Here is a 57,671-nt window from a genome sequence, read left to right as displayed (position 1 = left end):
TTTGGACTTTAACTCTGCAAACTACAGTAAAATATGTATGGATTACTTTAAGAGCTGATAATAAGGGTGAGGGTGGAATTCTTGCCTTATTCGCTTTACTTAGAAAGAAAAGACGATTCGTTTATATTGTTGCAATGATTGGAGCATCAACCCTTTTGGCTGATGGTGTTATAACCCCTTCCATAACCGTAGTTTCAGCGGTTGAAGGTTTAAATATTCTAAACCCAAATATATCGGTAATTCCAATTGTACTTATGATTCTTACCTTCATATTTCTATTACAGCAATTTGGAACTGAATTTATAGGTAAATCGTTTGGGCCAATTATGGTTTTATGGTTTCTTACCCTAGCAATTTTGGGATTTAGCCAATTGATTTTTTTTCCAAAAATATTAGCCGCCTTTAATCCCTACTATGCTGTTAAACTTCTTGTTGAGCATCCTGGGGGAATTCTAATTTTAGGCGCTGTTTTTCTTTGTACAACTGGAGCCGAAGCTATGTACTCCGATTTGGGTCATTGCGGGTTAAAGAATATTAGAATAAGCTGGATTTTTGTTAAAGTATCCCTTATACTAAACTATCTGGGTCAAGGTGCATGGGTAATAATGAATAGCGATAAAGCATCACTACCAAATCCATTCTTTGCCATAATGCCTCAATGGTTTATACTCCCAGGGGTATTGCTTGCAACTGCTGCAGCAATAATTGCTAGCCAAGCATTAATATCTGGTTCATATACAATTGTTAGTGAGGCAATAACTCTAAACCTTTGGCCCAAGGTTAGAATTAAGTATCCAAGCCGGCTAAAAGGTCAAATGTATGTTCCAAGCGTAAACTGGTTGCTATTTTTCTCTTGTACTTTTGTAGTTATTTTCTTTCAGAGCTCCTCAAACATGGAGGCTGCTTATGGGTTATCAATTACACTTACAATGCTTATGACTAGCATCCTTATGCTTGGCTACCTACAAATTAAAAGGGTTTCGGTTCCTATGATAGTCCTTTTTGTTATTACGTATGCCTTAATTGAGGGTACATTCTTATATGCTAATCTTCACAAATTCAATAGAGGAGGGTGGTTTACATTGCTTTTAGCGGGTTTAATCTTTTTTGTAATGTTTATTTGGAATCGTGGGCGAGTAACCAAAAAGCAGTTTACTCAATTTTACCCCATTTCGGACTTTACAGATCTTTTTAAAGATGTACAGAAGGACAATACCTTACCAAGGTATGCTACAAATTTGGTTTATATAACTCGTGCTGAACAATCAACAGATGTTGAGCGAAAAGTCATTTACTCAATATTTAATAAGCAACCCAAGAGAGCAGATAGGTATTGGTTTTTGCATATTAATATTACAGATGAGCCTTATACAAAGGAATATAAAGTCAGACCATTGATTGCGGATGTATTGTACAGAATAGATTTTAATATTGGCTTTAAGGTAAACCCGAGAATAAATAGATTCTTTAATCATGTTATATCTGATTTGGTTAAGAATGGTGAGGTAGATATTACAAGCAAATACTACTCCTTAGCTAAGCATAACGTACCAGGCGATTTTAGATTCATTATCATAGATCGAGTTCTTACAGTTGATACAGAGTTATCTACATACGATAGATTCATTATGAATGCCTATGATGTAGTTAAGAAGTTCTCGATGAATAGCGTTAATGCTTATGGACTTGATACTTCGAACGTAATGATTGAGCAGGTACCTCTTGGTATTGTTCCATTAACCGAGAATGGCTTTAAACGATTGTAACTGAAATTTATAAAATATTTTTATAAAGGGATAGCCTAAAAGCTGTCCCTTTTATCTAATAGGACATTTATCCTTTAATTAACTGACCAACTTAAATTATCCACTCTTTTTCTTTAAGATTCTTGCGATAATAATATTAATAAAATGTAACGTAAAAGGTACTTTTATCGTCTTGTTATAAATATAAATCTATAAATATGATTTTAGATATACTTAAGCATAGCCTGCGTGCCTTAAATAGGCAGAAAGGATACGTATTTATTAATATAGTGGGTTTATCAATTGGTATAGCGTGCAGCTTAATAATAACCCTTTTTATTGCGAATGAGTTAAGTTTCGATCAATTTAACGAGAAGAAAGATAGAATATATCAGCTTGTACTTAACGGAAAAATTGGCGGACAGGAGATGAGTGCATCAAGTACATGTGCTCCTATTGGTCCTACAATGCTTAAAGAACTCCCAGAGATTGAGGATATTAATAGAATTAATACTTGGGGTGAAACAATAGTAAAAAGCAATGATAAAAGTTATACGGAGAATGCATTTATTGAATCCGATTCATCATTTTTTAACATCTTCTCCATTCCCCTGTTAAGTGGTGATAAGAGATCTGTTTTGAATGCTCCTCATAAGCTAGTGCTTTCTAAATCAACTGCAAAGAAAATTTTTGGTAAAGAAGATCCTATTGGTAAAGCATTAAAAATTGGGACAGATTCAATTTTATATACTGTTACGGGGGTAATGGATGATTTTCCTAAGAATTCTCATTTTGATGCCAATATGATAGGTTCATTTGTTACAAATGGTAGAGCAAATGATACTCAGTGGACTTCAAATAGTTTTGGAACTTATATCCTATTGAAACCGCATGTCGATCCAAAAGATGTTGATAATAAGATTGTAGAGTTAATAAAAAAGTACGTTGGTGCAGAGATTCAGAAATATTTAGGGATTACACTCGAGGATTTCTTTTCAAAAGGCAATAAATACAGGATGTATTTGCAACCTTTGACTGCTATTCATCTGAATCCTGCCATTCAGCAAGAGTCAAAAGCTCCGAATGATCCTAAGTATTTACTGATATTTGGAAGCATTGCCTTTCTTATAATTTTAATTGCATCAATAAACTTTATGAACCTTTCAACTGCTCAATCATCACGAAGAGCCAAAGAGGTAGGAATAAAAAAGGTAAGTGGTTCATCCAGAGGGATGCTAATTTGGCAATTTATCTCAGAATCAATTATTTTGACCTTTATTTCGTTAATACTCGCTGTTTTAATAATTAAATTCTCCTTACCATATTTCAATAATCTTTTGCAAACCAGTTTAGAACTGAATTTCTTTGATAATTGGGCTGTTATTCCATCATTGATTCTTTTATCAGTTCTTGTTGGACTATTGGCAGGTAGTTACCCTGCTTTTTATCTATCATCGTTTAGTCCGTATGTTGTTCTTAAAGGAGCCCTAAGAAACAGCATGAAGAATGGAAAGCTTAGGAGTGTTTTAGTTGTTGTACAATTCACAATATCTATAATACTTATTATTGGCTCAACAATTATGTTTCACCAAATAAATTATATGGTGAATAAAGATTTAGGATTTAATAAAGAGCAATTAATCGTTATTAGTCGTGCTGAAGCAATTGGTAATCGTGTTAAAGCGTTTAAGGAGTCAATTGGCAGAATACCTGGCGTAATGAAAATTTCAGCATCAACTGCTATACCCGGTCACAACAATAACAATAATGGATATATGATGGAGGGTAGGGGTGGAGAAACTTATCTGCTTCAGACTGCTTGGGTTGATTATGATTTTTTCGAAACTTATGGTATAAAACTGAGCTCAGGCAGAAATTTTGATGAGTTGCATGCTACCGACAAAAATGCCTGTTTGGTTAATGAATGTGCTGTGAAAAAATTTGATATAAACACGCCATTAGCTGCAAGAATTATAAATCCAAGTAATGATCCGAGTAAACCAGATTTTTTACCAATTATTGGTGTAGTTAGTGACTTTCACTTTGAGTCGCTTCGGAACGAAGTTGGACCATATCTTTTCAAGTTTAAAAAGGAGGATAATAATTGGGGGTACTTAAGTATACGCTTATCAGGCAGTGCATCTGGTAATACGGTTAAGGAGATAGAAAAAGTTTGGAAGGATTTCACTTTTAATGATCCTCTACAGTACTTCTTTATGGATAAAGATTTTGAACGTTTATATCGGGAGGAGAAACAAAGTGCAACACTTTCAGTTCTCTTTACTTTTTTAACAATTCTAATTGCTTCACTTGGACTATTTGGTTTAACTTCATTTACTATTGAGCAACGTACAAAAGAAATGGGTGTTCGGAAAGCGATGGGTGCAACAGTATCAAGTTTATTTGTATTGATTTCTAAGGAAATTGTTGTCCTTGTAGGTATGTCCACACTAATTGCCTGGCCGATTATATACTTTATATCAAAGAATTGGCTGCAAAATTATTACTATAGGATTGATTTGCCAATATTTGACTTTCTCTTAGGTTTTATTATTGCAATAACAATTGCATTAATCACAATTAGCTATCGTACAATAAGATCTGCTATGGTTAATCCATCAGAATCATTGAGATATGAGTAATTAAGAGTTTGAACTCGGATATTTATCATATACTGAAATTCAAAAATTTAATGATAATTTATAGTTTTTGATGTGACAGTATACTCTGAATTTAATGAGTTTTGTAGGCTTTGCTCAGTTTTTTATATGCTTTGAGTTAAAATATAGGTTATTTTCTGTAAGTTTGCACGAGTTTATTTGATAATCGTTCAAAAAACAGACAAAATGGAGCGTGGGAGATTTATTTATCATCGTGAGAAAGAAATCTATTTCATTGATTATACAAATTTAATGCAGGAGGTAGAGTTTCTTGAGTCAATAAAAAGCACTAATGTTTTTAGAGAGAAAGTCAAAGCATCAGGAAAGAAAGATCTGTTGATGTTGGTTGATGTGACCAATAGTTATGTATTTGGAGGAGTTTTTGCCGAGGTGAAAAAATCTGCAAAATCAACCCAAAGCATTACAAAAAAGACAGCAGTTGTAGGGATTTCAAGCGCAAAAAAAACATTTCTAGATATTGTAAATGCATTTACATCGTTAAATGTAAAACCATTCAATAATATTGAGGAGGCTAAGGACTGGCTTGTAAAGTAGTTGAGATTTTACCTTTGATTCAGCCTTGAATCTTACTTTTTTAATCACAGATTTTATTAGAATTAGTTTATAACCCCAATTAGGGCTACCCCTTTAAATTTGAATTTATAATCCTTGCAAGGTTTTACATGTTTAAGTTTTGATTTATAACATTAGTATTCTATCCAAAAAAAGAGAGGGTTTGCTTTGTGCTAAACCCTCTCCTTTTATAAGGTGAAGAAAGGTAAGATATTATTTTTTTACTTCTGGTACTAAAAGTTTATCCCCAGTTTGATCAATAATAGATTTCTTCCATGAATCAGGGTAACCTGGCTGTGATGGCGATACTGGGAATCCCCAAGTGTTATAAATAAACTTGCCATCTTTCTCCTTTTTAACGTTTCCATCGATATATTTTACAAGTAACCAATCACTGAGTTCTTGCCAGCGTTTGACGGTATAGTTGGCCATGTTTACAGAGTAATCTGTAAGGAATTCGTTGGCAGCCTGTGGATTGGTTTCCCATAGCTTTTGAGCAGCAGCATCTATTGCTGGGGTATAAGTTGCAAATTTTGTTTCCAATTCGCTTTGCACCTTCTTTATATCCTGAATAATAAGATCGTATCGAAGGTATGCAAAATTTGCAATCCTATTAAATATCCAAAATGCAGATGTAGGTGAGTAGGTCAACATATTTCCATTTCCTTCAGCGTACGTTTCGGGTATGCGATTAATTGAACAGTAAATAGGAACATAAACGGTAGATGCTGCATCATCAACGCCAAACCAAAAAATACCTCCAATTGGGTTGGGAAGCCAACTACGCATTTGAGCGATAAATGAAAATCCCGTTTGCTGAGTAGCCGTAGTGCGTTCATTTAGATAAGTTTTACCATTGTAATTCCATGTCATCGGTCTCCAGCGGTATGGGGCATGATTTGGCCCAGCACCAACATCTTTGCTCATATCTAGTTCCGTTCCTTCAAGATGATCGCGCTTAAATGCTTGGAGATCCTGTGGTGTTAACTTCCTATTGGGCTTAATGTACAGTGGCATGTGGTTTTTTAAATCTTTACCAATGGCATAATCCCAATATTTCTTCATATCATCATTTACATGGTTGAAGAATGCCCAAACGCGCATCTCGCTGAAACGAACAGCGTCAAATGTTAAAGGAGCATAGGTGTCGCTAAAGCTAAAATCGAAATCGTTTCCCGTGTAATATTTCTTGTCCCTAGCGTATGAGATAACATCCTGAGCGTATACTATCTCTACTTCTGGATTGAAAATTTGAGTTAGATTTTTACTGCTAATTGAATTCTTACCATTTTCGAGAGGGAAAGTTGTTATTCTGGCTTGATTTGCATGTGATGAGATATACCCATCAGGAATACGAATTGCAACCCAAACGGCACCTTTATCAGCATTATAAGATTTCTTTGTTCTCTTGTCAATAGCCATATTGGTTCTTTTAGCAATCATCTCGAAAATCCATACCTCGTTTGGATCTCCAACGGAGAAAGACTCGCCCGAACTGGCATATCCATATTTTTCAACGAGTTCTGCCATAACTTTTATTGCTTCACGAGCAGTCTTCGAACGTTGAAGGGCTAAAAACATTAAACTACCATAATCAACAATTGCAGTAGAATCTATTAATTCGTGGCGACCACCAAATGTCGTTTCTCCAATTGCAACCTGATACTCGTTCATAAAACCAATAACCTGATATGTTTCAGTGGCTTGTGGTATTTGTCCAAGAGGTTTATTTGTGCCTCTGTCATATAGAGTTATCATAGTTCCTACTGGCCAAGTGCCCCTAGGACGAAAGTAGAGTTCACCATAACGGATATGAGAATCGGCAGCATAGCTAACCATGGTGGAACCATCAGTTGATGCACCCTTGGTTATCAAATAATTGGTACATGCATTTGAATCCAATGAAATTACAATAATCGATAGAAATAGGAGTGAGGTTATCAGTCTATTCATAAGTTTTAATTTATGTGTTTGGGTAAAAATAGTTAAAAATTTTATTGATGAGATAATTATGAATAATCATCAACTTCTTGGTACTAGTCAAAATCAATTACCAGAATCTCAGGTCTATTTCCTAATCGTATAGGTGGACCCCAAGTTCCATAACCATTTGAGACAATAAAATGGGTATTTCCAATTCTCTTGTAACCACTACTTAGCTCATAAATGGCATTGGTAATATAGTTGAATGGCCAGAGTTGACCATGGTGGGTATGCCCTGAAATTTGTAGATCAATCCCATTTTCAGCAGATTCGTTTAGTTTGAATGGTTGGTGATCTAGCAGAATGATAGGTTTGATTTTATCTACATTTGCAACTAGTTCACTAATACTCTTTCGTTGTTTGCCAGTTGTATAGTTGGATTGACGATCATCTCTACCTACTATGTAGAACGAGTTATCGATTAGCACGGTGCTATCCCTTAAAACGGTTACACCATGCTTACGTAAGTAGGCTAGTTTTGGTTCAACACCGCCAAAATATTCGTGATTTCCGGGAATGGCAAAAGCTCCTAATCGAGATTTTATTTGTTCGAAATACTTGCCCAAACCATTATTTACAACTGGAGCAATATCTTCATCAAAAACATCTCCAGCAAAGAGGACTATATCAGGATTTTGTTTATTTATTAAATTAACTAAATGCTCCAATCTTTTAGCTGAAATCAATGTGCCAAGATGAATATCCGAAACAGCAACAATTCGAGTTTTGTTTGTCCTTTCGAGTGTTTTATCGAACTTCAATTTAAAGTTATTAACTCTAGGAAATCGGGCGTTGATATAGCCAGAAAGTAAAATTAAGGATGCAACAGCATATACAGATATTATCATCCATTTTTTGTAGGATGGATTTATTTTAAAATCTAGGTAAGGCGTGAACTCAATATAATGATTCAAAACCTTAAAGATGGTTACTAATAGGAAGAGCAAGATTAGGTATAGCATAGCACCCATCCAGAAGGAGCCAATTTTTACCATAAAAATGGAGAATGAAGAGTTATAAACTCTTTCAAGTATTCTTCCTAATGGGTAGGCAAGTACTATAAACCAGAATACTACATTTAGAATTAAATTTTTTGGAAATACATCACCAAAAGCATAACGGGTTTTTAAGTATATATAAGTATTTGTTAATAAGAATATGCTTAATACTATTATTAGGAAAAAAAACATAACAGATTGTTTCATACATGCAAATTATTAGTTGCTTAATATTTAATAAGTTAAGATTATGGTTTTAACGTTCAGTACTGAGCGTATGGAATATCCATATTATTTATTCAAGACATATGTGAACGTTTCATAAGTATTTTATGTTTTTACAAAATGAAATTATTACATTTTTTATACGATGTAAATGTACTTAAGTGTAAGACATCGTACATCTTAATCAGTAAAATTAATTTTTGTAGTAATATACTGGTTAGTCAATATGCTTAAATATCAAGAAGAATTTAATAAATATTAGGACAGAAGATTATTACACTCACTAAATGTTGAAAACATTAATGATCTATCGATAATCTTAATGAAGAAAAAGCTATATATTCGATTTTCAAATATTGACTATGACTACCTTGGAACAGAATACATCCATAAACCCTCAAATTGAGGAGAGCTGGAAAGAGGCTTTGAAAAATGAATTTAAACAGGATTATTTCACAAATCTAAAAACGTTTCTTGTAGAGGAAAAGAAGAAACATGTTATTTACCCTCCTGGTCCAATGATTTTTAACGCCTTTAATTATACCCCTTTTAATAACGTCAAAGTTGTTTTGCTCGGTCAAGATCCTTATCATGGTCCGGGTCAGGCACATGGTTTATGCTTTTCAGTTGCCAATGGGGTTCAGAAACCGCCTTCGCTTATTAATATTTTTAAAGAGATTCATTCAGACCTAGGAATTACAAGACCAATGAATGGAAATTTGGAGAAATGGGCAAAGCAGGGTGTTCTGCTTTTAAATGCAACATTAACTGTAAGGGCTCACCAAGCAGGGTCGCATCAGAAAAAAGGTTGGGAAACTTTTACCGATGCTGCTATTACTGCTATTTCTAGGAATAAGACGGGTGTTGTATTTCTGTTATGGGGGGCATATGCACAAGCCAAGGTATCTATTATAGATCAATCAAAACATTTTGTTCTCACAGCACCGCATCCATCACCGCTATCGGTTACTCGTGGTTTTTTTGGATGTAAGCATTTCTCCAAAACGAATGAGATATTGCGTAATCAGGGAAAAGTTGAGATTGATTGGCGTATAGAATAAATAAAAAACGGTTTCAAGCAATTGAAACCGTTCTAATTTTTTGACAGATCTTTGAATCCTATTAATTTCGATTTGATGACCAATAAAAACTATTAGAAGTCTACCCTAAACAGCTTTATTAGTAACTAGATCTGTGTCCACCACCTCTTTTGTTACCGCTGCCACCGCCTCTGTTGAATCCACCTTCACCACGGTCTCTGTTGTAGCCGCCACCGCTGCCACCTCTGTTGAAACCGCCGCCACCGCCGCCGCCTCTGTTGAAGCCGCCACCGCCGCCTCTGTTAAATCCACCGCTTCCACCTTCTCTTGGTTTTCTTTCTTCAGACTCGTTAACAACAATAGTACGACCTTCGAGTTCAGCACCATTTAGATGTTCAATGGCTTTTTTTGCGTCTTCATCGTTTGGCATATCAATAAAGCCAAAACCTTTGCTTCTTCCGGAAAATTTATCAGTAATAATTCTTACTGAAGTAACTTCACCATACTCTTCAAAGATTGCTTGTAAATCACCTTCTTCAATTTTAAAAGGTAGACTTCCTACAAAAATGTTCATGTTTAATTGAGTAATTTAGTCAATAAATGTAAAATTCAATTCTTACAAAAGTAGACATTATTTTTATGTAAATTCAAGTAAATCAATAAGATTTTAGTTTTGCACAAAAATATTTTTAGAATTCTCCTGTAAGAGATTAGTAATCAGATTGAATGCGAAGTCTTTTGGGTGTTAGAATTATTTCATCATTACCAAAAGGCTACCCGTAATGTAAGCAATAATCCACCAAGAGTATGCAATAGATGTGTAAATATGTAAACCTTTTGGAACTTCAAGGTTTAATCTATAATTTTTGTAGAATCGCCAAATAAGAATTGTATCAATAAGCATGAGCGTAAGTGCTGAGTAACCTAATGAACCATGAAGGGTAAATGGTGATTTTGTAGAACCAATGATCATGCAGGCTGTGGCTGTTATATCGAGTAGAATACCTATAGTCAAAAATGTCAATATCTTTTTTGTGATATGTTTTTTTCTACGTTCATTGAATACTGCAATTGAGTAGGAAATTAGTGCTAATGTGACAATAAATGCGCCAATCATTGATATAGTTTTCATAGGTGTTATGTATTTTATTTGTTTAAATTGATTGATTACTCAGTTTGATGAACTCGAATGAAGGATATCCTTTAATACCATAGTGAGGATCGTTCTTTATACTGTTGTAGAAACCTGTAAAACGTAGTTTATAGTAAACATCATTCTTGTCTTTAATAATATAGGTGTAGTGATCTACAATTGAGTAAATGTCGTTCTTGTAAATTTTCCAGTCGTAACCTATTGCATCTTTTTTGGTGGAGAATGTATAGCTATTTATACTGCCGAAATTGATTGAAGCAAAAGTTGTGATAGTGTCCTTTGCAATGGATAAGCCATTATTAATAAGTACTCCTCGTACAATATAAGGTGTGGGTACTTTATTATCATCAAGAAGTATTGATGAATATTTAGTAAAACATAAATCCCATAAATCCTTATCGGGTTGCTGGGTGTTTAAATTTCCCCCATTATCAAATGAGAATTGCACAAAGTTGACCGATACGTTTTTGGGTATTTGGAAATAGTGTTCGTCAGTGTTATCCAAATTTGCAAAGTGAATGTAGTAGGTATTGTTCTCAAGTTTTTCGAAAATAATCTTTTTATAACCAAAGGAAACGCCATCCTCATTAACTCCTCTATTTATGATATAAACTTTATTAAAGAAAATAGGATTAGAGGTGTTGCTAAAATCTGCCCAGTTTCCTATTGCTGTTGAGTCGAGATTTCCATTTGAATTATCGAATATCATAGTTGCAGCAGTATTGGAAATAGTAGAACTAAAGTCTGTTAAGCCAGTATTGCCAGCATACATGAATTTAGATGAATTTAGAATGATATGATATCCTGATGATGCTTCAAAACCTAAATCCCAATCAGCATAATTAACATGCGATATTACGACTGAATCCGATAGGTTATAATAGGTTTGGTAATCGTACATCGAGAATGGAATTTTAACCTCGATATTAGCTATTGGGGTAGGAATGGGTTTTATTACAAAACTATTTTCGTCGAAGCAGCTTGTTAAAGCAAATGCTGAAAAGATAATAATGAATATTCTACTCATTAATTAAAGATATTATATGTTATTGATGTAAAGAAAACCCGACCATAGCCAACTGGACTTCCATCGCCTCCAGTATGAGGAGTATCGCCAGTAACACCTTTGCTTAGTACTATTTTATTGTCAAGAAGGTTCTTAAGTCCACAGGAAATTGTTAGCTTATTTGAAAAGAATTTTTTCATTAATGATATATCAATTGTAGTAAATGGATTTATAGATCCGAACACTATTTGATTATTGGAATCTAAAGAGGGATTGAATTTTACGCCAGAATATTTGTAGTTCAAGTAAACCTTAACATCCAATTTTGGAATTAGATAGGAAGTGTTTATACTCGCATCAGTTCCATATTTATATCTTCCTAATCGTTGGTTTTTAACATCAGTTGATGCGTATGTTCCTGTTTCTCCAAATCCAAATCCAAGATCGAAGCGAGGGTAGAAACTGTACTTAAATGCAACCTGTCCTCCAAAAGTGTTGAAGTAACTGATGTTTATGTATTTGTAGAATGTGCCTACAGGTAATGTAGTGATTGGTGCAAGGTAAATAATGTTATCAATTTGGTTGTAAAACATGCTTAGTTCTACATTGGTAAAATGGATTTTGTCTGTCTTATCGGTATTAAAACTGAAAGAAAGATCAAAGTTGTTTCCTCTCTCGGCCTTCAATGTATCGTTTGGTCTGATATCGTGATTAACATCTTTAAAGAGAATGTAAAGTTCTTTTATGGATGGCGCTCTATAGCCTCTAGTATATGATGCCCTGATATTTAGGAATGAAAATACATTCCATTTAACGTTGATGGAAGGAACTGGGGGCGAATTAAATTTAGTGTTGTAGTCATACCTAAATCCGGGTTGAATGCTTAGCGTTTTACCTAGGTTGAGCATTAGGCTAGTAAAAATAGCATAATCACCTATTGACTGTTTTTCATCAAGAATTCTCTTCCCCGAAGCAGTTTCGTAGTTTAGGTCAATGCCAGATACAAAGTTGAAAAGTTTTTCGGGGTTTTGGTTTCCAAAAAGTAGTTTGTATGCAAATGCGTTGGATTTGGTTGTGTCGTTTGATGAGTTATCGTTAACCAGTTGCGATGATGAATCTATAAAATCCTTTTGGTAGGTTAACTTTTTCCTTTCATAAAACGAATGGGAGCCCCAAACATTCAAGAAGTAATCGTTACCAATTTTAAGATTATATTCTATTCTATTTGTAAATCGTAAAGATTTAAACCAGCTATCATTAGCATATCTGAACCAAGGTGAAAATTGATCTCCTTTATCGAGTAAACGCTCATTCATAAATGAGGACTGATACTTAATCTTGTATTTATCCTGATTGTAAACGTAGTAAAAATCAGCGTTGTACTGCTCTTTTGGTTTCCATGTTTGCGAGCGATTTTTATCAATATTTTCTAAGTAAACCCCATTAAAAAAATTACGACCGCCGGAGAACGAAAAATTATTTTTACCGCTTTTAAAAGCGACAATACCATCGAAATTGTAGGTTCCTAAATTCTCTAAATAAGTATTTGCCGTAACATTGTAATTTGAATGAAGATTTTCTTTAGTGATAATATTTATAGCACCGGCAAGGGCATTACTTCCATAAATAACAGACATAGGCCCTTCTACAATTTCAACATGATCGATATTATAGAGATTTAGCTGGCTTAAATCGATATTTCCTCCCAATCTACCAATAACGGGTACACCATCTACTAAGATTTTAACATTGTTACCCGATAACCCCTTCAGTTTAAGACTACTTCCAAGGGCAGGATCGTAAGAAACCTGAAAGTTTACTTCATCTTTAAGAATATCTGAAAGATTTGTTGCTGCTTTCATTTCGATTTTTCGGGAATCGATAACCTTAACGTTATAGATTGATTTATCCGCTTTTTGTGGAATAAAGTTAGCAGTGACAATCACCTGATCTAAATCGAACACCTGAGGTATAAGTGCAATTTGATAGCTTTTGTTGGGCTGAATAGTGTCTTTATAAGTTTTATAGCCAACAAAAGAGACGGATATCAAAGCCTTATTTTTACAGAGGTTTTTAACAGCACCATCCTTGTCGGATATATGATAAAACTTTTGATTTGATCCCAATTCTTCAATGCAAACATTAGCAAATGGAATAGTTTCCTTGCTCTTGGAATCTATGATTACAACGTTTCCACTCTGACCATTAACCTTAATGGTTACTATAAGAAATGAGATAAGTAGTACGAAGGTTTGTTTCAATTTTGAAATAGTAATAGCTGACATGCTTGGGAATATTGCATTTATTTATTAGGGTTGGATACTTTAATAAATTGCAGGAATCAAAAAAATGATTCCTACAATAGTATTATTTAAAAACTAATATACCTATAACTCTTTAATGTTAAATGCTAACACTCCAGTTGATGAACCAGCAAAACTAGTGAAGATAATTTTGTAGACTTTCCCAGCAACATTCTTAACAACAAAAACTCTATTTGTAGCAACATCGTAAGCGGCGCCGTTAAAGGATTTCCAATCGTAACCAATTGTATTAATATCTAAGGAGAATTGATTATCGGTATAGGTAATGTTTGCAGGATCCGAAACAGTTAAATCAATCGCTTTAACGCCAATGTTTTGCAATACACCAGTTACAATATATGGTTTAGAACTACTTACATCCTCCCATTTTGTGAACAGCAAATCCCAAGTTGTTGCATCGGGTTCGCGATTTGCTATAAGTTGATTATTCTGTAGCGAATAGTATCCATAATTGGCTTTTGAGCCAGCCAAACTCATATTAGAAACTATTTGAGGGTTAGAACCATCAATGTCAGCATAGCGGAAGGAGTATTTTTGTAATGATGAAAACTTTGTCTCAACCCAAATCTTTTTGAAAGTTCCGTTACTTAGTTTTATAATATATAAAGTTCCGCCTTCGGTATTTTCGATATTGTGACTTACTGCGTTATATATACCCCAGCCATAGTTAGGGTGTCCTGTTGCATTAGCATTAAATGCTCCAACCTCCCAATCAGTATTTGAATTAGCTAACCTAGGCCAAGAAAAATAACCAGTTGTATCAATTGCTCCAGCCCAAGTCCATGATTTGGGGTAAGCTTTAAGTATTGTACCTGCACCATTGGCTTCATTAATAATAATTGAAGAGCTACGGGTTGAAATGCTAAATGCTATGTCCCAGTTAGTTCTTGGAACAGCAGCAACTACTCCATTTTTTAAGCTATAGTAAACATCATTTGCATATCCTGCACCAAGAGTTATGGTTTGATTTTTAACAACCGTGGAAAATGAAAGGGATTGACCATAGCCTACACCTACACTATTTTTAGCAAAAGCTCTAACATAGTAAGTAACGCCACCTTTTAAACCTTTAAGATTGATAACGAAATTATCACCAACTGATTTGTTGGTTGGAAGGCTATCGTTAATGGTAGGATTATCGGATAGTCCTATGCAAATACCTTTTAATTTTATAGCCGCTCCCCCCGTACTATTAATTTTACCGCCGCTGGTAGCAGATGTATCAGTAATATTTGTTATTTCAGCTGTGGTTATTGTAGGTACGGTTGGATTATCGTCTTTTTTACAACTGAAAATTGAAAGTATTATTGCAAAAACGATTAATGATGCAAATATCAATTTTGTTTTCATTGGTTTATGGTATTTAGTTTTTAATTTAAAATAATTCTAAACAGCGCCGTAAAAGTACCTTCTGAATGGATCAGAATGCTTGTAAAACAGTTGATGTATATCATTTGTTTAGTTGATTAAAAGATTTTAACAAATACAAATATGAGATAATGTGCAGAATATTAGGCGATTAAATTCGAATGTTGTAAGTGTTCAAGTTGCCTGCAACACAAATTTTAACAATACAGGATGGATATAAAATAATCTACCTCTATTTTAAATAATCAGTATATATTTGCGCCTCTAATTTTAAAAGGTTAGTAAAATTACCTGAATCAAAACTCTTTATTTAATAAACTGTTCTTAATCAATATACTCAAGACACCATCAATAATTTTAGGTTGAATTAATTCATAAAGATATATTAGTATGATCTCTGTAGACGGGTTAACATTGGAATTTGGAGGAACAACTCTATTTAAAGATATTGCTTTTTCTATAAATGAGAAAGATCGGATTGCCCTGATGGGTAAAAATGGTGCAGGAAAATCAACTCTTCTTAAAATAATTGCAGGCGAAAGAAATGCGACCCGTGGTCGAGTTTCAGCACCTAAGGATGCTGTGATTGCCTATTTACCACAACATTTAATTACTGAGAATAAACGTTCGGTTTTTGAAGAGGCTTCACTGGCATTTGCCAAGATTTTTGAGATGAAGCACGAGATAGAGACTCTGAATAACCAATTATCAGTCCGAACTGATTATGAATCGGAAAGTTACTTTAAGTTAATTGAGCAGGTTTCCGCTTTAAGTGAGAAGTACTACACTATCGAGGATATTAATTTTGATGCTGAGGTTGAAAAGATACTGCTTGGTTTAGGTTTTCTTCGAGAGGATTTTACGCGACCTACCAGCGAATTTAGTGGCGGTTGGCGTATGCGCATTGAGTTAGCTAAGATATTACTTCAAAAACCTGATCTAATCCTTCTCGATGAGCCTACAAATCACATGGATATTGAGTCGGTTCAGTGGCTTGAGGAATTTTTAATTAACAGCGCTAAAGCTGTAATTATTATATCTCACGACCGTGCTTTTGTCGATAATATTACAACTCGTACCATTGAAATGACAATGGGTCGAATCTACGACTATAAGGTAAACTATTCAAGTTACTTGGAGTTACGAAAGGAGAGGAGGGGGCAACAGCAGAAACAATACGATGAGCAACAAAAGATGATTGCTGAAAATCAGGAATTTATTGAACGGTTTAGAGGTACATACTCTAAAACCAATCAGGTACAATCGAGGGTGAAAATGCTGGAGAAGTTGGAGATATTAGAGGTAGACGAGGAGGATAATTCAGCGCTTCGCCTAAAGTTTCCCCCATCGCCCCGTTCGGGGAGTTGGCCTATAATTGCCGAGGGTTTATCCAAGAGTTATGGTGAGCATAATGTTTTCTCAAATGTAACAATTTCCATTGAGAGAGGAGAGAGGGTTGCTTTTGTTGGGAAGAATGGCGAAGGTAAATCAACGCTTGTGAAAGCCATTATGGGGGAGATTGATTTTGAGGGTAAGCTTGCACTTGGGCATAATGTTATGATTGGATATTTTGCCCAGAACCAAGCTTCACTTTTAGATGAAGAGTTAACTGTTTTCCAAACCATTGATGATGTTGCAAAGGGCGATATTCGTACTAAAATTAAGGATATTCTAGGTGCATTTATGTTTGGTGGTGATAATACCTCCAAAAAGGTTAAGGTTCTTTCTGGTGGTGAGAGAACCCGTTTGGCTATGATAAAGCTTTTGCTTGAGCCTGTAAACTTGCTTATCCTCGATGAGCCTACCAACCATCTTGATATGAAAACCAAGGATATTCTAAAGAGTGCCCTGAAGGATTACGATGGAACGCTCATCCTTGTATCGCATGATCGTGATTTTCTGGATGGTTTAGTAAGTAAGGTTTATGAGTTTGGCAACAAAAAGGTGAAAGAACATCTTTATGATATCAAGGGTTTCCTTGAGAAGAAGAAACTTGAGAATTTAAAAGAGTTGGAGAGGAAGAATCAGAAGTAGTTGATTGTATACTCACGTTAATTATGATTCCAAAAGAAGGATTTAAGAACAAGGAATAACGATTTTTGATTTCAGAAGTTATATGAAGTTAAGTTTCATAACTCTAAATATAATGTTTTATGCATCTTTATTTCAGAAATCTTAAATCTATATTAGTTATTCAATTCTATTAGTGTTACTCTTTCTTCCTTAACGACAGTGTTTGCCCATCCTCGTGGAGAACTGTTTCGTAATCGGGTTCAAGTGCTTCGCAAAATTTCCTGAAGGAGGAGTAACCGAAGTTTCTGTGATCGAATGTTGGGTCAACCTTTCTTAGTGCTTCAGAGAATCTTGATAGCAGTGCTTGCCCTGTATCTATATCAATTATCATTTGGTATGCCGATTCAATTTGTTTAAGGTTGATATTTATAATGCCCGATTCCTTTAGCGAGCCTATAACATTTAGGTCGATTGTGCCAGATTTTTTTTGCTCTGGTAATTTAATAGGCTTTATTTCACTCTCTACTTCCTTTTTCTTGTTTACCTTTTTTTGTATTTTTTTAATTTCATGTACTTCGGTTGGGTGCAATATTTCGGAGAATGTGAAGTTTTCGCAGGCTTTTACAAATGCTTCTGGTGTATGAGATTTACCAATGCCCATTATAAACAGACCTTCCTCTCGAATTCTATGAGCCAGTCCTGTATAATCGCTATCGCTAGATACAATACAAAACCCATCCACCTGTTTGGAGTGGAGTAAGTCCATGGCATCTATTATTAAAGCGGTATCGGTAGAGTTTTTTGCAGTTGTATAGGCGAATTTTTGGATGGGTCGAATGGCAAACTTATTAATCACCGCTTTCCAGCTATTCATTCGGTTATCGGTCCAATCGCAGTAAATTCTTTTAACTGTTACCCGTCCAAAACGCCCAGCCTCAGCAATAAACTGTTCAATAAGCTTACTTTCGGCATTGTCCCCATCAATTAGGATAGCTATTTTTTTATTTGTTACCATGATGTTTGCTTTGTTGGTATTGTCGTTCCACCGTTTGACCTCGACACGAAGGGGATACTTATACCCTGTTAATCCGAAACCAAGGTAGTGATTACTTTCCTATTGGCAAATTGAACATGAGGAAATTCGAGTTTGTTGAAATCTCTTCACAACATGTTCGCACTATCGAAGAATTTTTCACGCAATAAATGCAAAGAATATTATTCATTAAACAAGGAAGAAAAGTGTTTAAAGGCTCTTACAGACGATTTATTACATTTATTAGGTGATTTATTCAATCTGCCAAGTGATATATTGCATTTGACGGTATCTTCCTAAAATAACGTGAGTTCGATTCAAGAAACAATGTATCAATCTAAATATCAATGAGTTTATTTTATTTTAATTAATGGAACCGAGTTTACGAACCGAACGTAGTGAGCTCAGCGGAACTAGTTCGACGAAGTCAATAATGGAACTGGAGCGAACCGAAACTCGCAAGCTCGGTATCAACCTTCCATCATCGCACTAAGTGATTATAGATATCTGCAAATAAACACATTATCACAGCTCATATATCAAACTGGTGTTATTTATTTCTTTGTCAAGTATTTAGCAATTAATGGAAATATTTTTTTCCCATTAATCGGTTTTGAAATAAAATCATCACAACCAGCCGATATTGAAATGTTTTTATCTCCTTCAGTTGAATAGGCCGTTTGTGCAATTATGGGCAAATTGGGGCGAATTATTTTTATTTGTTTTGTTGCTTCGTAGCCATTCATTACTGGCATTTTTATATCCATGAGAACAAGATCTATTTCTAAATTGTTTTTGCATATTTCTACCGCTTCTTGTCCATTTGTTGCATGTAAAACTTTAATATTCGGTGCATTTATTTCAAATAACGTTTCAATATATAAGTAGTTTACCTCCTCGTCTTCTGCTACTAATATTGTATATATTTCTGTTAACTCGCTTATTTTTGCTGTATTAACATTCGGCTTATTAATCTCTTCATCTAAAAATGCAGGTTTGTATGGAATGGTAACATAAAAAGTTGAACCTTTACCTTTCTCTGATTTCAATGTAATTTTCCCACCGATTAGTTCGGCATTTTCTTTTGCTATTGATAATCCTAATCCTAACCCTCCATATAGCCTTGTATTTTCCTTATCCTCTTGTGAGAATCGTTCAAATATGGTTTCTTGCATCTTTGGGTTGATTCCTATTCCCGTATCTTTAACGTATATCTTGATCAGATCATCGTGCAATTGATACCCTATTTCTACAAAACCAGTAAGCGTAAATTTCAGCGCATTTTCCAGTATATTGCTTAAAATTTTACTCAGTTTTGTTTCATCGGTAAATATTATGCTCTTACTGTTAGGCAATCCTTTTTTTAAGTATAAAGGGATTTTATTCTCTTTGGCTTTTAGATCGAAAATTGAGAATAATTCTAATAGTAAATCGTTTAAACATACTTTATTGGCAATCGTTTTAGTTTGCTTGGCATCTAGCATTGAAATTTCTAGAATGTCATCCATAATTCGTAGTAATTGCGCACTGCTATTACTAATAATTTTCGTGAATTGTTTTTGTTTTTCGGGGGATAAATTAGGTTCGTTTAGCAACTGGGAGTAACCCATAATTCCGTTCATGGGTGTTCTGATTTCATGCGACATATTGTGTATGAATTCAGTTTTCAGGCGGTTGCTTTCTTCCGCTTTTTCTTTAGCTGTAACTAAATCATTAAGTAGATATTTCTTTTCAGTAATATCCTCTTTTATCGATATGAAATGTATGATCTCATTATTCGGATTAAAAATTGGAGCAATGGAAGCGGATTCCCAGTAATACTCTCCACTTTTCTTTTTATTATAGAATTCTCCAATCCAAACCTTTCCAGAATTAATAGTATCCCATAGAACCTTATAATCAGTAATAGCACTAAAACCTGATTTCAATATTCTTGGATTTTCACCAATGACTTCTGATTTAGTATAACCTGTTAGCTCGCAAAACTTTGGATTTACATATTCAATAGAACCATTAATATCCGTTATGATGATAGAAACAGGGCTTTGCTCAATTCCTTTAGAAAGTTTTAAGACCTCTTCCTCAGCGATCTTACGTTTTATTAGCTGCTCGTCACGTTGGAGTCTGGCTTTTAGAATTGGGGACATATAGCTTGCAATATTTTCCAAAAAATCACAATCTTCCTCAGAAAAATTATCATCTCTATTTGCTAGGGACAGCAAACCTATCGTTTCGTTACAATAAACAATCGGCACAGTAATAAAATTATTGATGGGCATGTGTCCTATTGGAATATGAAACGTTCCGGATGAGGTGTAAGTTTTTTTCTCCCTGATTGCTTTTCCCCAAAGAGTATCACCCCAAGATTCATGAGGAAATTTAATTGTTTTATCTTCTACCTGACATTTGTCCCATATATTTCTAGTCAAACTTGGAATGACTAAATCGAAATTCTGGTCAATATACCCGAACAATCCAATTTTACAATTAAAGATCTTCAAAATAATATCTAAAACTTGATTATATATTTCATCATCGGAGTGAGTAAGAAAAGCGTTGGATATTTGATTCATTATTGATGTTACATACTCTGAATGCTGTATTGCTTCCTCTGCACTTTTTCGCTCAGTAATGTCTTGGACTACTCCAACGGAACGTAAGGGTTTGCCTTCGCTATCATAAAAGGTTTCACACTGTTCCTGCACATATTTAATCCTTCCATCGGTAAAACGGATACGATGATCAATGGTATAAGGAGTATGGGTTTTAAGGGAATTGGTATATGCGAAATCAACTTTTTCTCTGTCGTCAGGATGGATAGCATTTAAAAAGGCTTCGTAGGAAGCACCAAATTCAATAGGATCAATTTCAAAAATGCGGTAGATTTGGTCGGACCATGTGAGATGGTTGTTGATAATATTGAGTTCCCAACTGCCAAGCCGACCAACGCGTTGTGCTTCTTTTAAAGTACATTCATTTTTACGCAGAGTCTCTTCCATCTGCCTTCGTTCGGAAATATCTTGGGCAAGAACAACGACTCCAATAATGTTACCATTTTCCGTTTTTATAGGGTTATGCGACACTTGAAAATATAATCTTGATCTGGACTCATCTCCGAAATATGCTTCCTCAATAATCTGTTCCCCGTTTAATGCTCGATCAAGATTTTGCTTCGCCTTTTCCCTATCTTCGGCCACCATCATATAGTCGAGCATATTCTGACCAATCTTGATATCAATATTGTAGATTAACTTCATCATGGAAGCATGACCATGATTAAAACTGGTGTACCTGTACTGCCTATCCAAAGCAAAGATCAAAGCGTCTGTGCTTTCAATGATACCCTGCAGCTTAGAGTACTGCTCTTTCAACGTTTCTTCTGCTTGTTTACGTTCAGTAATATCAGTAACAATCCCTTCAATCGCAATTGGTTTTTCAGTATTATCACATACCAGAATGTTGCGTTGATTTAACCATCGAACCTCTCCTGATTTATGAATGAACTGATACTCGTAAATAGGAGGCATCTCACCTTTAATAAGATTTGTCCATTGTTCTTCAAAATATTTATTCCAATCGGGATGGATTGCCTGTCTGATAAGTAACGGAGCATTATAGCATTCTTCGGGTGAATATCCAAAAATCGAAAGAGCTGCTGGACTTACATATTCATATTTCCCATCGGGTATCGTCATTCTGTAAATCACATCCCGTGCGTTTTCTGCTAACCGACGAAATCGTTCTTCACTTTCATGGAGCAATTTTTCGGTCTGTTTTTGCTTTTGTTCAAACTCCCTTTTTTCTGCTCTATCTGCTGATTCACGTAACTCTCGTTCAATTGCAGGGAGTAGCCTTTTTAAATTATTCTTCATGATATAATCATGAGCACCAGCTTTCATTGCTTCCACAGCAACTTCTTCACCAATTGTACCAGAAATAATTATGAATGGTATGTCAATGCCAGATTCTTTTAACACCCCCAATGCCTCTAATCCGTTGAAATGGGGCATTACATAATCAGAAAGAACAACATCCCAATTTTTTTTATGTAGTGCTGCTTTCATTGTTTCGGCAGTCTGTACTCGTTCATATTCAGTGTCGTATTCACCCTTTTTTATTTGACGCAAAACCAAAAGGGCATCGTCCTCCGAATCTTCAACAACCAATATCCGCAATAATGGTTTCATAATTATAATTCTCCTTTATTAGTTGGCGGTACTTCGTTGATCAGCAACCAATATAGCCCAAGATGGCTGACCGCCTCGGCAAATTGGTTGAAGTCAACAGGTTTTCGAACATAACTATTCACTCCTAAGCTGTATCCATTTACAATATCCTGTTCCTCTTTAGATGAAGTTAGGATAACAACTGGAAGAAGTTTTGTAAGTTCATTTGCACGGAGCTGACGCAACACTTCAAGCCCATCAACTCTAGGAAGTTTGAGATCAAGTAAAATTACTGTCGGCATAATCGATAGATCGCGATCGGCATATTTTCCTGTACCGAAAAGGAAATCCAAAGCTTCTGCACCGTCGTATGCCACTATTACTTCATTTGTAATATTGTTCTTTTTCAATGCACGAAGTGTTAAGTCGACATCGTCGAGATTATCTTCCACCAAAAGAATAGTTTTGTTTGCCATGATACTAATTTTTTACGGAATTGTGAAATAGAATGTTGTTCCTCCTGCCTTGCCGGCAGACAGGTTCCCCTCTTGGCTTTCCACCCAAATTTTTCCACCATGCTTTTCGATAAATTCTTTGCACAGTAGCAAACCAAGCCCTGTGCTGGGTTCTCCTTCTGTACCTGGTCTATTTGTTCGAACATCGAGACGGAATAGATTATTAACCATTGCACTATTCATCCCTATGCCAGAGTCCTTAATGGCAATTTCAACGCTTTTATTCCCAGTAGTTTTAGCCGAAAGGCTTATTTTTCCTCCTCTTGGGGTAAATTTAACAGCGTTTGAAACGAGGTTCCGAATTATAGATTGAAATGTGAAATTATCAGCAAAAATTTTTAAGTCCTCTGGAATATCACAGGATATTTCAATTCCCTTATTTTTTGAAGGTTCTTGCATTACTAATAAACTTTCATTTACGATCGGGAGCAAAGACATTAACTCAGGGTTAAAAGGAATTAGTCCTTGTTGAATTCTTGCCCACTGAAGCAGATTTTCGAGAAGACGAAAAAGATTAGCGGCTGAATTTCTCATACTTTCTGCAATCCATTGTATTTTGTCTATTGTAAAGTTTGGTGTATTTTCGGCCATTATTTCTGTTAGCCCCAAAAAGTTATTGAAAGGACCGCGTAGGTCGTGAGCGATGATGGAGAAAAATTTATCCTTTTCGGTGTTGAGTTTTATAAGTTGCTCGTTTTTAAGTTTTATTTCATCCTCTATCCGCTTGCGTTCGGTGATTTCCGTTGATATACCTATTGTTCCTTTAATTTCATTATTTTTGTTCCATAGAGGAATTTTTACAGAAAGGAAAAATCTCTTTCCCGTTGCATCCTCAAGTATTTCCTCTGATTCAATAACTTTACCCGATTCCATTACTCTGGTATCCGTTTTGCGAAACTCTTTGCCAACAGTTCCATGAAACAATTCCTCATCGGTTTTTCCGACAGTAAATTCTCGTTTTATGCCGGTAACTTCTTCCCACTTCCTGTTAACAAGTTCGTAATAACCATTGCGGTCTTTTACATAAATAAGTGCACCACTGTTTTCAATCACTTCAGAAAGAAATAGTTGACTTTCCCGCAATGCATCTTCAGCTTGCTTTCTCTTGGTGATATCTCGTACAACGACCTGAGTAGCAGGTTTGGCCCGATAGACCGAGGGTATAGCCGTTACTTCAACATCGAAGATTGTCCCATCGAGTTTAATGAATTTTTCTACGGTGTATGGGGCACTCTTACCTTTCAATGTTTTTTCAACACGTTGAATGACAGCATCTCTATAATCTGGATGAATAAGGTCAAGGATTGGTTTCCCAATCATTTCTTGTGGCTTTTGTGCGCCGAATTGTTTTGCACCCGCGGCGTTGATATAAACAATTTGGCCTTGCTGGTGAATAGCAATTGCATCTGGCGACATTTCGACCAATTGCCGATAGCGTTCCTCACTTTCTAGTAGTGCTTCTTCTGCTTGCTTACGTCTGGTAATATCCCGCCATGTAATAAACAAGGCAGGTTTCCCTTCCAACATCAAGGATGCTATGGATACTTCAACCAAAAAATCGATTCCATCTAACCGGCGATGCATCCATTCAAATGTGTTAGTGCCAGTTTGGAGAGCTTTTCTGATCTTTTCCTTTGCTGCCTCCGATGATTTTTTTCCATCAGGTTGAAGTTCAGGGGAAAGTTTCTCTGGTGGTAGTCCTATAATTTGTGTTCGATTGCCTCGCATCATCACTTCGGTTGCTTGGTTACAATCCACAAAGATACCATCTATGAGAATCAAATATGCATCTGGTGAATCCCTAAACAAGATACGGTGTTTTTCTTCACTCTCTCGTAGTGCTGCCTCAATCTGCTTACGTTTGGTGATGTCGCGGGTAATCCCAACAATTCGATATACGCATCCAGTATGGTTACGTACGGGAATAAGTGTAGATAGAAAAATGCGCTTTCCAGTGAGTAGATCTAATTCTACTTCCTCTTCAATTGGGTGCCCTGCTTCAACGCAGTGCCGATATTTAGCATTTACTATATTGGCGGTTTCTTCTGGAACCGTTTCTTCAATAAGCTTTCCAAGCATAAAGTCGCGATTGAGACCTGTTAATGCCAGAAAAGAAGTATTCATTTCCAGATTACGAAAATGGTAGTCTTCGGTAACCTCGAGCAGGAAAATACCATCAGAAATATTGTCGAACATGTAGCGGTACTTCTCCTCGCTTACCCTTAGAGCTTCTGCTTGTATCTGTTTCCATTCTAACAATTTTCGCTCAGCCCTGTTTTTCGCTTCACGCAATTCGCGTTCAATCGCCGGAACCAAGCGGTATATATTATTTTTCATAATATAATCATGAGCTCCAGCTTTCATGGCTTCCACTGCGGTTTCTTCACCAATAGCGCCGGAAATAATTATGAACGGTATGTCAATTCCTGATTCGTTGGAGAGTTTTAATGCCTCTAATCCGTTGAAATGTGGTAAATAGTAATCGGAAAGAATGATGTCCCACGTTTTATCTTTGAGTGTTTCCTTCATTTTTTCGGCAGTTTCGACACGTTCATGTTCAACGTTGTAACCCCCTTTTTTAATTTGACGCAGTACCAAAAGGGCATCATCTTCCGAATCCTCAACAACTAATATCCGCAGTAGTGGTTTCATCTGTTTAAATTTTACTAATTGACTGCTTAACAATAGTATTGTATGTAGTTTTTAATATTGATTTTTAATTGACTCAGATGGAATGTCCATATTTTAATCATCCCTATTGGTCCCGCTAAAGCGGGATGGACATTTCATAATTATAATTCTCCTTTATTAATTGGCGGTCCTTCGTTAATCAGTAACCAGTACAGGCCAAGATGGCTGACTGCCTCTGCAAATTGATTGAAGTCTACTGGCTTTCGAACATAACTATTCACCCCAAAACGGTACCCGTTCACAATATCCTGTTCCTCTTTGGATGAGGTTAGGATAACCACAGGAAGAAGTTTGGTGAGCTCGTTTGCACGGAGCTGACGCAGCACTTCTAGCCCATCAACTCTAGGAAGTTTGAGATCGAGCAAGATTACTGTTGGCATAATCGTAAGATCGCGACCAGAATATTTTCCGGTACCAAAAAGAAAATCCAACGCTTCTGCACCGTCGTGTACCACAGTAACCTCGTTTTTAATATTGTTCTTTTTTAATGCACGAAGCGTTAAGTCGACATCGTCGAGATTATCTTCCACCAATAGAATAGTTTTGTTTGCCATGATTTTCCGTTTTTATGGTATTGTGAAATAGAATGTAGCCCATCCTGCCTTATCGGCAGACAGGTTTTCAACTTCCCCTTCTGCCCATACTTTACCACCATGCCGATGAATGATTCGTTGTACTGTTGCCAGCCCAATGCCCGATCCAGGGAATTCGTTGGTGGTATGCAGGCGTTGGAATGCCCCAAAAAGTTTTTGTGAGTATTTCATATCGAAACCCGCACCATCGTCACGAATGAAATATCTTACACTATCAATTTGTTGCTGCATTCCAAACTCGATACGTGCTGTCGAATGTTTAGAAGTAAATTTCCATGCATTTCCAATTAAGTTTTCCAAAACGATGCGTAATAGCCGTCCGTCTCCCATAACTTTAATTCCTTCCTGAATTACAAACACTGCTTGACGTTTTGGTTGAGCTTCGTGAAGGTTATCAGCAATTTCATGCGCCATTTCGCTTAGGTGTACATCCCGGATATTCATTTCACTGCGACTAATACGTGAGAGGTTTAATAGATCATCAATGAGTTGAGCCATACGTTGTGCTGCAGAACGAACCCGATGTAAATAGGCCTTCCCCTGCTTGTCAAATTTATTTTGATAGTCTTCAAGGAGTACTTGGCTAAATCCATCAATGCCCCTTAATGGTGTACGCAGGTCGTGTGCAACAGAGTAGGCAAAAGTTTCAAGTTCTTTGTTTGCTGCTACAAGTTGTGTTGTGCGTTGTTCGACACGTTGTTCGAGTTCCTGGTTTAGATTTCTGATTTTTTCTTCTGCCTTATTGCGTTCAGTAACATCGTGCATGACTGAACGGCTCATCACAAAATTGCCGTTTGCATCTTTAATAGCTGTGGCGTTTAGTACCACGGGCAAAATAGTGCCATTTTTTCGCGACATCTCAAAATCAAGGTTGTGTACCCAACCACGTTCCTTAAAGCTAGGAAATTCACGCTGAAAGAGAATTAGACCTTTTGGGGTCAGTAGGTCTTGGAATTTTATTTTCCCCACAATTTCTTCCCGTGTATAACCAAGCCATGACAATTCAGTGTCGTTGATCCTCATAAACATGCCTGTAGCATCCAGAGAGTGGTAGCCACATGGAGCATGGTTATATAGATCTTGTATTTCTTCCATCGTTTTGTGGATGGTGGTTGCCATTTCATTAAACCGCTTAACCAGATGGGAAATTTCATCGCCAAGCCTTGAGGGATACTCAATAACAGCTTTTCCACTAGCAAAATCTGTCATGGCAGATTTTAACCGTTCCAGTCGGCGAGTAATCAGAAAATGCATACTGATGCTCAGTACCAACATGATGATAAGGATGCTGGTAAAATAGATAAGAAAATCATTTTTTATAAGATGAAGGCTGTCAGTTTTTTCCAGACGAAGGTCGTAACATACCAGAATCATGCCCCCACGGCGTACTCCAAGATCTCCTGATTGCAGGGGCAATGAGGTCGGAAAACAAGCAATCAGTTCATTTCTATCACTTGTGAACCAGGAGCTACCTCTCATAGTCTGCCTTGCCATTTGCATGGCTGCAATTATCTTCCCATTATTTATAGTGTCCAACCCGAGATATTCAACTTTTAACGATCGTCCGATATATTCACGGCGCGTGGCAGCCAGCACTGTATTCTTTTCGTCGAGAAACAGGGACATCTTTAAATCAGTGTTTACACCAAGCTCGGCAAAGATAGATTGCACCATTTCCAAGTCGTTACGCAGCACCCAGCGTTGAACTTCGGACTGAATCCTGGCAGCCTGCAACGTTTGATTTTTCTTGAAGTCCATTTCGAACTTGGTTTCGTGAATCCGCATCTTAATAACATACAGTATCAGACCGTTACCGATGGCAAATAGCAACAGAAGTATTGGGAGCCAAAACCGTAACGACCGCAATTTTTTGTTATGTGTTAAGAGTGCCATTTTATCACTTTGTTTTCATCGTTTCTTGAAGCACAAAAAGAGGCTTCAGAGGAATATTTTCGCGAAGTAGACCCGACTCTATCATCACTGTTTTAAGCAGCTCTGCAACGATTAACAGTTTGGGCGCATTACCCTTAAGTAGGATATGGTTTTCCTGCTCATCCGGGAAATGGATTCGTTGTAGCGAGGACTCAAATTCATCTGTGGTCATCTGCTCACGTATAGCCATAAAATTAGCTGATTCATGGGGAGACTGGCGTATCTGTTCCAATGCCGTAAACCATGCTTTCCGTAGGGAGATGGCTCTTTCTGGATGACCTTCCAGATAATCACGGTGGACAACCAACACATCCACAATCTCACCCGGCATCATGGAACTGTTGAACAAATCCACCGCACCTTGTTCCAAGAGTTTGGTGCGAACAGGTTCATAGGTCACAACTGCGTCAACAAGACCATTCTTGTAAGCTGAAAAATGTTTTTCAATTGGGAGATACACAGGTGTAACATCTTTCATGGTAAGGCCTGCTTTTTGCAGGGTGCGGATGAGCATATAAGCTTCTACAGCACTTACTTCAACTGCGATCCGTTTCCCCCGTAATTCCGAAAGACTTTTAATTTCCGGACGAGCCAGCACTGCGTCTGCGCCACGGGACTCATCCATGACAAGTAGGATCACAGGATCCATCCCATCCTGTATAAGGTAGAATACTTCATCCAGAGTAAGGCAGGCGGCTTCCAGTGTGCCGTTGCGAAAGGCACGACCAACCTCCGAACCGTTTGAGAATTCTACCAAGCGAAAATCTCTTTCATTCAAACTTTCAATATGTCGTGCCAAAAACAACGGTTCAAATCCGGGCCATACATGCATTCCAATGCGCATGGGCTGCAAAGGTTCGTTCACACAAGCCGTTAAGGCCAATAAGGCCATGAAAATTAATATAGGAATGGATATGTTGTTTTTCTTGAGTACCTGTTGGATGAGTCGTACGTATTCAAGATTATCTTCTACCAATAAAATAGTTTTGTTTGCCATGATATTACTTTTTATGGTATAGTGAAATAGAATGTAGTTCCTTTTTCAACTTCCCCTTCTGCCCATACTTTGCCTCCATGCCGATGAATGATTCTTTGCACTGTTGCCAATCCAACACCTGTGCCTGGATATTCAATCGTGGTATGTAACCGTTGAAACACGCCAAAAAGTTTTTGTGCATATTTCATATTGAAACCAGCTCCGTCGTCGCGAACAAAATACACGGCTGTATCATTTTGTTGTCGTGTACCAAACTCAATACGTGCCGTTGGATGCTTTGAAGTAAACTTCCATGCATTTGCAATGAGGTTTTCCATAACAATAAGAAGGAGTCTACTGTCTCCCTGTACTTCAATTCCTTCATGAACAATAAATTCAACCTGCCGATCGGGTTCGGTTTCTTTAAGATTTATAGCAATTTCCTGAGCAATATTACTCATATTCACCTGCTGAATAATTAATTCATTACGGCTAACTCGTGAAAGGTTCAGCATATCATCGATGAGTTGTGCCATGCGCTGCGTTGCAGAGCGTATACGATGCAAGTAGTCTTTCCCTTGTGCATCAATCATATTTGAATAATCTTCAAGAATAGCCTGGCTAAATCCATCTATACTACGGAGTGGTGTACGTAGATCATGTGAAACAGAATACGAAAATGCTTCAAGTTCTTTATTTGCCGCTTCCAGTTGCGAGGTACGTTCAAATACGCGTTTTTCGAGTTCTTGATTTAGTTTCCGAATTTCTTCTTCCGATTGTTTTCGATCGGTGATATCCTGCGCAGTTCCACGCAGACCTATAATCTTGCCTTTTTGGTTGCGTTTTGTTTCACTGCGGGCAGTGATCCAACATCGCGTTCCATCTGCTCGTGCAAGTTCCAGGTCAAGTACATAAGGTTCACCTGTTTCCATATTTTTCTTCACTGCTTCGTCAAGCAGTGCAGCGCTCTCAGGTGTGTATGCCTTTAAATGATCTATGTAACCTGGCGGGTGCTGTGTCGGATCGAAACCATATATACGATAATACTCTTCGGACCATATAATGGTGTCTGTTAATGCATCCCAATCCCAACTACCAAGTCGGCCTAAGCGCTGTGCTTCTTTAAGGCCTACTTCACTCTTGATTAAGGCATTTTCTGCCTGTTTGCGCTCGGTGATGTCCATCATAATGAGATAACCAGCAATGATCTGCCCGTTATTATCTAAAATTGGTGTCCCACTTACCAACTCATAGCGAATAGTTCCATCCTTGCGGAGAATGTATCGTTCTTCCCCCTCTGTTTTAATTCCCTTAAGACTTCGTACCAATGGTAGTTCTTCAAGAAATCCCTCGTTACCCTGTAGATCAAAGTCTCGGAAGGAGATCTTAAGATTCATCAGAGGTGTATTGGTTAGGTCAGGTTCATCATCAATGCCCAAAAACTGCCGGGCGGATGGATTGACATAACGGATCGTAGCATCTGGCATAGTTACCAATACCATAGGCACTGGTGATTGCATTATTGTCTGCTCAAGAAGTATCTTTGCCGTCCGCAATGCTTCTTCGACTTTTTTTCGTTCAGTGATATCTCGTGCTACAAATTGAATGGCTTTTTCTCCTTGATAATTGATTTGCATTCCTCGTAACTCAATATCTATTTCTGTTCCATCGAGACAAAGGAGTTTTTGCTCATAAACCTCCGATGATTCGCCCTCAACTAAGTCGGCTTGCATCCTCTTTTGGGCAATTTCTCTTTGTTTTAAAGGCACAAACTCCAAAACCGATCTACCAATAATCTGATCAGGGTTTGAAGCTCCTGCCAATTTGACACCAGCATCGTTGATAAAAACCACTTTTCCATACTGGTGTATAACAATCATATCCTGTGAAAGATCCACGATCTGATAATAGTGTTTCTTGCTTTCTTGTATAGCCTCTTGGCTTTTCTTATGTTCGGTAATGTCTATCACTGTAGATCTGCTCATTAAATAATTCCCTTCATTGTCGGTGATGGCTGTTGCACTGACCAGTATAGGTAGTATGGATCCGTTTTTACGGATTAATTCGAATTCAAGGTTTCTCAATTCGCCCACAATCTTAAATCGTGGAAAATTTTCCCTAAAGGTTTTTACACCCTCTTCTGTAAGCAGATCGGTAAATTTCATTCTACCAATCACCTCTTCGTAGCTATAGCCCAGCCATTCGAGTTCAGTCTTGTTTATCTTGACAAACACCCCATCCTTATCTAGCGAATGATAACCACAAGGTGCATTATTGTATAGATCCTGTATCTCTTTTAATGCTTTGTGTAGCACCTCTTCAGCCTCTTTCCGTTCAGTAATGTCGATAAAAGTTACAATTACTTGTTTTATTTCATCTTTCTCATCAAAAACCGGATCAGCATTGACCAATACCCATACATCATTTTCATTGTTAGGACGGTGTATACCAACTATGTAATTCCTTAACACCTGTCTGGAAGCCATCACACGGTTCACTGGATATTCTTCCAAAGGCATAATGGACATATCTTCTCGAAAAAAATGCCATGCCGGGTCGATTGCTGTTTTACCCCATAGTTGATCTTCGGTTAAACCAAGCAGTTCCTGTGCTTTGACATTGCAAGTTATTATTTGGGTATTGCCACCATGTACTATAATTGCTGTCTGAATTTTCTGAATCAATGACCGATATTTTTGTTCGCTCTCTTTTAGCGCTTTTTCTGCCTGCTTGCGATTGGTTTCTGCTTGGATAAACTCAAATGCAAAGGATATATCAATTGCCATTTCATCGAGAAGTTTTATATCCCCTTCCTGAAAAAAATCAACTTCATCGGAATACAGGTTAAAAGCGCCAATAGCCTTTTCGTTTACAATCAAAGGAAAAGAAGCGGAAGACTTGTAGTCGTATTTTAAAGCATTGTTCCGCCAGGGTGCCATACTGTCGTCAATAACAATATTGTTGGATATTTTATGCTTACTTGTTTTAACAGCGATCCCGGTAGGTCCGTTGTTTCTTTTCTCATCACTTAAATCAATATTTATTTCTTGGAGATAATTGCCTGTATCGCCATACGATGCTACAACATCTACTTTTTTGGACTGAGTGTTCACCATACCAATCCAAGCCATTTGAAATTTGCCATACTCAACAGCAATGCGGCAAGCTTCCTTCATCATTTCCTCAGGTTCGTGTATCCTTACAATTGCCTCATTAATGTTGCTAAGCACCGAATAAATCCGGTTGAGTTTTATAATTTGTATTTCATTTTGTTTTTGTTTGGTAATGTCGCGTACAAAAGCAGTTATCCCGACAATTTCTTTGTTTTGAAAGATAGGATTCCAGCTGAATTCATAATAAATATCGGGTTCAGGTTGATGTTGTATTTCGGAAAACGCTTCCCCGTTCAATGCCCTGTCCATACTTTGTTTTGCTAGTTCTCTTAATTCCTTAATTTGCATACATTCAAGCAGATTCATCCCTATCTTGATATCTACTTTCCACACCTTTTTCATTTCAGAACGGTGCTTCTCATTAAAAGCAGTGTAACAATATTCTTTATCTAACGAAAAAATAACGATATCGCTGGGACTGTTGATTAACGCAGAAAGTAATGTGTATTGAGACCCTAACGTGTCTAACATAATATTAAACTCGGCTGCAATTGAGGCGGCCTCGTCCGATCCTTCAATATTGGATCGTGCTGTTGAATTACCAGTTCTAACCTTATTGATTGTATCCTGCACTGCATAGAGCCTTCGTGTGATTCTTCTACCCATAAACCAAGCGATAAGCGACCCGATTACAATTGCAAAAAAGGCATATAATATACCGGTATATATAATGTGAGAAAGTTTCTCTCCTATTTTCTTGCTGCCAATACCAACACGTACCCAACCTATATGCCGATTGTTGAGTTGTGCCGGAACAACTATATCTACTAATGCTGGTGTTTTAATCAATATGGTATCGTGGATTTTATTAGGTAGGCCAAGCAAGTAGAGCCCCTGTTTTTCATGGTCGGTATGAGCAAGTATAAGACCACGCTCATCTGTGAGTATTGCATACTGAAGTTCGGGATAAAGCCTTTGCGACTCAATGAGTTCCTGTAGGCCAGAAATGTCGTCTGATTTGATCCAGACTGCTGCTGAAGTAGAAAGGGATTGAGCCAATGCGGTCGCTTCATCAGCTTGACGGTCGAGGAGCAAAGCACGCTGCCTTACAGTAAGATCCACTATAAAAAGTGTCATCATTACTGCATGGATTGATGCTACCCCTAAAATAAGGCGGCCACGGAGTGTTCCTAACATGAAGTTTCTTATTTTTCCTAGTCTCATTTCAATTCAATTTTTCTTACTTCCTTCTCAAACCGGTCTACATAAGCACGCACCACGTCATAGTCTTTGTCTGAAACTATAAAAAAACGAGCGGTTTCCATACCTGCAAGTATTGCTTTCCCTTGGTCAGTTTCATGAAGTTCTGTCAGGAGTTTACGAACCTGCTCTCCAATTTCAGCTGGTATATCGTTGCGCATCATTACCGAATTATTGATAAGAGGTTCTGTTTCCCAAATGACCTTCAGTAGGGCTGCTTCACGGGGATGGTTTTTTTGAAAATTCCTCCAGGGAGGTGGCCATGTAGCCCCGACAGCAGTTAACCCAAGATACACATTCATGATAGACGATTCTTGCGAACCAACATACCGGTTTTCAATGTCGGTAGAAACATTGATACCCGAGAGATGGAGAAAATACTGGGGCATAATGCAGGCGGCCAGCGCTGTGGAAGCCGGGTAACTTACAGTTTTGCCTTTCAGGTCGTGCGGCGTTCGGATGGGGTTATCTTTGCGCACAATGAAGATACCTTTGAAATCACAGGGTTCTCCAGCCATAGCAATAACGTGGTATCCGGCCTTCATCGCTTGGAGGGTTTGCCATGGATTGGGCAATAGAAACTCCGGTTTCCTGGCTTTGTACTTTTGTTCGTAACTGGCATAATCACGTGATGCCTCAAGGGTGAACCTGACACCTTCTACCTTAGGGTTTAAATAGTCAATAAGTGGCTGGTAAGCCTGCATAAGTTTATTTGGGTTGTGCAATGGATGCACCGCAAAACTAAAAACAGATATTGTGCTATCGTCCGGAGACACACTGTAATGCGGTCCGGGGTCTCCATGCTTTTGCACGCAGCTTGCAACAAGCAGTGTGAGTAATGTGAAGTATTTCTGATATTGTTTCATCAACCTTTTTTTACTTTCCTTTCAGTGTAGATGTCTTTTCTCAATATATTTATGTACAATTTATTATTTCTAATATTTTTCTACAATTTACTTCTTTAAGGAATTGTAAAATAAAACGTCGTCCCTTTTTCAATTTCCCTTTCAGCCAGTACAGTGCCACCATGCCTATGTATTCCCCGCTATAAATTCCTCTGGTTTTATATAAAATGGGTTACTTACTACTTGCCCCTGAGCTATCATAAAAGGGTGCACTTTAAGCACATTGAACAGTGCCGCCCCATTAAAAAGACGGGCGTCATACTGGCACATTCCGGTGTGGGGAAAAGTTGAGGTAACACTGTTAAGCAAAACTTCATATTCTAGCAATTGGTTAGAGCCAGAAATGTCCTTAAGGGTACAAGTCATTTCACCACAGGCATGCGATTCCTTATAACCAGTTTTTTTTGCCTCATCGTATCGGAGTATAGATCCATCGATCATTTTCTGCGGTAGTACGAACTTACTATCCGGACAATAGGCTTTTTCAGCCTTTGATATGCTGAACGATCCGGTTTTTTCAGTTTCAGATAGTTCCATTCCTATGCCCAAAAGCCAGGATCGAACTGTTTTGGGTGTGGTTTTGTCAGTAAAATAATGAACAAGTTCACCTTTCCTGAGTCCTTCTGCAATATAATCGGCAACGATTTTTTGACGCTGCTCCTCGTTTTCATAGATTAGACAAACGTGGCACGATTCAGGAATATGCTTTTTCGAGGATTCCATCGGGAACTCTTTTTTTAATTTGCTCACAATAAGCCTCCTCCTTTTTAATGTTGAAGAATTTTCTCTATGGAGAAAGTAATAAAAAGACCATCGAATGATTCTTTAAAGATTTTCCGGTACTTCTCTTCACTTTCACTGATCTGTTTCATTTGGCCAAGATAAAATGTTTTCTATGATAATATTTTATCTATCAAATTATATATCCATATGCCACCACAATGATATACCACGCCATCAAGTGCTAGTAACTCGTTGTTTATTGTCGAACACCGTTCCTGATAAAGAAATTGCTATACTTCTTATCAGAGCCTTGAATATGTTATTCAGTCTTTCAAGAAACTGGTTATTTCAAAAGATACAATAACTTTTCCACTATTCAATTTTTCTTCTAAGGCTGTTGCTTTTTAGATGAATTTATCATGCTCATTTTTATGAGCCACATAATCAGGGTAACAAAATTGTTTTCTGTATTGAAATGCATTTGCGTATACTCCTTTATCCGGTTGATTAACTTTGAAATGTTTTCATCATTCGAACGATTTTTACTAATTTTTTAAAAGATGTCTTAATTAACGTGAGTTCGATATAAGATTTCATTGGCTCCACCGAGTTCGCAAGCTCGGTTCTGAGCGAAGTGAAGGAACTAATTATCTAGAAAACAAATGATTGCTTTCGGCGAATTCTTCGGATTTCACTTCGTTCAGCATGACAAGGCAAAAATCTATTGCTATGTTGATAATTAAGATGTTATACTTAGATCGAATTTACGTTAATTATTCTTTTTTATCGTGCAAAATTCAAGGAGAAAAACCAAATTTAAGAATATTGTAGGGCAATATCAAGTTAATTCATTGTTTTAAAACAGCAGTGAAAAATTGAATTTCAATTACCAACTAGGGTATCTTAGGCCGGAAAAGAGGAGAGGAAGAAAGGAATAGTATGAAAGTTGAGATTTTAGTACGGATTAGTTTTGCTGAACTCACTTTGGACAGTGCAAATCCACACTAGCAATAAAAGCACGGAAAACTTAATGGTAATATAAAACGTACTGGTTATTGCTAATATCTACTAGGTAGATTTTTCGAAGGTCTCCTTCAACACAATTATTTTCTAATAAAAATCAAGAATTGCTAGAAATACTTGATGTTTTATCGATGAAAATTTGATTGCTGATTATTGAGAATCCTAGTTTCGGAATATCCTTATCCAATTCTTTTGCTAAATCTACCTCACGGAAAGTAAAGCTAAGTATTGGATTTTTCTCAATTGTGCTGCCTGTAGAGTCTTTCATATCGGTGTACTCCCCGCACGAATATTGATACACGATTTCGAAATTGAGATTGGTATCAAAGCCCGCTTTGTACCAATAGATTTTTTTATCATCGATGCGGAATTTTGTAAAATTCACATAATCTTTTGCTGGGTTGTTATAGTACTCGTTCTGCCAATAGCTGAGATTCCATTCGCCATTCATAAAATCAAATAGATGTTTTTTACAGAACTCTATAATGGGTAGTTTATACAGGTCGTTTGTTGTTCCGATGTATAAAAAAGAATCGTGAATAAATAGGGAGTTAATTTCTTCGCTATATCCAATTGGCTGAAAGTCAGTTCCATTTATGGAGATATAATTCTTCCCATCTATTGAAATATTCATATTTCCCAACGATACTTTTTTAGATGAGCGTTGTGCTTCGTTAAAACCATGAGCGTATTTTTCCCATGTATTCCCTTTGTCAATGGAGAAATAGGTGAGGTTTTCATTGGTGCTGGCAATCAGGGTGTCACCTATGCTAGTTGCTGATGATATTTTTATGCAACCCGCAGGGCTGAGTCTAGGCAAATTGCTTGTTGTTAATGCCAAGTAATAATATCAAAGCAAAAACTAGTTTGAATTTGGAATTTGTATAACCTGTTTGCTTTGAAAATGGGTTGGACATGTTGTCAATAGTTGGTTTGCTTTTTGAGGATGAATTTAGATATCAATACCCAATGCATTCCTTACCAAAAATCCAATACCGAACGTTAATGCCGATACTCCAAGGCTTATCAGTGCCATTTCGGTGAAGCGGCGTTTAAAGTTAAGATCCTTAGCAACGGATATATAGTAGTTGAACCCAAATATAATTAGAATTGCAGTAAATAGGGTGAGCCCAAGACAAAGTAGGTAGTGATTGAATAGCAGATAGGGTAGTATTAAAAGCGCAACTGTTAGAATGTATGCCGTACCTGTATAAGTTGCTGAACGTGCTGGGTTTTTCTCAGTATTATCGGCTTTTTTTGATAGATAATCAGATGCAGCCATAGAGAACGAGGCGGCGATACCAGTAATAAGCCCAGCCATTGCAATTAGCTTAGTGTTTTGCAGTGCTAGCGATAATCCAGCGAGAGCACCTGTAAGCTCAACAAGCGCATCGTTGAGCCCAAGTACTATTGAGCCGGCATACTGGAGGCGCTCCTCATCAATCATTCCAATCAGCTCCTTTTCGTGGATATGCTCCTCATCCATTATCCTTTTTGCCTCTGGGATATCGGTTAACATGCTGTTGTACGTTTCTTGAGCCTTGTTTTCCCCTACTTCCATTAGTTTAATACCGAATGTAAGTCCGAATACACGCGATACGAAATAGTACCATTGCACCTTAAGCATGTTGGGTTTTACCTCCTCGTTGGTGTAACTCTTCCAAATCTCGTAATGATTTTTTTCTTCATTGCCAATACGTGCTAGGATTTTGGCATTTTCAAGGTCTTTAATAACCTTCGATAGTTTTGTGTAGATGTAATACTCTGAGATTTCACTTTTCTGAAACCCTTTAATCATCTCAATTTGCTTTGGTGATAAGTTATTTGTCATAGGATAGGCTGTTTTATGAAGCCCAAATTTAATGTTTTTAGGAGTTCAATTAGAAATTGTTTAAATTTCTTTAGGTTGATATTTATACATATTAAGACAGGTAGAGGCCGGTTATTAATAAAAAAGAAGCCTTACATATTTCAGTAAGGCCTCCTTTAAAGAGTTATTGTTTAATACTTTATTTCACTAGTAGTTTTACAACTTTTACCTGATTTTTTGCAACAAGTTTGCATAGGTAAAGTCCAGGTTTTAAATCGCTTGTATTATACTGTATTGATTGTTTTCCAGTAAATAGTTGACCTTTAAATACCTTAGCCACTAATTGACCTGCAGAATTGTAAACGCATATTTCAGCGCTAAGTTCTTCGGGCAGTGTTACATTTATATTGACATTACCATTTGATGGATTTGGTGAAACAGACATATCAATTTCATTGTTTTCTGGTAATGTTGTGTTTTGGAATTTAGCAACTGCAGAAGGAACGTATGTAACATATTCGGTTTCTAAAACATAAACGGAATATCCACGGGCAGGTGCTTCAACCCAAACACGTCCGTCGGCTTGAACTTGTACACGTGTACCAGTAAAAGCATTCTTTAGCCATAAATTAGCCCAATTTGTCCATCCTGATGTGTAATTGTTTACCCATAGCCCTTTTGTTTGGCTATCGTTGTTGTTTATAACAACAATTGCTCCGCTCTTTGTTCCATTACCAGCTCTGCGGGCAACATAAACATTATATGCATCGGCAGAAGGGTAGGGGTTACCATCAGCGGATAGTACTGTTAATCCACCACCCAAATAGGTTTTACGGGCAAACATTAACTTTTTGATATCATCCTTTAAAGCGGTAGGAGGAGTTACTTGGTTGGTAGGATTGCTATTTTCCCAATCTTGTTCTGCAACAGCGTAGAAATGGTTGTAGAATACGCATGGACGACCTTCGTGGGTTAGGATATATGCATATCCAATTTTCCAATCTTTTGTTACCCATTGCCCAGAATTTTTAGCATTATCGTGGTTGTCTAGGAATGTACAAACTTTAGTTCCTGGTACGGCATAACCATCATCGGCTCTAACCATTCCTGAATGATCAAGCCATCTCATATCAAAATTGCCACCGTTACCATTACACATATCGTGAAGTTTGGCTCTTAAAGGGAAATCGAATATATTAACAGTGGCTCCTGATGATGCATTACCATCTACCCATTGTTTTAATCTCATCCTGTTTTCTGTCCAGTATTCACCAACTATCCATCTTTGGGTAGTTCCACCTATTTTAGGTAGGTTATTAATCCAACTTGCAACGTATGGTATTTGGAATCCTCTAACAAAATCTAAACGATAACCATCGAAGCCAATTGTGTTGGTTAACCATGTTCCCCAAGCATTCATCCTGCTTTGAACGGTAGCGCTATATGTATTAAAGTCATTACCGAACCATCTTTGATTTGGAATAATATTATCGGTACCATCATCACCGCCTAACCAATCGGCAGCATCAACTGGATGATAATCAGCCCAACCCCACTGGAAATTTGCTTCACCAGCACCAGTATGGGTTACATAGGTTGTTTTGGTTGGAGTGCGTGCTTCTAAAGTGGTAAGAGCTAGGTTAGTACTATTATACCATACATTTACTGGGTAATAACCTCTTGTTTGATCTGCCCATGCCCATGCCCAAGGGTTTGAGGCTTCTCTCATTGCAGTAAGTTTAATAACTATAGTTTTAGTAGCAGTTAAAGTGATTTTGTACTCATCAATATCTCCACTATAGTCAGCATGAGCCCTTTTAGTTCTTCCGCTTACAGTAATAGTGTTGAAATTACCACCACCATTGTTGGGTTCGGCTTCCCATTCACTTGGATCAGTTTCAGCTGAACCTAGCCAGTTTACATTTAAATTGTAACCTCTTTCACCTAAAACACCTGCCCAGTCGAGATTATAGCCTTTAATCTGGATATAATAATCACCGGCTGCAGCATTAGGTATAACCCATTTAATATCGCTTGTTTGGTAAGGGAGAAGACGTTCTGCTCTCACATACGCTTTGAGTCCAGCGTTTGCCTCTTCATTCTGAATTCCGCTAGCATCACCAAAATTGCCGTAGGTATGGTTTAAAACGATATCGGCATATACATCTATTCTGGGTGATGCATGTGCTGCAGAAAGAAAACTCAATAATTCCGCTTTACTTCCATAACGAGTTTCTGTAGAACCCTTTTGGTTATATGCACCTAAATCATATTGATCATAAATACCGTAACCTACATCAATGATACCCCAATTACCTTTGGAAGGTGGAGGAGACCATAACGAGGTAAACCCTGCATTTTTTAATTCGGTCATTTTCCCTGTTAAATTCGTATACCATGTTCCATTTTTAGTGGTTTCATTAACAGGAACATTCCAATAAAAAGCCTGCATCATAACATCATTCTGCGCAATACTTACAATTGATGTTAATAGTACAATAACCCATGCAGAGAAAATCTTTTTAAGGGTGATAAAATTGTTTTTTTTCATGTTAAATTGGTTTAGTTTATAATATCTAGAGGAATGGAATAATTACAATGCAATATTAAGCTATAACTGTATTGTAAAACGACTTAATTTATAAAATAGGACTAACTTTTAATGGGGAATATGGATTATTTTAGAATTTAGGACTTAATTGGAGGTATTGATTTGCCCCAGGTGATTATAAAAATGATTGAAGGTGATATATGAGCAAATGTAAGTTGCAAGTTGCTAATTATGGTTAAAACAAAAGATTTGGAAACAAGGAGCTATTATAAAAGCAGTTCATCAACGTTATTTATCTTTGATTATATTGAATTTTTGCTTCATGTAGTTGCGAGGTGAAAGCCCTGTGTTTTTTTTAAAAACCAAATTAAAGGTCGATTTTGAGTTAAAACCAACTTCGTAGGCTAAAGCGAGGAAGGTATAGTTTTTATATTCCTCGGAAATTGACATGGCGATGAATTCCTTAACACGATATTCGTTTATAAAATCTCTGAAATTTTTATTGTAATGTTCGTTAATCATTTTTGATAGAATATGAGGCTTCGTATTTAGTAAGTCTGATAGTTCTGCAATATTAAGTTCGGGATTTTTAAATGGTTTTGATGTTTTCATCAGCTCAGTTAGCTGGGTTATTAAATTGCTAGCATCGTTAATTGGATGTTGTACTACCTTATCGCGAAGTATTTCTGGAAATTTCCAGTAATAAAAAAATTCAACAAAAATGATAAACGAAAGGATAATCAAAACTATTTCGAATTTAATTTGTATTCCCAATGAAAGACCCGTTGTAAGGCGTAGAATGTTTATGCATAAAAAAAGAAGAGCAATGATGCTTGTCAAAAAGATGATATTGATTAATTGAACTTCTTTTGGTGTTTTATCCTCATTAGTTTGTTGGTTTAATTGTAAATACTTTACTGCACAAGCATGGTAATAAATATTTACACCAATCCCCAATAACATCACAATGGTGCTCCCTAAAGTTAGATGAAGATTTATTTCTTTTGATAGAAACATTAAGGGTTTAAAATTTATATACCTTAATACGACGAACAAAACAATAAAGAGTACAGGGATATAATGAATAAAGATTTTTTTTGGCGGTTTATGTAAACGTAATGTGTTTATGTAGATGAATAATGTTGGACCCCAAGTAAAGAATAGCACGTAACCCAACATGGCAATGTGCGACTGCCAAATTAGGTTTGTTATATTATACATTACACTACCTAGAAGTGTAATTAGAAGAATAATGTTTGATATTAAAAAAGTAATGAATTTTGATCTGTTGCATTTTTGGATTCGATATACCAAAAATAATAATGTTAAGCCATAGAAAGCTGCGGCGAACAGAAATAGTATTAAGTAATTAAAATGCTTGACTCCACCAAGGTCCTGCCAGTTTAATATTTTCACATAAACTGTTTTTCCATTGCCATAGGTAAATACACGATTAGGTAAGTTTTCATTTCGTTCGCTGGTTTCTACCTTCATCCAATTCCCGTTTCTTAAAAATTTAAATTGGATAGTTCCGGTATCAGCAGGAAGGGTAATAGAGTAATTTCCATTTAGCTGTGGATGCAGTAAATATTTCTCATCGTGAGTATTCCAATTATTAAAAGACCCACAAATAAATATGCTGTCCTCTTCGAGGGTTGTACTAGGGAGCGATTCTATAATAAAAGTGACCTGTCCTTGAACCGTATAAAATATCGAGTTGATAATAATAAACAAAAAAATGCGTAATCTCTGACTCATAAAATTATAGTTAAGAGGTCTGCTTAAAAACTATCTTGGCAGCTGTTGTTTAGCTTACACAAACATACAAAAATTGATTATCCATAGAATCGTTTTTCCTTTAATAATACTTTATAGATTCTGTAAATCAAACACTAATTTTAGCAATAAATCATTAAGATGGAAGGCTATTTTGTAGGATAATGTTAACCTAGATAAAGTATTACCTCTCTTTTCTTTGTAAAAAGAAAGGTTGAAAGGTTAAAATAGTTATAAAAATTTGATGGTAAGTTAAATATAACAAGAAATGGGCTATTCACAGTCCATTTCTTGTTATAATATTAGTGGAAGTGAGGTCTGATTTTGTTTTAGGCTACTTCTCATCCTCAGCAAAGGTAAGTATGTAGTTATTATTGTCGATAATTGAAAATTCGGTTGCACCGTAGAATGTCTTTTCAAGTCCTTTTAAAATGGTGACTTTGTCCTTTATTTTCTCATAGAATGCTCTGATGCTTTTTAGTTGAATGTATAGTAAAAGGGAACCACCATCTTGTCTTTTGATTTGAGGCAAATCGTTGCCAAGACTGGCAAAGGTTTGGAACATGAATGTTGTGCTACCGCAGGTCATTAAAACAAATATTGGATTTTCCTCATCGGGAACGGCTGCATTTACTTTGAATCCTAGTATCTCATAAAATGCGATTGTCTCTTTAATGTCCTTTACAAAGATGTTTGGTGATACACTTTCCATATTTATTTGTGTTTGATTGTTCAACTTACTTTCTTTATCCTTTTCCTCTCCAAACCATACAACTGCATAGTTTTCGTAAATGCCCACACCAATAGTATTCCATGTGCTGTTGATCCATATATCCTGATTAAGTATTACATGACCCGAACTATTCTTCCAACCATCCAAAGCATCTTCAGCAATGGCATTACTACTAGACCAATGAGCAATTTCAAAACCGTTTCCCTTATATGATGTTAGTTCACTAGGTTTATTCCACATACATTGCGCTTGCGTATGATCGGGGGTATAGCAGCAAGGAGTCCAATTACCCTTGGCAGACTAGCTATGCATATTGCAGGGTTCATTATCGGGATGATTATTTTGTAAATCCTTAACATGTGTTTGGGCAACAATAGTAAGCGATGGAGAAATTGGAATGTTGGGAAGCCCATTCGCTTTCCAATATTCCATGATGAGATTATATAATTTGGTTTCTTCATCGGTTAAATTTTGCGAATAAGATGTGACGGTTATTACAAAGAAGAGTGCTAGTAAAAGATATTGTTTCATTTGTTATAGTTAAAAAGTGGTTGCTAAATTAGCAAAATCTTTAATGTCGATCAGCTAACAAACTATTCATTTTATTTAATGGATTACAACTTTAGAATGCTTGCTTTGGCTCAATAACTAACTGTAACAAATTGAATATCTAGTTAATTAATCGGCATTTTACTTTTATTTCTGACTAGCGATAAAATCAAAATGATAATTAACCAGAGCCCTAAAACTAATGCCACATAGGTAAAGGAACTTGAAACTTGTTCCAGTCCTTTAGAAATGGTTGCATTTTCCGATTTAAGTAGATAGTCATATTTCCCTTCACAGTCTCTGAAAGATACAGCCATTGAGCCCAATAACCCAGCAATTATAATTGTTGAAATAAAACCACCACTCCAGAGTGCATCAAATTTTTCGGTTAATTTATTAATAACAAACTTAAATGGTCGTAGATATAAAACAATTAGAACACTTGAAGTAAGCGCAATGAATAGTCCCGCAAAATAAACAATAGCAATATGAAATTCTGTCCAACTTTTCATACGTACATGTTTTTAGTTCATTAATAATTAATAAGTTACGGTTATAATTTTAAGACTCAGTACTGAGCGTATGGAACACCCATATTCTGTTCATTGGTGTATATGTAATCTCAATTACATGGGTGTTTCATTTTTTAATCAATCTAGCAACAATGTGAAGAATAAAAAATGTTATAGCCAAAACTATTAATGTTGTAAACAGACGACCTAATGATTCCTGAATTTGTGCTGCGGAATCCCATATAAGTGTTAGCCAGTTAGACTTTTCACCTACATTGTAAGTGTTTTTTAAGGCGGCGCCAACACCTCCAAGTATTATAATAATGTTAGTTAACTTAACAAAAAACCTTGCGATATCAATATCATTACTATATACTTTAAAGAATCGTTTAAGTCCTTTGTTAACTAAATAGATTAGACCAACCGTTACTGCTACGCAGAACATGAATGTGAGTAGATACGTCAGAAAAAATGTTGAATTTTCCATTATTGTACTTTGTTAGTGGTTAATATCTGCTTTATATAGCTTTTTAAATTTTGCGATATAGTTTAGGATGGCAAATTTCCAACTTTAACCCGTAAGTTAGTAAAAACTTTGTAATTGTCAATTCTTTAGTTGTGTCGCCATCTTTTATTTGTTGCAAACTCATATTATTTTAATCTCCACTGCTTCCATGTTTCAGCCACATCTTGGCTGGTATTAATTACAGGGTTTTGCTCTTTGGAGTTTACAAGTAAACTTTCAATGGATATTTTTTCATTTAAGGATTCAAATAGTTCTGAGTAGGTTACATCCCCTTCAGTCTCTTGTAGTTTTTTTAGTAAATAATAGGTGAACATACCATGCTTTTCATCAGCAAAGGGAAGTGATGATTGCTCTCCACTACTTGATGAGAATACAACGATATTTCCAGCAAGGACACCCTCTTTCGGTTTAACCTTTACACCACGACTTGCAATTAAACCAGCATTTCTGCCCCCTCCCGTAAAACATGCATCTAAATAAACCGTGATGCGCTCCGATGGAAACATTGTGAGACTTGAGTATAAATCCTGTAATTTAATTCCTGATGTAACATTTGCACCATTCACATCAACGGGGATTAAATAGGGTTCTTTCGTATTTTCATCAGGGAGCCCATGTCCAGCATAAAATACAATTAATTGGGATTTTCCATTACACGCTTTTGAAAGTAGTTTAAGCTTATCAATGCCCTGATTAATCTGCCCAACAGTAGCATCAAGTAAAAAGGTAATATTCTTCTCTGGTATGCCTAGAGTATTTATACAGTAATCTTTAAATGCCGAAGCATCATTTCTTGCATAATCAACATTGCTTTCGCTCTTTAAATCTACCTGATGAGAACTATAATCCTCATTGCCTATAACTAAAGCGAAACGGTAAGGGTTTGATGTAGTGCTTTTGGGTATATTTTTATCTACATTCGATAACTTTTCATATTGATAACTACTTTTTGAGTTGGAATTAACGTATACAATTTTTGTAATTGTATCGGTTTTAGCCTTAGAGGAATAATTAATGGCATAGGTTTTAAATTTACTATTGTCAGTATTGGGATTTTGAACTAATTGCCCATTCACCTTTAGGGAATTAAAAAATGGAAACACGTCTTTATCCTGAGCATATGACTGGCTAGAGACGTATGCCAGAATGTAGGCATCGCCATATAAGACTATTTTATACTTATAGCAAACACCTTGACGTTGAATCTCCATTTCCGTTACCTTTAGTCTGCCTATTTCATATTTGCTTTTAACTACTCCACCAAGTCTTTTAAAAGTATTTACCCAATTCAAGAGAGCAACTTTTTTCTGAATTAATATCTGATAATTTAAACCCCCTTCTACTTGAAGATTTAACGTTGCAACTGGGGGGTCGGAAAGAGAATTTACATTCCCACTAAGAATTGGTTTAGTTGGAAATTTAATCTCAACATTGTATCCATATGGTGAGTTTGTATAAACGAATTCTTCACTTTGAGAAAAAACGTTTGCTGACAATAATGTCACTATCAATAAAATAGCAGTTTTTTTCATTTATTTATGTTATAAATTGCTCAATACTTTATATTGATTTTGTACTCCGAAGGTAGACTATTTATTTAATTCAATTTGTAAAAAGCAACCAATTAAAGTAAATGTGGTAGGGAAATTATAAATATTTTGCAAATCGTTGATTTGAGTGTAGGTTTGTGAGAACTTACAAATGTTGTGTACTATGCTTATTCTTTATAGAAATTCAGTTTTTAGATCTTCTTTATTTCATTTTATACTTGGTTTTTATCTCTCCTTTAGAAATCTTAATCAGTTTGCTATTAATCAATTTTTTTTTTAATGGATTTACATAATCTATATATAATTTACCCTCAGTATGGTCGTATTCGTGCTGAATTATCCTTGCTGTAGTTCCTGAATAAATTTTTGTCTGTTTCTGAAAATCCTTATTGAAATATTCAATTTCAATTGCCCATGATCTTTCTACTTCCTCAGATAAGGTTGGGATGCTCAGGCATCCTTCATTCTCAATCCATAAGTCATCAGAATACTTAATAATTCTTGCATTTATAAATGTTTCCTTAATACCTTCGTCTCCTGCAAAAAGTTCAGCTCTTTCCTCCGTGTCCATTCTATCAAATACCTCCTTACTATCAACGATAAATAGTTTTATCAGATGACCGACCTGTGGTGCAGCAAGCCCACTACCATCAGCAGGGTATAACGTTTCCCACATATCCTCTATGAGGTTGTTCAGGTTTGGGTGGTTTTGGTCTATCTCTTCACATTTTTTTCTAAGAACACTTTGTCCGTATGATACAATCGGCAGAATCATTTCTAAATAATTTAATGTTTTTTTTAAAGGTTATACCCAAATTAACTGCAAGTTAATGAAGTAATTATTTTTTCACGAAGTTTTTTAACTATTTGGTTACCCCGCCAACAATTTTGCCATACACTAGGGTTCATAGTTCTATTTTATTACCCTCAATATCCATTATATGAACGAATTCTCCATACTCATACGTTAACTATTGTTACACCTTCTTTCTTTGGCTCTTCAACAAGTATTTCAATGTTTTCAACTCTATAGTTTATCATAAACTATAGAGTTGATGGTTCAAAACGCTTTGTTTTTTCGGCAAAAAGGCTCCATTGGGTAAACCCTTTCTTTGTTGTATCTGCTCCTTGTTGTCATTCAAAAGTTGTCCCGTACTGGTCAGTATTCAAACCTAGATGAGTATTATATCATTCCTTCATTTTGTTAGGATCTTTACACTTAAAAAAAATACCGCCAATTCCAGTTACTTTTTTCATTTTTATCTGTTCATTTGAATGTTTGGAAACTATTGTTTTAAAAGTAAAACCCAAACAGAATAAGGTTGCAAGATATTGAGACTTTCTTCATTTTATTTATCGGAATAATGTTCGTTTTGACAAAATATGCTAAGTGCTAGCGGGTTTGTGTACTCTGATTGTAAATATAGTAAAAGTTATTTAAAGTTGAAAAAAGAGAAAAATCAAGCACTTTTTACTTAATACTAATAAGAAACGAACATTCATATAGCCATTGGGATATATGATAATTTCAATTTATTACTGCCAGTTTAAATCAAAAAATCCTTTTTTAATCTCGTAACCTTTTTTATTCCATATCACGTAATCATAATTGCCAATGATTACAAAATTTTTTCCATACAATCGGAAATCTTCTGCTCGATTGGCACCCATGTATAAAACATATTTTTTTGTATTAAACGGGTTGGGGTATATGAAACAAAAAGAAAGATTTTTCTCTTTTATCTCCTCATTCCTGAATATTAAGTTTGATTTATCATACTTTATAGGTAATCGGGAGATAAGATCGCATATTTTAGGGTTCTTATATTGGTTGTCAAAAAGTATGATATTACAATCGTTAAAAGACTCATTATATTTATTTTCCTTTATTGTATTCAGGTTGAAGAAAGCCTGTTGGCCCCAATCCCTCGAAATCATACCGGAAATAGACGTGTCATTGTCTGGTTGAATATATGCGAACTTATCCGCAAAAAAGTGATTAATGGGCCCTTCAATGTATTTGTTTTTCTGGTTGTTCAACGGTTTTTTCTGGCCTAAATTGATACAAATACTGTCGCAGATTAAACCTTTATAACTTACCTTGCCATTTGTATAGATGAGTATGGGTTTGCTTTTATCACTCTTAAGATTTTTCGGGAAAATAGTATATTCAGAAATATTTACTGTTTTAACTTGAATGCTGTTTTTATTATTATCATATATTGCTGTAACTTCTGCTTTACCTTGCTGTATAAATTGATCTAACCTGATCCAATATGCTTTGTTATACTTTTGTTCATAGGTTGTGTAATAAATGGTGTCAGGACATTGGTTCCTGTGTTTGTTTTTAAAAAATTGAAATATTGGATAGTGGCAGTTTTTAGGCAAATTGTAATGGGACTCTTTTTCATTTCTGTTATATAGCGGTTTAAATCCATAACTTTCTGCCAAATTAACAAAATCATCTGAATTACTTACAGAGATAACATCATCTTTAGTACTGTGGTAAACATAGATTGGTATATTGAAAAGGTTGCCTACAAAATTGATTGGAATATTGTAGGCGTCAAATTGAGATTTTGTCACGGCTTGAAATAAAGATAAGCCTGCAAACATGTCGGGATATCTGCTTGCCAGCATAAGCACTCTGGTCGCACCGGCACAATCTCCCATTAAAAACACCCTGTCAGGATCAATATTATAATTTTGTTTAACATCTTCAAAGGCTTCGAAAAAATCAGTTGTGCTAATGGGACTAGAAGATGAATTGCCCCTGAGATAAGGCCATAAAAGGGCAAAACCTGTATTATCTGCAAGTTGTTTTTCCCATTCAATTTGATCTATATTAGAAAGATACCAGCTTTTCAACATTGGGCTTAACGGGTTATGAGAAAAGGGCAGTACAATAACCAGTGGAATATTTTTTTGTGCCAGTACTTTATCTGAAACATGAAACATGTAATATTGATATTGTCCATCTATTTTTGATAGGTATGCCCTTAAATATGTTTCCCGGGCATTTTTATATAGTTTGCTTTCGTCCTTCTTTGCATTTTCCAATATGTTTCGTATAGAAAATGCAGTTATCATCACGTTTTTATCATTAAATTTTATTTCACTCCTCGATTTAATTAGATATTCTTTATGCAATAAATAGTCAAGTCTTTCCATTGCTCCATCAAGACTTGCCTTATCTTGTTTGTTAAGTATTTTCAAAGCTTCAATCTCTGCTTTAAACGAATCATTTAACTTTAATATATCCCCATGATAAAACATTTCTTTGAATGTATCAGGCGGCGATATAAAAGAACATTTATAAAAATCATCTTTTAAAGAGTTAACAGGAATTTGGCAATAGCCAACCGCATCTGCTGTAACGTTTATGCTGTCATATATTTTGTGATTGTTAATTTTATCAGAAATATAAACCTTAATGGTTTTTCCTGCCATATATCCCCCAACATATGTATTCAACGTATCTTGATTTTGTACAATGGGGTTAACAATGAAATCTGTAAAACAATTTATTCCATATTCCTCTTTTGCCGTTTGGATATCGGAAAATTTACATATCAATCTCCAGCATATATGATTTATTCCACGATTTGTTTTTATCATTAAAAAATTTTTACCTTTTTTAAGAGGCAGTGTCATAAAGTAGTCAAACCCTTTGGGGAATGAGATTTTTCCTGTCTCCTTTTGTATCAAGCGGTTATTTAACCAGATTTTTATTCCAAAGCATGTGCTGGCAAGTAAAATAATTTTTTGCTCGTTATCGCTTTTAATGTTACATGCAAGGTAAAAATTACTTTCTTTCCCCACTATACCAGTTTTCCCAATCAAATCTAGAAAATCAATATTATCAGAGGTAACATTAAACGATATATTTTTAAAGTTTTGATGAAGAAATTTTTTATTTGTTGCGGACTCATAGCTAATTTTAAGAAAATCCTTTTCACTTAAACTGTCCTCCCTTAAACCAAAACATTCCAAATTGTTCTCCTCTATAGAATTTATTTCATTTGTTTTTGAACTGTCGTATAAAAAAGGCCCTGCTAATTGCACATTTTTTAAATCAATCTTTCCTTTGAACCCTTCTTTTAATATCAATTTTGGAAACCCATTGTTTTTGCACGATGTAACGAAAATAACAACAGAAAATGTAAGCCAATAAATCCAGCTAAAGTTCAATTTTGATTTCATACGTAAATAATCTAATATGATTGTTTGTGTGTACTAAAGAATAATAAAATTATCATTTATAAAAGAACTAATATATTTTAAATCCAACTCATAACTTTTTGCTGAACGAAAAATTTTGATAATTACATTTAGTTCAAATCTTAAGCCCTTTATTGTTTTAAAAGGGTTCTAATTTTTCAAAAAAATTAGAACCCCATATACATTTATTTTTCTCTGCGAAGAGAATTTTTTAATTACCCATAATATTTGATGCCATGTGTCCTAATAATTTTCGGAGCCGCATTGCTATCCCACTGGTCAAGCCAAACTGTTGCTAATCCGCTGTATATCTTGTAGAACAAGGGGTATGTTGATAACAGCGATTTATTCCCATTATCAACAATTAGCTATGTTTTATTGGGGTCTGGAGATGTCATTAAATCGAAAGAACTATCGTTATTTAGAAATACAATATAAACTTTTAAATCCTCTTAGTAGCAGTTCATTCCCCACAATTGCTGGAGATGCGTCAAAATTATCGTCAAGTTTATTTTTGGCAATGACTTTAAACTCAGCTCCATCTTTAATTACTGAGCATGTTCCCCGTCTGTCAATTATATAAATATTCCCATTTGCCCAAACTGGTGAGGCATATACACCAGCCAATCCTTCTAGTTTTAAAGCGGCATAATAGATTTCTCCATTTTTGGCATCAACACAACTTAATTGTGCGCAGCTTCCCTTTAGATAATATAGTTTTTCATTCTTTAATAAAGGAGAGGGAACATAGGATGAGTTTTTATCTTTAGTCCAGATAACAGCATTTGAATGTTCTAAATTATCTTTTGCAACTTCTAAGTTAATTGCCTGAATACCTAGTTTAGTCATTAAAAAGGCTCTTTCTCCATCAAATACAGGACAAGGAATTATATCCTCCCTTAATCCATTGATTTTCCAAATTACATCACCGGTCTCGAGATCATATCCTATCGATTTATTGTTGCTAGGTACTATTATTTGTGCTTTACCTTCAAATTCAACAACTATAGGAGTTGCCCATGTTGTTTTTTCATCCCGATTCTTTTGCCAGATTTCTTCACCTGTTTTTTTATTTAAAACATATATTTTTGATTGTCCCTCATGATCCCAAACAATGATTAATTTGTCTTTATAAAGAACTGGTGATGTTCCTTCGCCAAAAGCGTTTTCAATTTGCATATCGCCAAAATCTTTTTCCCAAATCAAGTTTCCATCCATGTTAAAACAATAAATTCCATACGAACCTAAAAATGCAATCACATGTTCCCCATCGGTTGCGCATGATGCTGATGCCCAACTGCCATTATTATTTATGCCTTCATGAGGGTATTGTTCACGCACAACTTTTTTCCAAATAATTTCACCATTACTTCGATTAATTGAGTAAACTACAAATTGTAAAAAATTCTCAATTGTCCCTGACATACCGAATAACTTTACAAAAGTAGGGCTCGTTTTTTTTAGCCTTTTAATTGCCTCTTCTGTTGCTTTTTTATCAAGTTCAATAGCTGTAGTAATAAAAATTTGGTTTCCCCAAACCACAGGCGTTCCAATACCTTTACCTGGAATTGGCGTTTTCCATTTAATGTTTTTTGTTTCACTCCATTCCGTTGGTGGTGTTCCATTCGGCGAAACACCATCAACATTTGATCCACGCCAATTTGGCCAAGTATCAGTACTATCTTGAGCAGCTAATTGCAGACTTAAAAGCGTTAGTGAAAATAGCGCAACCTGAAAAGTAATTTTTAGTTTCATTTATCCTCCAACTGTAATATTACGTATACAAAAGTATCTTTTGTAATCTTTATCTCAAAGCTAACCAAAGTTATTTACAGTCAAATGAGGATTTGATCTTAAAAGTTTACGATAAACCATCACACCTTCCCAACTACTTACCTATATATCTTTAATGTGGTTAGATACATATACTCAAAAAGACAGAGAGAGGGAATGTAAAATAGGGAATTCTTCTATATTCTACCTTATGTTTTTTCAATTCAGCCAAAAGTCAACTCAATTTCGGTGAATTTCACTTCAATTATGGAAGAAATCATTTCAAAATGGGGGATTGTAGTTACTGAGTGGCTATTCAATTTTTGAGAGATATAACTATTATCTAGTCCATTGGTTAATCTCCAAATTTCTTTAGAACGGTAGTTATGAATTTTATAACCAATAATATGGGGGTTGATTTCTGTAACTATTTTATTTTAAGTCTATATATCAATGCACCGATATTCCTTCTGTTATCGGAAGGGGTGACTATAGTGATATTCTCAAAACAAATCTTTATTACCCTCATGTTCTTCCCTTTTAAACCGGTAAGTGCGCTCCTCATCTCATCGGTTAGCTTGTTGGAATTGCTTTTAAATTCTGTAAGGAATACGCCACCCATAAATACTAAACCAAAACCAACAATTGAGTATTCTTTAGTATTAAGTGATAGCTCGCCTATTCTTATCAAATCGTCAATTTGAATGGTATCGGTTAGATTGTACCCTTTAATACAGGCCTGAATATTTTGCTTAGTTTGGCAAATTGCAGTTGAAGTAATTGCTAAAAGTGCTAGGGATATAATTAGTTTCTTCATGGGTATAAAAATAGTTCAAGTTACTAGATGCTTGTTGCTGATATCTTTTTATTTGCATGATATCATGATTGATGCAAAACTTCATGGTTACGACCAAAGTTAAATATTGTAAGTCACAAAACTAGCAACTAGTGACTAGTAACTTGAATCTACTCATTAACAGCTACCCTTGCCACTGTTTCAATGCAGATTGCGGCTAGCGCAGCACCGTAATCCAAATCGATATTATCCATTGTGTCCTTAGTATCGTGGTAGCCGGTACGATGCAAATCGTAATTCTCCATAAAGAGGACTATGGGCAAACCAAGATCCGAAAATATCTGCCCATCGGTGTTGTAGATGGAACTGAATGGATCGAACTTGGTTCGCACTTCGCCGTTTAGCGGCAGATGCCGTGCAATTTCGGGCATGGTTTTGTCATCGGTGGAGCGTTTTCCCCTTGTTGAGTTTAGCCTTTGAGGATTCCTGTTCCAATCGTGGGTGCTAACATTCCAAATCATATTGGCGATATGCGCTTGCTGGGCAATTTTAAGCGATTGTAAACTTTTACCCGGCGATATCTGGAAGATATCTTTAGCGTTATCCCTATTATGACCAATCATATCCATTACAAAAGCACCCACAATCTTAGTTTCCGACAGGTCGATTGTATTATCCTTATCAAGATGGAGTTTCAACGTCTTTTCAATTATCGCTTTGCAAAAGTTGCGTGCTCCCATACAATCGGATGGGAACTCCTCACCAGTAAGATGAATCAGCCAAATATCCCTTTCCAACTTATTTTGCTTCGACATCTTCAGAAATATTGATGCCGCTTGAAGTAGAGTAGATGTAGCCGAATAGTTATCGTCTGCACCATTTGCTGAAATTCTTGCACCAGTACCACCTCGATCTTTATCGTAAATATCCTCCATATAGGCAGTATCGTAATGGTCGCCCATAACAACGGCCTCCTTGCGATTTTTTCCCGGGATAACCACAAGGATATTCCTTTCGTAGGTATGCCCTTCGTGGTTTCGCTTCCATCCTCCGAAAACATCAAAAGCAAAATCGGTTTTCCAACCGAATGGCAGCTCTCCGCAGAATGCCTTGCCCTCCATGCCCTCTTTACGAATCGCTTCGCGATGGCGCGAAATTAGATAATCACCCAATTGTTCCAAATCCCTGTGATGATGAGGTGATTGCTTTATAGTAACCTCATCGTGAATGCAATCGGCATTATCTTTATTAATAAATTTTCCATGAGCAAGGTAGTAGATATCGATCCACCAAGCCTCCTCAAACTCCCGTTTAGCGGTTTGTTCGTAGGTTAATGCGTACGGAAGTGCCCGTGCTTTGACCACAGGCTCAATCACCTTTTCAACCGCGTCTTTTAGGAATTTCCCAGTTTCAGGGTCTTTAGCATGATTTGGAAGATCTGCTATCCATTGATCCAACGATGCATGTTTACCGTATCTAATTAGATGTCGTGCAAAATCGTAGGGAAGGGGCTTACAATCAAGTTTTTCGGAATGATCAAGTAGGTTGATAATATTAAAAGCCGTTTGGTGGTGGTAATGATCGTGTTTACAGTTGATATCATGAATTGCCGTTAGGTGTGTTTTCCTCCGCAGTAACCTAGGCCATAGTTCAATGGGGTTGGCTATATCGGTCGAATTAGTATCGTAGGCAACCATGTAACCCAGCAGTGATTCCGAAAGAATTTTGGTTTCGCCAGTTTCCTGCAAATTGTAAGCAACCACTGGACGATGCCAGTAAACCTCATGTTTTCCAACACGCATTGCTGGAAATATAAATCGGTAGCCGAAAAGCCCTCCTTTTCCAAGCGTGATTTCTGCTTTAGCTATTGCGTGTGCGTTTGCTTTTGGTCCATCGATAAGTAGTTTGAAATCCCGAGTCCAAATCTGGCAATTCTTTACCATTGGCTTATCGTACAAACCCATTGAATCCAGCTCAGTGCTAAAAAGTACTTTATTGAGATTTGCCACTCGAGGGTGGGATAGGAGTTCATCCTCATGTACATGAACACGTTGCCAGCGATGCGTACGATGGTAGGTGTTATTTACCAAATCGTGCTGGATATCGTTATGATTCCCTGGGCGAGGTTCATGCAGCCATCCCGATTGGGGTACACGCAGCCCACCATGCCCGCTATGCCTCGACACCAATTTAAGCAATGGAATTTGCATTGCCATTGGAAGCTCATATCGCAAATTGCGATATGTAGGCATACCCCAGAATACTAGGCTCCCGGGAAATGGCAGAAGGGCTAACCTCCCAGAGAAATAGAGCTGTTTAACAGCATCAGGAAGATTTGAGAATGGAAGGAATGTTAGCAGATAACGAACCTCGTCATAAGATGATTGGTTGTTTACTATAAAATCCCCAGTCCACTTTGGTAGTGGGGTTGATGAATCGCTTGGAAGTATTCTAAAACCTGCGTTTTTTAGCATTGCCCAATCATCAACAATTTCACTATATGCATCCTTAAGAATGCTGGCAATAAATGATAATGACTCCTTTTCTGCTATTTCATTGGTGGGAGAGGTGTAGAAACTTTTCCAGAAAGTATTTTCAGGCCCTTGCTCGCTACCCCCAAAAAGTGTCCAACGAACACGCCCCTTATCGTCCTGTGTGCGGGAGAGTGCAAGGCTTAGAAACGCAACAAACCGTTCATGCTCCAATTTACCAGCTTGTTCTGCAAGCTCTGGAGGCCAGTAAGGATTATCGATAAGATTTTGTTTGCCGTGCCCAGATATATGATATTCTGTGATTCCCTTTCCCAACTTTTCGATGTAGTGCATTATCTGCTTTGAGATATGCTCTAGCCCGGGCTTGAGCTCAAGCTCCTCCTCCAGTTCAGGGATATACCAACCATACTCATCTTTACTCCTAAAAGTTGATGAGTCAACCTCTCCGTACGGACTACATCCCACCCTTGGAGGCGGCATAAACTCTGAATAAGCAGGTAATGGAAAATTACCCTCACCCTCAAACCACGGGAAACCCTCAAGAAGTTTCCTCCAACCAGCAGAAAGTTTATTATCCATAGAGAAGTATTAAAATGATTACAACTTCCCCAAAGTTAAAAAAATAGGTGGGATGATAGTAATTTGTGGGTGGGATAATTTGGTGGGTTAAAAATAGGGTGATTTGAAGTTAGTAATCTTGTGCTTTGATTTTACTATAAAGAAACATACCTATTATTATCCTGAGCGCAGCGAAGGATCTTAGATGCTTCACTCCGTTCAGCATGACAAGAAACAGTGTGTTTTGGAAACTTCAACCCCCTTCCTTAATAATGATGAATTGTAATATGAATCCTTTGTCATTCTGAGCGAAGCGAAGAATCTAGAATACTTGCCTTCAGCTAATCCTTTTGCTTTTGTCAACCAAACGCCAGCAGGTTCTTCGAACTCTACTGGGTTTTCCAAGGTGCAAGACCTTCCAGAGTCTAAAAGACCTGGAAGCGTCTGGTGAGAGTACAAACCCCGTCAGGGTTCAAAACCCTGACGGGGTTAACGCCAAACCAATCAATTAAAAAACCTTATCTTTTTTCGAACAACCTTAGTAGAAAACAAACAACAACGATTCAACCTTATTACCTTATTATGGGATAGAAATATAAATTAAACCCGCCAAATAAGGTAATAAGGTTACATAGTATGCAATTTACCGTTTTTGCTACTAATGTTGTAAAGGAAAAGGGAGATAAGGTTTTTCCTATTGGTGGTGCAAATCATTTAAGCATTTTTTTAAATCGGAGATATTACAATTACCTATTATCGCAAATTGCGATAGTAGGTTTGATTGTAGTTTGATATTTTTTCTTTGGAAAATATTAAACCTATCGGGAGGAGTGATGAATATTCAAACTTTTTGATTTTATAAAAGTTCCGTAGGAACAAAATATTGGTAGAGAATAAATAATGTTAAATTTCAAGCTCCGTAGGAACGGCATATACGTTGATTTATATTTCGCTCCTACGGAGCTTAAATGGATTTTGTGATTTTGCCCTACCAATATTTCGCAACTACGTTGCTATAAAAGGACGAGCATTCTTTTGAATAGGATATCACTTTTTATCATTCCATCCGTTTGGGTTTCAAACTAAAGAGTTCCGAACTTTCTCAAAATTCGGAACTCTTACATGTACCCATATCGCAAATTGCGATAGTATATATAATTTATATTTTGGGTTTGATCTATTTAATAAAGCATTCCATTAATTTAGTTCGACAAGAAGGTAATATTATGTATCGTTTTGATATTTTAATATAACATGTTATATATTTAATGAGACGTTTTATTGATTTAATATGACATGTTATCCATTTAATTACGCATTTAATTAGTTTGATATGACATGTTGACCATTTAGTGTAGCGTTTTATTAATTTAATGTGACATGTTGTCCGTTTAGTATAGCATTTTATTAATTTAATATGACATGTTGTTCATTTAGTATGGCATTTCGTTAATTTAGTGACTCAAGTTAATAGTATGATACCTCAAGTTGATAGTTTAGGGAAGCATTTCGTTAATTTAGTTTGACAAGAAGAAGGTTTTGTGTGTCGTTTTGATAATTTATAAAGACGTTTTGAGTACTTAATATATCGAGTTGAATATATGATGTATCGTTTCTAGGATTTATTATATCAGCTGAATAATTTTTATAGATATATGAAGATATTGTTTACAAAACTGGAGAGTGTAAAGAAGATTGTGTAAACAGATTTTTTATTGTCTACACCTATTTTCAAAGATAATCAAATACTGATTAAGAATTAAGCCCCAATGAGCGATAGGCGAAGTCCAAGCCTCCTCGATGTTT

Annotated in this window: 36 protein-coding genes and 1 pseudogene (1 of these 37 running past the window's edge); 5 read left to right on the top strand and 32 right to left on the bottom strand. The window is 36.2% G+C overall.

The window, feature by feature from the left end; all coding sequences use genetic code 11:
* From HOO91_08310 to HOO91_08300, 3 genes are all read left to right on the top strand, one after another.
* Positions 1–1,766, top strand: the 3' portion of a protein-coding gene (locus HOO91_08310) for a KUP/HAK/KT family potassium transporter (protein ID NOU17546.1). 175 nt of this gene lie to the left of the window's left edge; 1,766 of the gene's 1,941 nt are visible here — the last part of the coding sequence; the start codon falls outside the window, past its left edge; its stop codon occupies positions 1,764–1,766.
* Positions 1,767–1,963: 197 nt separating this feature from the next.
* Positions 1,964–4,387, top strand: coding sequence for an FtsX-like permease family protein (locus HOO91_08305; GenBank protein NOU17545.1), 2,424 nt, complete (start codon positions 1,964–1,966; stop codon positions 4,385–4,387).
* 204 nt (positions 4,388–4,591) lie between these two features.
* Positions 4,592–4,960, top strand: coding sequence for a hypothetical protein (locus tag HOO91_08300; GenBank protein NOU17544.1), 369 nt, complete (start codon positions 4,592–4,594; stop codon positions 4,958–4,960).
* Between the two features lie 231 nt (positions 4,961–5,191).
* On the opposite strand, the gene HOO91_08295 is transcribed toward HOO91_08300, so the two are convergent.
* Together HOO91_08295 and HOO91_08290 are read right to left on the bottom strand one after the other, a co-directional pair.
* Entirely contained in the window at positions 5,192–6,931 is a 1,740-nt protein-coding gene (locus HOO91_08295; protein ID NOU17543.1) for a dipeptidase, read from the bottom strand.
* An 83-nt stretch (positions 6,932–7,014) separates the two neighbouring features.
* The gene (locus HOO91_08290) at positions 7,015–8,166 is read right to left on the bottom strand and encodes a metallophosphoesterase (GenBank protein ID NOU17542.1); all 1,152 of its coding nucleotides are present in this window, start codon (positions 8,164–8,166) and stop codon (positions 7,015–7,017) included.
* Positions 8,167–8,573: 407 nt separating this feature from the next.
* On the opposite strand from HOO91_08290, the gene ung reads away from it, so the two are divergent.
* Complete coding sequence (ung, locus tag HOO91_08285) at positions 8,574–9,245, top strand: uracil-DNA glycosylase (protein ID NOU17541.1); 672 nt, start codon at positions 8,574–8,576, stop codon at positions 9,243–9,245.
* 118 nt (positions 9,246–9,363) lie between these two features.
* Here the strand turns inward: ung and HOO91_08280 are convergent, their stop codons facing one another.
* From HOO91_08280 to HOO91_08260, 5 genes are all read right to left on the bottom strand, one after another.
* On the bottom strand, positions 9,364–9,798 hold the full coding sequence (locus HOO91_08280) for an RNA-binding protein (GenBank protein NOU17540.1): 435 nt from the start codon (positions 9,796–9,798) through the stop codon (positions 9,364–9,366).
* 177 nt (positions 9,799–9,975) lie between these two features.
* Positions 9,976–10,356 carry a hypothetical protein gene (locus tag HOO91_08275; GenBank protein ID NOU17539.1) on the bottom strand — a complete coding sequence of 127 codons (381 nt, stop codon included), beginning with the start codon at positions 10,354–10,356 and terminating at the stop codon, positions 9,976–9,978.
* 22 nt (positions 10,357–10,378) lie between these two features.
* Positions 10,379–11,404: a hypothetical protein gene (locus HOO91_08270; GenBank protein ID NOU17538.1), complete on the bottom strand. Its 1,026-nt coding sequence runs from the start codon at positions 11,402–11,404 to the stop codon at positions 10,379–10,381.
* Positions 11,404–13,668, bottom strand: coding sequence for a TonB-dependent receptor (locus tag HOO91_08265; protein NOU17537.1), 2,265 nt, complete (start codon positions 13,666–13,668; stop codon positions 11,404–11,406). Before HOO91_08265 ends, HOO91_08270 begins: the two co-directional genes overlap by 1 nt.
* A gap of 102 nt (positions 13,669–13,770) precedes the next feature.
* Positions 13,771–15,057, bottom strand: coding sequence for a hypothetical protein (locus HOO91_08260; protein ID NOU17536.1), 1,287 nt, complete (start codon positions 15,055–15,057; stop codon positions 13,771–13,773).
* Positions 15,058–15,465: 408 nt separating this feature from the next.
* Here HOO91_08260 and HOO91_08255 point away from each other — a divergent pair, with 408 nt between their 5' ends.
* Entirely contained in the window at positions 15,466–17,109 is a 1,644-nt protein-coding gene (locus HOO91_08255) for an ABC-F family ATP-binding cassette domain-containing protein (protein NOU17535.1), read from the top strand.
* Between the two features lie 175 nt (positions 17,110–17,284).
* Here the strand turns inward: HOO91_08255 and HOO91_08250 are convergent, their stop codons facing one another.
* The 25 genes and pseudogenes from HOO91_08250 to HOO91_08130 all read right to left on the bottom strand — a co-directional run bounded on the left by HOO91_08250 (position 17,285) and on the right by HOO91_08130 (position 55,886).
* A complete protein-coding gene (locus HOO91_08250; protein ID NOU17534.1) occupies positions 17,285–18,103 on the bottom strand; it encodes an NYN domain-containing protein in 819 nt (272 codons plus the stop codon).
* A 572-nt stretch (positions 18,104–18,675) separates the two neighbouring features.
* On the bottom strand, positions 18,676–22,308 hold the full coding sequence (locus tag HOO91_08245) for a PAS domain S-box protein (GenBank protein NOU17533.1): 3,633 nt from the start codon (positions 22,306–22,308) through the stop codon (positions 18,676–18,678).
* Positions 22,309–22,310: 2 nt separating this feature from the next.
* Positions 22,311–22,763: a response regulator gene (locus HOO91_08240; protein ID NOU17532.1), complete on the bottom strand. Its 453-nt coding sequence runs from the start codon at positions 22,761–22,763 to the stop codon at positions 22,311–22,313.
* A 12-nt stretch (positions 22,764–22,775) separates the two neighbouring features.
* A complete protein-coding gene (locus HOO91_08235) occupies positions 22,776–25,454 on the bottom strand; it encodes a PAS domain S-box protein (GenBank protein NOU17531.1) in 2,679 nt (892 codons plus the stop codon).
* Positions 25,455–25,594: 140 nt separating this feature from the next.
* Entirely contained in the window at positions 25,595–26,047 is a 453-nt protein-coding gene (locus HOO91_08230) for a response regulator (protein NOU17530.1), read from the bottom strand.
* A 12-nt stretch (positions 26,048–26,059) separates the two neighbouring features.
* Positions 26,060–27,844, bottom strand: a complete 1,785-nt coding sequence (locus tag HOO91_08225) for a PAS domain S-box protein (protein NOU17529.1) — start codon at positions 27,842–27,844, stop codon at positions 26,060–26,062.
* Positions 27,845–27,983: 139 nt separating this feature from the next.
* Positions 27,984–29,015 carry an ABC transporter substrate-binding protein gene (locus tag HOO91_08220; GenBank protein NOU17528.1) on the bottom strand — a complete coding sequence of 344 codons (1,032 nt, stop codon included), beginning with the start codon at positions 29,013–29,015 and terminating at the stop codon, positions 27,984–27,986.
* An 11-nt stretch (positions 29,016–29,026) separates the two neighbouring features.
* Positions 29,027–33,331: a PAS domain S-box protein gene (locus HOO91_08215; GenBank protein ID NOU17527.1), complete on the bottom strand. Its 4,305-nt coding sequence runs from the start codon at positions 33,329–33,331 to the stop codon at positions 29,027–29,029.
* Entirely contained in the window at positions 33,328–34,233 is a 906-nt protein-coding gene (locus HOO91_08210) for a phosphate/phosphite/phosphonate ABC transporter substrate-binding protein (GenBank protein NOU17526.1), read from the bottom strand. Before HOO91_08210 ends, HOO91_08215 begins: the two co-directional genes overlap by 4 nt.
* A 165-nt stretch (positions 34,234–34,398) precedes the next feature.
* Positions 34,399–34,995 carry a hypothetical protein gene (locus tag HOO91_08205; GenBank protein NOU17525.1) on the bottom strand — a complete coding sequence of 199 codons (597 nt, stop codon included), beginning with the start codon at positions 34,993–34,995 and terminating at the stop codon, positions 34,399–34,401.
* A 1,120-nt stretch (positions 34,996–36,115) separates the two neighbouring features.
* Positions 36,116–36,838, bottom strand: a complete 723-nt coding sequence (locus tag HOO91_08200) for a hypothetical protein (GenBank protein ID NOU17524.1) — start codon at positions 36,836–36,838, stop codon at positions 36,116–36,118.
* Positions 36,839–36,970: 132 nt separating this feature from the next.
* Positions 36,971–37,849 (bottom strand): rubrerythrin family protein, encoded by an 879-nt coding sequence (locus tag HOO91_08195; protein ID NOU17523.1) that lies wholly within the window; start codon positions 37,847–37,849, stop codon positions 36,971–36,973.
* Positions 37,850–38,027: 178 nt separating this feature from the next.
* Entirely contained in the window at positions 38,028–40,379 is a 2,352-nt protein-coding gene (locus HOO91_08190) for a T9SS type A sorting domain-containing protein (GenBank protein NOU17522.1), read from the bottom strand.
* A 288-nt stretch (positions 40,380–40,667) separates the two neighbouring features.
* Positions 40,668–42,137 carry a helix-turn-helix domain-containing protein gene (locus HOO91_08185; protein NOU17521.1) on the bottom strand — a complete coding sequence of 490 codons (1,470 nt, stop codon included), beginning with the start codon at positions 42,135–42,137 and terminating at the stop codon, positions 40,668–40,670.
* A gap of 352 nt (positions 42,138–42,489) precedes the next feature.
* Complete coding sequence (locus HOO91_08180; protein NOU17520.1) at positions 42,490–42,867, bottom strand: glyoxalase; 378 nt, start codon at positions 42,865–42,867, stop codon at positions 42,490–42,492.
* A gap of 321 nt (positions 42,868–43,188) precedes the next feature.
* Positions 43,189–43,419 carry a hypothetical protein gene (locus HOO91_08175; protein ID NOU17519.1) on the bottom strand — a complete coding sequence of 77 codons (231 nt, stop codon included), beginning with the start codon at positions 43,417–43,419 and terminating at the stop codon, positions 43,189–43,191.
* 143 nt (positions 43,420–43,562) lie between these two features.
* Positions 43,563–43,949: a hypothetical protein gene (locus HOO91_08170; GenBank protein NOU17518.1), complete on the bottom strand. Its 387-nt coding sequence runs from the start codon at positions 43,947–43,949 to the stop codon at positions 43,563–43,565.
* Between the two features lie 127 nt (positions 43,950–44,076).
* The gene (locus HOO91_08165; GenBank protein NOU17517.1) at positions 44,077–44,436 is read right to left on the bottom strand and encodes a hypothetical protein; all 360 of its coding nucleotides are present in this window, start codon (positions 44,434–44,436) and stop codon (positions 44,077–44,079) included.
* A gap of 164 nt (positions 44,437–44,600) precedes the next feature.
* Positions 44,601–46,007: a caspase family protein gene (locus HOO91_08160; GenBank protein ID NOU17516.1), complete on the bottom strand. Its 1,407-nt coding sequence runs from the start codon at positions 46,005–46,007 to the stop codon at positions 44,601–44,603.
* A gap of 220 nt (positions 46,008–46,227) precedes the next feature.
* The gene (gene def, locus HOO91_08155) at positions 46,228–46,800 is read right to left on the bottom strand and encodes a peptide deformylase (GenBank protein ID NOU17515.1); all 573 of its coding nucleotides are present in this window, start codon (positions 46,798–46,800) and stop codon (positions 46,228–46,230) included.
* Between the two features lie 130 nt (positions 46,801–46,930).
* Positions 46,931–47,282 (bottom strand): annotated as a pseudogene (locus HOO91_08150) (VOC family protein).
* A 279-nt stretch (positions 47,283–47,561) separates the two neighbouring features.
* Positions 47,562–50,228, bottom strand: a complete 2,667-nt coding sequence (locus tag HOO91_08145; protein NOU17514.1) for a hypothetical protein — start codon at positions 50,226–50,228, stop codon at positions 47,562–47,564.
* A 435-nt stretch (positions 50,229–50,663) separates the two neighbouring features.
* Entirely contained in the window at positions 50,664–52,001 is a 1,338-nt protein-coding gene (locus tag HOO91_08140) for a PQQ-binding-like beta-propeller repeat protein (GenBank protein NOU17513.1), read from the bottom strand.
* Positions 52,002–52,446: 445 nt separating this feature from the next.
* Complete coding sequence (locus HOO91_08135) at positions 52,447–52,836, bottom strand: hypothetical protein (GenBank protein NOU17512.1); 390 nt, start codon at positions 52,834–52,836, stop codon at positions 52,447–52,449.
* A gap of 149 nt (positions 52,837–52,985) precedes the next feature.
* A complete protein-coding gene (locus HOO91_08130; protein NOU17511.1) occupies positions 52,986–55,886 on the bottom strand; it encodes a M28 family peptidase in 2,901 nt (966 codons plus the stop codon).
* Positions 55,887–57,671: the final 1,785 nt, after the last annotated feature.

The sequence above is a fragment of the Bacteroidales bacterium genome (genome assembly GCA_013141385.1).
In the GTDB taxonomy this organism is placed as follows: Bacteria; Bacteroidota; Bacteroidia; order Bacteroidales; family Tenuifilaceae; genus UBA8529.
Note: the sequence above shows the minus strand (reverse complement) of the source record. Positions and strands in the feature narration are given on the sequence as shown.

Excerpts from the sequence above, each read along its gene's own strand:
- HOO91_08305 (NOU17545.1), top strand. The coding sequence starts at position 1,964 with ATGATTTTAGATATACTTAAGCATAGCCTGCGTGCCTTAAATAGGCAG.
- HOO91_08300 (NOU17544.1), top strand. The coding sequence starts at position 4,592 with ATGGAGCGTGGGAGATTTATTTATCATCGTGAGAAAGAAATCTATTTC.
- HOO91_08295 (NOU17543.1), bottom strand. The coding sequence starts at position 6,931 with ATGAATAGACTGATAACCTCACTCCTATTTCTATCGATTATTGTAATT.
- HOO91_08290 (NOU17542.1), bottom strand. The coding sequence starts at position 8,166 with ATGAAACAATCTGTTATGTTTTTTTTCCTAATAATAGTATTAAGCATA.
- HOO91_08280 (NOU17540.1), bottom strand. The coding sequence starts at position 9,798 with ATGAACATTTTTGTAGGAAGTCTACCTTTTAAAATTGAAGAAGGTGAT.
- HOO91_08275 (NOU17539.1), bottom strand. The coding sequence starts at position 10,356 with ATGAAAACTATATCAATGATTGGCGCATTTATTGTCACATTAGCACTA.
- HOO91_08270 (NOU17538.1), bottom strand. The coding sequence starts at position 11,404 with ATGAGTAGAATATTCATTATTATCTTTTCAGCATTTGCTTTAACAAGC.
- HOO91_08265 (NOU17537.1), bottom strand. The coding sequence starts at position 13,668 with ATGTCAGCTATTACTATTTCAAAATTGAAACAAACCTTCGTACTACTT.
- HOO91_08260 (NOU17536.1), bottom strand. The coding sequence starts at position 15,057 with ATGAAAACAAAATTGATATTTGCATCATTAATCGTTTTTGCAATAATA.
- HOO91_08255 (NOU17535.1), top strand. The coding sequence starts at position 15,466 with ATGATCTCTGTAGACGGGTTAACATTGGAATTTGGAGGAACAACTCTA.
- HOO91_08250 (NOU17534.1), bottom strand. The coding sequence starts at position 18,103 with ATGGTAACAAATAAAAAAATAGCTATCCTAATTGATGGGGACAATGCC.
- HOO91_08245 (NOU17533.1), bottom strand. The coding sequence starts at position 22,308 with ATGAAACCATTATTGCGGATATTGGTTGTTGAAGATTCGGAGGACGAT.
- HOO91_08240 (NOU17532.1), bottom strand. The coding sequence starts at position 22,763 with ATGGCAAACAAAACTATTCTTTTGGTGGAAGATAATCTCGACGATGTC.
- HOO91_08235 (NOU17531.1), bottom strand. The coding sequence starts at position 25,454 with ATGAAACCACTACTGCGGATATTAGTTGTTGAGGATTCGGAAGATGAT.
- HOO91_08230 (NOU17530.1), bottom strand. The coding sequence starts at position 26,047 with ATGGCAAACAAAACTATTCTATTGGTGGAAGATAATCTCGACGATGTC.
- HOO91_08225 (NOU17529.1), bottom strand. The coding sequence starts at position 27,844 with ATGGACTTCAAGAAAAATCAAACGTTGCAGGCTGCCAGGATTCAGTCC.
- HOO91_08220 (NOU17528.1), bottom strand. The coding sequence starts at position 29,015 with ATGGCAAACAAAACTATTTTATTGGTAGAAGATAATCTTGAATACGTA.
- HOO91_08215 (NOU17527.1), bottom strand. The coding sequence starts at position 33,331 with ATGAGACTAGGAAAAATAAGAAACTTCATGTTAGGAACACTCCGTGGC.
- HOO91_08210 (NOU17526.1), bottom strand. The coding sequence starts at position 34,233 with ATGAAACAATATCAGAAATACTTCACATTACTCACACTGCTTGTTGCA.
- HOO91_08205 (NOU17525.1), bottom strand. The coding sequence starts at position 34,995 with ATGGAATCCTCGAAAAAGCATATTCCTGAATCGTGCCACGTTTGTCTA.
- HOO91_08195 (NOU17523.1), bottom strand. The coding sequence starts at position 37,849 with ATGACAAATAACTTATCACCAAAGCAAATTGAGATGATTAAAGGGTTT.
- HOO91_08190 (NOU17522.1), bottom strand. The coding sequence starts at position 40,379 with ATGAAAAAAAACAATTTTATCACCCTTAAAAAGATTTTCTCTGCATGG.
- HOO91_08185 (NOU17521.1), bottom strand. The coding sequence starts at position 42,137 with ATGAGTCAGAGATTACGCATTTTTTTGTTTATTATTATCAACTCGATA.
- HOO91_08180 (NOU17520.1), bottom strand. The coding sequence starts at position 42,867 with ATGGAAAGTGTATCACCAAACATCTTTGTAAAGGACATTAAAGAGACA.
- HOO91_08175 (NOU17519.1), bottom strand. The coding sequence starts at position 43,419 with ATGAAACAATATCTTTTACTAGCACTCTTCTTTGTAATAACCGTCACA.
- HOO91_08170 (NOU17518.1), bottom strand. The coding sequence starts at position 43,949 with ATGAAAAGTTGGACAGAATTTCATATTGCTATTGTTTATTTTGCGGGA.
- HOO91_08165 (NOU17517.1), bottom strand. The coding sequence starts at position 44,436 with ATGGAAAATTCAACATTTTTTCTGACGTATCTACTCACATTCATGTTC.
- HOO91_08160 (NOU17516.1), bottom strand. The coding sequence starts at position 46,007 with ATGAAAAAAACTGCTATTTTATTGATAGTGACATTATTGTCAGCAAAC.
- def (NOU17515.1), bottom strand. The coding sequence starts at position 46,800 with ATGATTCTGCCGATTGTATCATACGGACAAAGTGTTCTTAGAAAAAAA.
- HOO91_08145 (NOU17514.1), bottom strand. The coding sequence starts at position 50,228 with ATGAAATCAAAATTGAACTTTAGCTGGATTTATTGGCTTACATTTTCT.
- HOO91_08140 (NOU17513.1), bottom strand. The coding sequence starts at position 52,001 with ATGAAACTAAAAATTACTTTTCAGGTTGCGCTATTTTCACTAACGCTT.
- HOO91_08135 (NOU17512.1), bottom strand. The coding sequence starts at position 52,836 with ATGAAGAAACTAATTATATCCCTAGCACTTTTAGCAATTACTTCAACT.
- HOO91_08130 (NOU17511.1), bottom strand. The coding sequence starts at position 55,886 with ATGGATAATAAACTTTCTGCTGGTTGGAGGAAACTTCTTGAGGGTTTC.